This is a genomic window from Acinetobacter sp. FY683, assembly GCF_059515885.1.
The window spans coordinates 1-57,671 of record NZ_JCAKNA010000014.1 but is presented as its reverse complement, the minus strand read 5'-3'; the positions used below and the strand labels follow the sequence as shown (position 1 = coordinate 57,671).

Here is a 57,671-nt window from a genome sequence, read left to right as displayed (position 1 = left end):
AGCAGCCTTACTTGGGTCAATAACCATTTGATGAGTCTTCATGTCCAATTTGATCCCTGATACCAATTTCTGATCAATGAATGTCCGCATAGGAATATGTGTCTTCTGTTGCACAGCCGTAAAAGCTTCTGTCAGTAATGTAGCAGCATCGACTGGACTCAGCTTATGAGCATTGAAATAACGTTCCGATCCATAGCGATAAAACCTATTCACAAAGTATTGAACAACAATATTGTTGGCATAGGCTTTGGCAATTGTGACGACCTTTTCCGACTCTTTGCGTTTCAGGATCTGATAAACATCCTCGAGATTACCCATATAGGTAGATAATAACGCTATCGTGCTCACCAATTCTGCTGTGACTTTTGGATGTGGTACAACATACTTTGCAACCAATCTCTGCACATAAAATTCATCTTCCTGCTGCTCTCGTAAAATTGCAACCCCATAGTTTTTCAGGGTAATCGCTTCTGATTTCTGCTCAGCATCTTTTTGAGTGGTTGTAGTGACTGGCAGTGCGCCTTCGTCTGTATCGTCATCATAGTAATCCGTGTCTTCGTCATCCTCACTGACTGTGATCTGGCGACTTTCCAAGTCTTCCTCTTTGGTTTTGCAATCAGATTGACTTGGCTCAACGCTTAAGAATATTTCCATCGCAGTATCAATACTTTCCTGATACATCTGCTCATTGGTCTTCTTGGTTTCCCCTAAAAAAGACAAGATAGATTGGTCCGTTTGTACGGTGTGATCCTCTCGTAGCTTCACCGTACATGTCGGTAATAACTGCTGAAGTCTGTATTCCAGATACATAAAGTTATGATAACAACAAGCTTTGTCCATGCGGTAATACCCTGAAGAAACACTCGCTAGATTCTTCTGTAATTTGCCTCTAACTACAGCAAATAACTTCGCCCCACAAAAGTAGTTGAAGGTCTCATTCAACGTGTTCACCTTCTGATAAAGCGAACTGGAAGACTGTCCAGCCTCGTCATCTCCAACAATGTTCTGGTAATCGGCAAAGACGCTAATCAAGAGTTCGACAGCCTTACTCACTCTGTCTAAAAACTCCGTATTCTTTTTCAGGTATATCTCATGCAATTTGTAAGGTGCTATTGTCGTATCCAGTGACATTTTCGTATGTAACACGATAAAGCATGGAACCGTTGCTTTTCTTAAACGTCCAAAGAATTGTACCAACTCTTCTGGATGAGCATCTTTACCAAGAACAAAAACGGAATCTATGTCATCTTGCCCATTATTCAAGTTGATTGCCTCATCCATAATGGATGTGCATAAGACGATATCTACATCTTTGGGTATTTCCTGCTGTTGGAACATCTTTTGGACAGCATCCTCATGCTTGTTTTTACTGTGAACGACAAGCACGTTGAGCCCGAATAGATTTTCGAACACGTTCGCATATAGCTCACATTTTTTACGGTTGTTCAGGCGGATCAGAATCTTGCCACGCTTCCCTGTCTTTTTCATGGCATTAGCACGATCCATGACTAAGTGGACAAAACTGTGTTGGTCTCCTTTCTTGAGCACTATCACCTCAATATTTCGATCTAAGCTATTCTCGGAAGTGACTTGATAAATTGTGTCTAAAGGAATATTCAATGTGTTCCAACAATGCTCTGTAAATGTCGCTGTAAGAAATACCACTGTTGGAAATTTCTTGTTTTTAATCGCATATAAGAGACTATTCAAGGCCTCGTCACGATATGATCCTGCGGAATACAGTTTGTGACACTCATCGACAACTAACAATGTTTTACCATCAAACTCTTTCAGCAAATATTCCCGCACTTTGTCCAATTTTTCATAGGTACATACCACCATATGCTTACGATCTGATGCAAAAGTAGTTTCTGAAGGTACATGCTTGTCATAGAAAAAATGATATCGTGTCCCACTCAATTGCTTTTTGTAAGCTTCCTCTAGCTCTGTCACTTTCAGCACGGAGGGCACAAGCATCACTACAACTGCGTAATCCCTCAAAAGCTTTTCCATGACCAAGGTGGTCTTCCCAACACCAGTACCAGCCTGAATCAAAGTAAACTGATTCTTGGGAATAGATATATTTTTATCTGTAAGATATTCGCCTTTCTCCAAGGCGATTTTCTGAACTGTAGACACAGGAACTCCTTTGGGCGTAGGTGATACGCCCAATATTTGTAGATAAGTAAATGGATTAGTTGATTGCGCTATGTTGACGAATCATGTTGGCAACATTGGCTGATGCCTGATGCAATGTGCTTGATTGCAAATGTGCATAACGCTGCGTGGTTTGTGGTGACGCATGTCCAAGTAGCTTTTGGACCACGAATAAGGACTCACCACTATTCACTGCAAGACTGGCAAAGCTATGACGTAAGTCATGGATACGCATATTGGTAATCCCTGCTATTTGCATAATCTTGTCGAATGTTTTTCGAATATCGTTATACGGCTTTTGTGTTTCTGGATTGGCAAAAATAAATGCTGATGTTTTTGGCATAGCACGTAGAATCGCAACTGCATCTTCGCTCAAAGTGACATATCGTGCCTTACCCGACTTGTTGTACTTCAAGTGCCACGATGCTTTGCCAAGATCAACATCTGACCATTGCATATCTAGTGCCTCACGCTTGCGAACTCCAGTAAGCAATAGAAACTTAATAACCGCTGCGATTGTTTTGTTCGCAATTCCATAATCTTCAGGAACATCAAGAATCGGCCAAAGTCGCTGGATCTCACTCTCAGACAAGTAGCGTTCGATCTGATTGTTTTCTTGCAACTTTTTCACTCGTTTCATTAGGTTACTTTCCAATAACTCATGGTCTATCGCTAAGTTGATGATCACTGATAACAATGCCCGAATACGATTCACTGTGGCAGGTTTAAGCCCTATCGCTTTGGCCTCATGTAATAGCTCTGTCACCATAGCAACATTGAGCTCATCAAATTTCTTTCCTCCTATGTAAGGTAAAATGTGCTTCTCTAATCGTGATTCGTCATCACGATATGACTTTTTGGTTGCTCTGGCATTGGGTAGGTAAACCTCCTTCGCAAAATCCCCAAATGTCATATCCTTTTTGCTCTTCTCATCCTCTGCAAAAGGATCCAAGCCTTGCGATAAACGTAAATTGTATTGCTCAACTTGTCTTACCCAATCAGGCAAGAACTTCTCTAGCTCGTCATGGGCACATGATCCTAAGCTTCGACTGACTTTCTTCCCTTCGCAAGTGAATCGTACATGACCACGAACTGCTTTCGCAGTTACGATTATCCGTAAACCTTTGACCTGTATTTCTGGAAAATTGGAACGTGCATCTTGTTCTTTTCCATACTTTGCTGGGTCTAAAATTGTAGAGCGGATTAGATTCCACTCATGCTCTTTTTTCATACTTCCTCCAAATTCTGGCTGCAGAAACCCACTCCAAATAATCGAAATTATTTGAAATCAATGTGTTAGTGCGTTATAGCTTCGTATAGATAATATCTGCCTAAGTTCAATTTCAACTCAGGAAATGGAAGTCATGCGCTACTGTAGAATCGGTAGCAACTCGTATTGTGCTCGTCCTCTTCGAGATATCCTCCTTTTTTCCTATAATCCAAGATATATAAGCGTTATACCTAATCACGATCAGGATGGAAAGCCCCCTTTTTTTGGGTGAAAATAGCAAAAGACCCAAAAAAACAAAAGAAGTTAAGTGATTGATATAAATAAATATATAAATTTAACCAATTGATAAAAAACCATAAAACCCCTTCTATAGACCGACAAAATGGCGAAACCACTCTTGGGCGGCTTTTTGAAGGGGAAAATGCCTTTTCTGACATAAAATTGGGGAATTTTACGGTGTAATCGATTGCATAATATTTAGCCAAACAGTCCGAAATAGCCCAAAATCAGACCAAAGGACTACTAGACAGTACAGCTCTCCATCTGCAAAAGGCATCTTTGCTTGCCCCTCTTCTCCCGTAAAAAAAATAAACCGTAAAGCTTGTCACTTTACGGTCCTCTTTTTCGGTCTATCCGCTTTTTGTCAGTAATCACTGGGCAATAAAATGGTCGTCACGGAACGATCTGCCTCTGTGATTATCCAAATACTGTCTTCTGCGAATCTGTAGCTGGACATGATCCGAGATTGCATCGCCAATGCGGCTTCGTTGGACTCTCGATCTTCCTCACATACATCACCCCAATCACCCTGCTGGTGACGTATGAGTAATGCCATGAGGTCAATCTTCTCTTTTTCTGCAAACGCTAAGGCATGTCGTGTAGACACGACTTGGCCCAAAGCGAATAAGGAATGCTTTGTCATCAGTTGTTCTCACATCGGAAGTAATTGTAAAAAGGTACTGGCTGGTCTGCTGTAGCAAACTCAGATCACGTTAAGTTGATATGGCAGAAAAAGCCGATTCGGAACATAGACCAAGATGCCCTCATTGTCGTTCAGCATGATGTAGACCTCGTACCAATCTTGCTTCTTCTCTACAAATTCGACTTCGCCTGTATTGAGCTTTTCGGCCAAACTAAAGGTCAGATGAGTAAATGGGTCCGTCAGGTCCTTTTCCCCCTCACAAACAACAAACCACCCATGTAGGGTGGCTTGATAGGTTTCTTGGTATTGCGCTTCCAACATGTCCATGGTGCTAGAGATGGCATCCGCAATCGCTTGGTCGTAAATCTGACCAAGGTGCTCCCTACGCTGTACGATCTGCATCGGTTGTTGGCTCCTCTTCTGTAGTAATTACTTTGCCTTGTTTCTTTTTCGGCTGCGTAGTATTTTCCTTTGCTGTATCCACCACAGGTATATCCTGCAAGCGTGTCGGCCATTCTTGGTAATCTTCCATGACTTCCAATAATCGTGTCGTCTGCGGATGTAAACGAATCACTTGCTGATCTACCAAGACTGCGCCAAGGAAACTTGCATTGTTGACTGACTTGCCAATAAAGAGCTCCTTGAATACCGTGGCATGGAATGGCTTTTGTTCTTTGTGCAATTGGCCTAAGACCATCAAGACATCCTCGATCAAGATAAGCTCAGCGCTAAAGCCACCTGTAGACTCGTTATGGCTCAAGGCAATGCCCAAGGTATTACTCTCGTTGTGCTGCCAGAGTTGGTAATGTAATTTCCCCTGTGCTCGATCTGACAACTTGTTGCATTGGAAGGTATGGATCAGGTGATATCCCACTTTGTCATCGATACGTGGTTGCATATTTTTTCCTTCTTGTAAACGTAAAAATCCCGATGCACTCTAAGTACATCGGGACATATAAATTTTTGTGTGGTTCGAGTTAGATCAAGACTTCAAGTACTGCACAGAGTTTGGCAACATTACTTGCTTGGGTATCGTTGCATACTCGCATTGCTCGAGATACGGAACGGACTTGTCGTGATGGCACCAAATCAAGTACATCTGATACATGATCTAAGTCTGGGTAATGCTTTTTCATGGTCACTCCTGTCATCTAATAAAGACCATAAAAATAATATCTCTCTAAAAGCAAGCCAGTTACGGCATATCACCATCTCTACAACCACATAAGATCGCTACGACCTATTTTGTCGTTCTCTCCAAGAAAGCTATGTCAAATCAGCAATTTCACGCTAAACTACCACAAAATATATGTCTTTCTAGGTTCTGGGCAACATGACACAAATGCAACTTCAACAATTACAAAAACACCTTTGGAATATTGCAAATGACTTGCGTGGAAAGATGGGTGCAGATGAGTTTCGTGACTACATCCTTGGCTTCATTTTCTACAAATACCTTTCGGAAAAAGCCATTGCCTTTGCCAATGAACTGTTGAAGGATGAAGGCGTTAGCGAGCAATATCACCAACTCGATGACAGTAATCCCGATCATGCAGAACTCATCCAAGGAATCAAAGAAAACTCCATCGATGAAGTGGGTTATGCCCTAGCACCCAACCAATTGTTCCATACCATTGCAGAACGTGGTCGCCAAGGTGCTTTTGTATTGGATGACTTGTCCGATACCTTGCGTGGTATTGAGCGTAGTACCTTAGGTGCAGAGTCGGAAGATGACTTTGCCAATCTTTTTGAGGATCTAGACCTCAACTCGACCAAGCTCGGCAATAATGCCAATGATCGTAATGAGTTGGTCAGTAAAGTCCTTACTCACCTCGACAATATTGACTTTGACCTCAGCAACTCTGAATCTGATGTGTTGGGTGATGCCTACGAATACCTAATTGGTGAATTTGCTTCGGGTGCTGGTAAGAAAGCTGGCGAGTTCTACACCCCACAAACTGTATCGACTCTACTTGCCAAAATCGTAACCCAAGGTAAAGACCGTCTACGTTCTGTATATGATCCGACTTGTGGTTCAGGTTCTTTGCTTCTCCGTGTAAAACGTGAAGTCCAAGATGTGGATATGATCTACGGCCAAGAGATGAACCGTACTACCTATAACTTGGCACGAATGAATATGATTTTGCATGATGTTCACTTTGCTAAGTTCGACATCAAGCAAGAAGATACGCTCACACGTCCACAACATACTGACCTCCGTTTCGAAGCAGTCGTTGCCAACCCTCCATTCTCGGCAAAATGGTCAGCAGATCCAATCTTCCTACAGGATGAACGCTTCAGTCGTTTTGGTAAGCTCGCACCAAGTTCGAAAGCAGATATGGCATTTGTACAACACATGCTGCACCAGTTGGATGAGCATGGCACCATGGCCGTTGTTCTTCCACATGGCGTGTTGTTCCGTGGATCAAGTGAAGGTGTCATCCGTCAGTATCTCATCGAGAAGATGAACGTGATTGATGCAGTCATTGGCCTACCTGCTAATATCTTCTACGGCACATCCATTCCAACATGTATTTTGGTACTCAAAAAGAATCGTAAAAACACGGGTGACATTCTGTTCATCGATGCAAGCAATGACTTCGACAAGCAAAAGAACCAGAACAAGCTACTGCCTGAGCATCTCGATAAGATCATTGCAGCTTTTGAACAGCGTCAGAACATTGAGAAATATGCCAAAGTTGCGACACTACAAGAAGTCAAAGACAATGACTACAACCTGAATATTCCACGCTATGTCGATACTTTTGAAGCTGAAGATGAAATTGATCTGAATGCCATTGCTCAACAACTCAAAGACCTTGAACAAGCAAGCAAGAAAACAGATCAAGTGATTGCTGAATTCTGCACAGAACTTGGCATTGATTCACCGTTTGCGGAGGTGAAGTAATGTCTGCACCAAAGCTAAGATTCAAAGAGTTTGATGGAAATTGGGACAAAAAACTGTTAGGTAAGATCATAGGAATATCTTCAGCTTCTCGTGTTTTTAAAGATCAATGGGAAGAAACAGGCGTCCCATTTTTTCGTACTAGTGATGTAGTTTCGATCTTCAAAAATAAAGAAAATGAAAAAGCATATATATCTCTAGAACTATTCGAGGAATTAGCTAAAAAGTCAGGAAAGATACAAAAAGATGATTTACTTGTCACAGGCGGTGGCAGCATCGGTATTCCATACTTAGTTCCAAATAATGAGCCTCTTTATTTCAAGGATGCAGATTTACTTTGGTTAAAAGCATCTGGAATTATTAATGGATCCTTCCTATATAATTTTTTCATCAGTCCTAAATTTAGAGAATATTTAAAAAGTATTTCGCATACTGGAACAATTTCTCATTTCACGATTGAACAAGCTAAAGCAACCCCTTTTTGCTTCCCAACAGTAGACGAACAAACAAAAATAGCCACTTTTCTTTCCGCAGTAGATGAAAAGATTAATCAACTGACACAAAAACTCCACCTTCTAGGCCAATATAAACAAGGCATGATGCAAAAGCTGTTCAGTCAGCAAATTCGCTTCAAGGCGGATGATGGTGCTGAGTTTGGGGAGTGGGAAAGTAAAAAACTAAATGAAATAGGTCAAAGCTTCAATGGGCTAGTTGGAAAATCAAAAGAAGATTTCGGTGAAGGTGAAGCTTATATTACATATAAACAAATTTTCGATCATCGCAAAATTAATTTAGATAATGTCAATTTCGTCAATATTCAGCCAAATGATACTCAAAATATAGTTAAAAAAGGAGATCTTTTTTTTACTACATCATCAGAAACAGCAGATGAAGTAGCTTACTGTTCCGCGATACTAGATGATTTTGAATTTCCATTATATTTAAATAGCTTTTGTTTTGGATATAGACCGCACAGTGCAGAGATATTGAATTCAGAATATGCTAGCTTTTATTTTAGAAGTGAGATATTTAGAAATAAAATCAAACATTTGGCACAAGGATCAACTAGATTTAATATTTCAAAAACAGCATTTATGAATGTAGTAATTCATTTACCAATGCTAGAAGAGCAAACCAAAATCGCTAACTTCCTATCTGCTATCGACCAAAAAATCGATGTCGCATCGGAACAGCTAGAACAAGCCAAGCTTTGGAAGAAAGGACTGTTACAGCAAATGTTTGTATAAGTCACGAAGCAACCCCTATCTGACATGAAGTATTCGAGGGTAAAGCATCATAGTATGTTGGTACTTCGGTCAGATGGCTCCACCTACCCAATCCAAGAATAAAGTCAGAGAAAGAGATGTCCGTACAAAGCGAAGCTCAACTTGAACATGAACTGATCCAGCAACTAAAGCAGCTCGGCTACCAAGAAGTTGAGGTGAAAGACGAACTGCAACTGCTGGGTAATCTCAAGCTGCAAGTGGAACGTGCGAATGACATTTCTGCTTTCTCTGCAAATGAATGGGCACAAGTCCTCAACCATCTCAAGGCTGGCAATAGTTTTAACTGTGCCAAGGTCTTGCGTAATCGCTTCCCTGTAACCTTCGATGATGGTTCTACTCGACATATCGACTTCTTGTTTGCAGACCCAAGCAAGAATATCTACCAAGTCACCAACCAAATTGCCATAGACCATAAAGCAAGCAACGGACATACCAGCCGCTTCGATGTAACCTTGCTGATCAATGGCCTACCATTGGTACAAATTGAACTAAAACGTGCAGGCGTGGAACTTCCTGAAGCCTTCAACCAAACGCAACGCTATGCCAAAGATGCGTACGGTAGTGGATCGGGTCTGTTCAACTATATCCAGCTTTTTGTCATCAGCAACCGTGACCATACACACTACTATTCTACTGGCACAAGCAACTTCGAGTTCACCTTCCCATGGGCAGACTTCGAAAACAAACACATCCACAAGATAGATGACTTTGCGACACACTTCCTAAACCATACACACATCACGAAGATGCTCACAGAGTATATGGTGATTTTGGAAGTAGAAAAGCGTCTAATGGTACTTCGGCCCTACCAAATCTATGCTGTACAGCAAATCATCCAACGTGTGCAAGAATCCACACAGAATGGCTATATTTGGCATACTACAGGCTCAGGTAAAACTCTAACTTCCTTCAAGGCCAGTCAGCTCATCATGCGCTTGCCTGAAGTAGAGAAAGTACTTTTTGTTGTGGATCGTAGTGACCTAGATACGCAAACAGTCCGAGAGTTCAACGCCTTCAAGGAAAACAGTGTAGATACCACCAAGAATACAAGTACTCTGGTGGCACAGCTCGGGCAAACCCATGACAAGCTCATTGTCACCACCCTGCAAAAGCTAAATATTGCCATCTGTAACGACCGCTATGCAGACCAGATCAGCTATCTAAAAGACAAGAAAGTCGTAATCATCTTCGATGAATGTCATCGTAGCCAGTTCGGGGATACCCACAGGAACATCCAGCGGTTCTTCCACCAAGCACAGATGTTTGGCTTCACGGGTACACCTATCTTCGAGGATAACAGCCAACTCAAGCTAGACACCGAAGAAGGTAAGGTTGCTATCACGACCAATGCACTCTTCGATGAATGCTTGCATAAGTATGTGATCACAGATGCCATCCGTGATGGGAATGTTCTGCCATTCCAAATTGCCTACTTGGGTAAATACACCAGCAATGGCCTAGAAAGCACTAACAACTATGAAGAAGATGTAGAAGGTATAGACACTAAAGAGCTCTACGACAATCCTGCTCGCCTAGAAATGATCACACGCTACATTGTCGACAATCACCACATCAAGACCAAAAACAAAACCTTCACGGCCATGTTCTGTGTCAGCTCGGTAGACGTCCTAACCCAGTACTACGATCTATTCCAGAAAGTACAACAAGAAAAACAACAACACGCTATCGATAATGGAGAAATCTATAATCCTCTCACTGTTGCCACAATTTTCTCCTTTGCAGCTAATGAGGAACGTACTGTAGATGACCAAACTGGACTAATCGAAGAAGAATCGGCTGATATACCAAGCAAAATCAGTCAGTCCAATCGAGATAAGTTAGATCAGTATATTGCGGAATATAATGCTAAGTTTGGGCAGAATTTCAACTCAGGTGAAGAGTTCTACCCCTACTACCGTGACATTGCCAATCGTGTACGCAAAAAAGAAATCGACATCTTGCTGGTCGTGAACATGTTCCTCACAGGTTTCGACTCTAAACCACTAAACACCCTATATGTCGACAAGAACCTCAAGTATCATGGCCTAATCCAAGCATTCTCACGGACAAACCGTATCCTGAATGCAGATAAACCATTCGGGAACATTGTATGCTTCCGTAATCTCAAGCAAGCAACTGACCAAGCACTCACTCTCTTCTCCAATCGTGCAGAAGCAGAAAAGATTGTACTAATTCCTAGCTTCGAGAGCATCAAGGCAAAATACAATGCCGCTGTAGCCAATTTGCTCAGTATTGCCCCTGATCCTGACCAAGTACCAAATACCCTACAGACCGAAGAACAGCAATTGGAATACGTGAAGGCCTTCCGTGAAGTGATGCGAATAAATGCACAATTGGAAAACTTCGTAGAGTATGACCAAGACGATACAGCCCTCGATAAAGCAGCATTCCAGAGCCACACATCGCAATATAAGTATCTCTACAACAATGTACGCATCGTGCAACCTAAAGACAAAGTATCGGTACTAAATGATGTGAACTTCCAACTGGAACTGATCCATAGAGATACCGTCAATGTGGGCTATATCCTCAACTTGCTACAATCTGTCGTCAACAACAAAGACCCCGAGAAGAAGAAGCAGTATCGTGCACAAGTGCAAGATATAATCTCGACCAACCACAACCTGTACGACAAGCAAGAGCTAATCCAGAAGTTCATCGATGAAAATATCCCTCGTATGGCAAACGGACAGAGCGTAGAAGCGGCTTTTTCTGCATTCTGGGACGTGGAGAAGGAAAAGGCACTCGATGAGCTATGTCAACAAGAATCGCTCAAGCCTGAAGTAATGAAGGCGGTCCTCGGACAGTACGAATACACTAAGCGTCTGCCAAGCCGTGAAGATGTAAAAGACCTACCGATCACTCGTCCGAAGATATCGGAACGTAAGAGCCTGATGAACACACTGGTCCTCAAGACTCGTAATTTCATAGACAAGTTCTACCACGGTCTCTAAGCCAAAGCAGAACAACCTATATCTGCAAAACTCCCCACAACAAACAGGTCTATCCCCCTAACCGACTAGGGGGAAACCACAGACCAAGTAAACCTCACAAATCCCCCACACCTTTGTCACTTCCTCTGCGCCTAGCTCGAGCGATGTACTGACATCTGTGATGGAACATCCACGATTCTACTTGCATCGTAAATGAGCGTGCAGGAAGTCTAGGAGAGCTACTTCGTGGACCTGACAGGGCCCCATCGGACTTTCGAGAAGATGGACCACTTTACGGTCCGAAATAGTTGTATCTTTTTTACACCATATAGACGTAAAAAACCCCATAACTCAAAGAGTTACGGGGTTTCGAATTTGGTGGGCCCAGACAGACTTGAACTGTCGACCAACGGATTATGAGTCCGCTGCTCTAACCAACTGAGCTATAGGCCCTATATATTGAAATTATTCATACAATAAGTTCAATCGCCAAGAATACTAACTAAGAAGAATATAAAACACAAGCTATTTTAGGAACAATTGAATATAAATAAACCAAGGATAAGACTATGAATTTCAATGATTTGATTAAACTTTAAGCGTTTAATATTTTTTAGTTGGCATTAGAATTTTAAAATACATGAATCATAAAGTGTATAATTAAAAAATCACTCACAACTTCAATATATTAAGTACGGATATCTGCAAAATTATTATTAAATTTCAGGAGAATCTAAACATTCATCTTTACGATTTTGTAAAGCAAATTCAACAACAGACCATAAAACAACAATAGTTAACATTGCTATAGCAAACACAAATGCTGGAAAATACGTCATTTACCACTCCAAAGAATGAATAGTCGAATTTAATTTGAACAGATAGATTTCATTTACGACAAAAGTCTAATAAGTATTTTTAAATTTGGATAGTAATAAATCACCACAACTAATACTTATTTTATATTTAAAGTAATATTTTTTATATTAATTAGCCATTCATGCTCCAAATTTAAAGCACAAAATTTCTCAAAACACTACTTTTACTACCATTCTATATCGCATTTATAAATTTAATGTTGACTGTTTTATTGAATAAGTAGAAATTAGGCATTTCGAGCTTACACGTTAAATTCATTCTTATGTTAAAAAAATTTCTTGGCGATACTGCATTCAAATTATCAGGCTGGACTTACAAAGTTGAAGACAATGTACTCGAAGATAAACAAGTGATTGTTGGCTTCGAACATACCTCAATGATGGATGCTGTACTTTCAATTGCCCTATTCCAAATTTACAATATAAAAATTCATACACTCATTAAAAAAGAATTATTTAAAGGACCATTCAAACCACTTTTAGATGCTGTGGGTGGTATTCCTGTCGACCGCAAATCGAGCAAAGATATCGTGTCACAAATGGTTGAGCATTTTGAAAAGAACGATAAGTTTAACTTAGTCATTGCACCAGAAGCGACCCGTGCAAAAAATGGTGAAGAACGCCGCCCTATTCGTACGGGTTTTTGGCATATTGCAAAAGCTGCAAATGTTCCTATTGTTTTAATGTATGCGGACTCAAAAAATAAGCGTGGCGGTATTTTAGGAAAAATCCAGCCTACAGAAATTAACCATGACTTAGCCTTACTTAAACAGCTTTATAAAGATAAAGTGGGTCTAGATATCGTGATTCCAGAAGCAAAATAATAAATATGGGATATAAAACCTAAGCGCTTTATATCCCTTTTTCTTTTCAACTTTACATTTTCAAACCCTTTAACGATAAAAATAGCCGTTCATATTTTCTATTTTGTGTCAAAGGCACATATTTCAAAAAAAGTTTAACTAAACTGAACAAATCTTGATTTGAAACACTTTATCCGAAAAAACCGCTTATGGTAGAATTTGCACAATTCGATCGGCATACAGCCAATCTACAAGGAGCATTTCGCATGGCGGGTCATTCCAAGTGGGCCAATATTAAGCATCGCAAAGCAAAACAAGATGCGAGCCGAGGTAAACTTTTTACCAAATACATCCGTGAATTAACAACTGCTGCAAAACTAGGCGGCCCAGATGCAGGTAGCAACCCTCGTCTACGTGCTGTTGTAGAAAAAGCATTGTCTGTAAACATGACGCGTGATGTGATTAACCGTGCTATTCAACGTGGTGCTGGTGGCGAAGATAACGACGATTTAAAAGAAATTACTTACGAAGGTTACGGCGTTGGTGGTGTTGCAGTTATTGTTGAAACAATGACAGATAACTTAAACCGTACTGTACCTGATGTACGTCATTGCTTCTCTAAAACTGATGGTAACTTAGGTACCAATGGTTCTGTTGCTTTCTTATTTACAAAACGTGGTGAGATTACTTTTGAAGATGTTTCTTTAGAAGATCAAATCATGGAAGTTGCATTAGAAGCTGGTGCTGAAGATATTGAAGTTGATGAAGATGAAATCTTAGTTATTACAACACCAGAAGCATTTGGTGATGTACAAGATGCTTTATCTGCTGCTGGCCTTAAATCAGATAATGCTGAAGTAGTAATGAGTCCTTCTACGAAAGCTGAAATCACGGATATCGATCAAGCGAAAAAAATCATGAAAATGATTGATATGCTTGAAGATCTTGATGATGTTCAAAACGTATATACAAACGTTGAATTCACTGATGCCGTTCTTGCAGAATTAGATGCATAAACTATTCAGTAAATAAAAAATGCACCTTAGGGTGCATTTTTTATATTGTTTAAAATATTGTAATCATTTTCAATGATATTAAAGTGACCACCTCATCGCAACATGAAAACTCAATATTGAAACCAAATAAATGGGTAATGTCAGAATCCAAAGAACAAAAGCAAGGACTAATCTAAATCCATATTTCTTAATGATTGTATACTGTTTAAATAATGCTTTACTTCCCCAAAGCCAGAATAAATAAGTCAGTAAATACCACAAAGTATCTAAATATTTGGAATATATATAAGGAACTTTGAAATAGACATAAAAAGTATCTAGGCCTATCCACAACAAGGCAATTAAAAGCTCAATGCTTAAAAATTTAAGAACTATTTTCATGAGTTTGATGTTTCAACCAAACTTCATTCTATACGTTCAGAAAAAATTAAACCCCACTCAACAAACCATTACAGTTAAATACATTATATTCTTTAATCACAAAGCTCGAATGTAACGCAACGACATGTTCAATTTTGCCAATTCTGCGTAATAACACTTCACTATAATTTTCCATATCCTTTGCGATTACTTCAACAATAAAATCTGCCGATTGCCCCGTCACTAAAAATGCATTAATCACTTCAGGAATATTTTCAAGTTCTTCTAAGAATTTTGCAAAAGTATCTGTGTCATGTTTACTCAGTGAAACTTGTAGTAAAACATGCAAACTAAAACCTAATTTTTGATAATTTATATCACGCTTTAAACCTGAAATAACTTTAGTATCAATTAAGTTTTTTATACGTCGATGTACCGAGCTGACAGATAGATTAATACGCTCAGACAGCTCATTTAAATTCACATCCTCATTGGTTAAAATTTCCAATATATGTTTGTCGTAACGATCTAACTCCATCATATCCTCCTGTTATTTTTTATGTTTGGAACAATGCGATAAGATTGATATTAGATATAACATAGATAATTGAAAAAAATTTCAATTATCTTGCCATTTATCGTATTTTTTATGATCAAAAGAGAACTTAAATAAAAAATTCCACATCTTTTCACTAAAATATGGAATTATTCTAAAAATTATTTATGACATTTTAATCACGTTAAACACCACGCCAATCTACTCGAGCGTTACGTTCTGTTTGATAAATTCGTAATACATATTGCCCTAGAGGCATATCCAACAATGCTACTTTAAACACTCTAAACGCTTCAGATGATATTTCACCATGCTCTTTTTCCCACGGTGTGCCTTCAATTTCCAAAATAGGTGCAAGCATTGAACATACGGCAATATCTGCCAAACCTAAACGATCCCCAACAAAATAACGTCCTTGTTGATCTACTAGTTTTTGATTTAACACCTGTACGAGTTCATCCATTTTAATTTTAGAATCTTGAATCTGTGCTTCATCTAATTTCAAGCCTTTGGAAACTAAGCTTTTCATTATGGGTTTGGAATATTTTTCAAATTGGCGTAAATAGCCTTTTTCACCAATTAAAAGATCAAGTGATTCTTCATCTTTAGAAAGCGCATGTGCCATTGTCCAACGGCGTACGTGTCGTCCTAACTCATTGGCTAAATCATTAATTTCTAAGGCTTCAATTCTTTGTAATTTTTCTGCACGTAATAATGTACGCTCTGGATAAACCTCATCTAAATACAACGCAATGTTAGTACTATCAGCAATCCATTGTTCTCGATCATGCAAAATAGGCAGTTTGTATTGCCCTGTTTTTAGTTTTGCAAATACACGATGTACAATTGGGACTAAATTATGCGCCACATATTCCAGTTCTTTATGATCTAGCATCCAACGTGCTTTTTCACAAAAATGTGATAAAGGAAACTGGTACAAAGTTCGCATAAATTCTCCTAAATAGCTAAAAATGGTCCTATTTTTATACGACTCTACTTTAGTCATACGACATATAAATTACAATGTCGAGGCGGTTAAGTTGGTGATCAAATTCCAATTATTTTAGAACGCCACTCCCCCAATATAACATCTCCAAATACAAAGCTCCTTTATTCATCGTGCTTTTCAAAAAACTCAGAAGCCATGACCTGACTTTGTCATGGCTTTCATGTAAAATCATTCACAATTTTTCATATAACACTGTGTGAGTCATTTCATGGGTTTTAATTGCGGTATTGTCGGCTTGCCGAACGTTGGTAAATCTACACTTTTCAATGCATTGACTAAAGCTGCTATTGCTGCAGAAAACTTCCCATTCTGTACGATTGAACCAAACACAGGCATCGTTCCTGTACCTGATCTTCGCATGGACAAATTAGCAGAAATTGTTAAACCACAACGCGTTATTCCAACCTCTATGGAGTTTGTGGATATTGCAGGTCTAGTTGCAGGCGCATCTAAAGGCGAAGGTTTAGGTAACCAATTCCTTGCAAACATTCGTGAAACAGATGCGATTGCACACGTTGTTCGTTGTTTTGAAGATGAAAACGTAATTCACGTAAATGGTAAAATTGACCCATTAGATGATATTGCAACAATCAACACTGAACTTGCACTTGCAGACCTTGAAGCTGTTGCAAAAGCAATTACTCGTTTAGCAAAATCTGCTAAAAGTGGCGATAAAGAAGCAATTGCAACTAAAGCAATTTTAGAAAAAATTCAGCCATTACTTGATGAAGGTAAACCTGCTCGTGCAGCTGACCTTGATGATGATGAGCGTAAACTAGTACGTGGCTTTGGTCTAATGACTTTAAAACCAACCATGTACATTGCTAACGTTGCTGAAGATGGTTTCGAGAACAACCCACATTTAGATGCTGTTAAGAAATTAGCTGCCGAAGAAAATGCAATTGTTGTTCCGCTTTGCAACCAAATTGAAGCAGAGATTTCTCTTTTAGAAGATGAAGATCGCGCTGAATTCTTAGAAGCAATGGGCATGGAAGAACCGGGTCTGAACGTGGTTATTCGTGCAGGTTATTCACTTCTTGGTTTACAAACTTACTTCACTGCTGGCGTACAAGAAGTTCGCGCTTGGACTGTTAAAGTAGGTGCTACAGCTCCTCAAGCTGCTGGCGTTATTCACACTGACTTTGAAAAAGGCTTTATTCGTGCTGAATGTATTGCTTACGATGATTTCGTTCAATACAACGGTGAAGCCGGTGCGAAAGAAGCTGGTAAATGGCGTTTAGAAGGTAAAACTTACATCGTTCAAGATGGCGACGTTTTACACTTCCGTTTCAATGTATAAATTATATTGAAAAAAAAGCCCCGAATTCGGGGCTTTTTTATTATCTATCTATAAAATAAAAATAAATTACACATAATAATGATTATCATTTGTATTTACTAAACATCCTTATTCCCCTACACTCACACATACAACATAAATTAAAAAGGAATTCTCCATGGCATATACTCTGCCTGCACTTCCATACGCATACGATGCACTTGAACCGTATGTTGATACAAAAACTATGGAAATTCATCACACTAAACACCATCAAACGTATATCAATAATATCAATGCTGCTATTGAAGGAACAGAATGGGAAAAGTTAGATGTTGAAAGCTTAGTATCTCGCGTAAATGATGTACCAAATCCTTTAAAACATACCGTGATTAACAATGCAGGTGGTCATGCCAATCATTCTCTGTTTTGGACAATTATGAGTCCACAAGGTGGTGGCAATCCAATTGGACAAGTTTCTCTTGCGATTGAACAAGAGCTAGGTGGTTTTGATGCATTCAAAGAAGCTTTTACCAAAGCAGCGATTAGTCGTTTTGGAAGTGGATGGGCATGGTTATGCGTCACACCTGAAAAGAAACTTGTAGTCGAAAGCAGTGCGAACCAAGACTCCCCACTTATGCATGGTAATACCCCAATTCTCGCTTTAGATGTATGGGAGCATGCGTATTACTTACAGTACCAAAACCGTCGCCCTGAATATATTGCAGCTTTTTATGCCGTCATTGACTGGCAAGAAGTAAACCGTCGCTACCTAACTGCAATCCAATGATTTTATCTACAACCGATACGCTTATGCCCTCTCTTAAAGTCATACGGTTTTATATCGGAATATTCATTTTATTATTTGGCTGTTTTCTTATTTTAAAATCGATTTAAGCGCTCATTAAAACTTATGATAAAAGCCCCTATTAATGGGGCTTTTATGTGTTTAAAGCATCAGATTAGTCTGCATTTACAGCTTTTAGAGATTTTTGATCCATCTCTTGGCGCATTTTTCGTGCTTCCTCAAGCATCCTTTTTTCTAAAGGCTTACGTAAACCCATTAAGAACACAAACTCTGCCAACACAAATAATGGTCCTATTGCTAAACCCACGATATCATCCATAAAAGCAGGTTTTTTCTTTTCATAAAAATGTCCAACAAACTGAAAAACCCACCCAATTACAAACACTGAAATACTCAATGTAAGCCAGTGAGTAATAGACATTTCAGTAATCATGAGTGCATACGGATAAGCAATTGCAAAAATGGCTGCCATAATCACACCAAAAATGACATCTAAACTCAAATAATAAATGACACTTACAACAATAAGTAATAATGCTAACGTCATTGAAAAGCCACCTACAACAAAGCCAGCTTTTGCGGTTAAACATAGAATAGAAAATACAATCAAAGGAATACCAATAAAATGTGTAAAGACATTTTTACGGTCTAAATGATAAGCAGCATATTGGCTTAATAATTTTTCTAATCGAGTCATAGCAATCTCCTTGCTTATATTATTCTTACAATATATAAGATATTAAATAGGCAAGTTGTCGGCTACCCGACAATTCTAATAAGAAGAAAAAAGGATATTTCATGTTAGATCTAAACTATATAAAACAATTAGAAAATAATGTTTGGTTTTCTGAACTTCCATCACTTTTTCAAAATTTTATTTTAGATAAGGCGCAGCTTTTACATATAGAAAAAGATCAAAAAATATTTCTTTCAGGAGATTTTTTTAACGGCATATACGCAGTTTTAGATGGTACAGTTAGCTTAGGCTATATTAATATTCAAGGTAAAGAAGCTATTGCTGCAATTGTAGAACCCATTATGTGGTTTGGTGAAATCTCTCTTGTCGATCAACAACCTCGCTCTCATGATGCTATTTCTGTTAAAAAATCAATTATTCTTCATATTCATGCACAAGATTTAATTCAATTATTAGAACAAAATCCTCAATTTTGGTTCTATATCGCAAAATTAACGAGTCAAAAATTACGCTTTGCATTTTTAGAACTCATTTCCATTCAAACACAAACTATTTCCCAACGACTTGCTCAACGCTTATTGGTTATTTTAGGTGGATATGGAAATTTACGACAAATCAATCATAACGTCATCCATCTATCTCAAGAGCAACTTGCACAAATGCTTGTTTGTTCAAGGCAAACCGTTAATCAAGAATTACAAATTTTAGAAAAAAAAGATATTATTAGAATCGCATTCAAGAAAATTGAAATCCTCGATTATCAACAGTTGCAAAATATAGCTCATACCACCCGCGAACACCCTCAATGATTCTTTCTAACTTAATCAGTTTTTCATTAATCTCTCTCATTATGGTTCTTTCCCCAGGACCAAATATGATTTACCTAATTTCTAGATCTATCTCTCAAGGCAAAAAAGCAGGTTTAATTTCATTGCTTGGAGTGGGGTTTGGCTTCTTTTTCTATATGATTTTGGCGTCATTAGGCATTACTGCTATTTTATTTAAGCTACCCTATTTATATAACACCATTAAAATACTCGGGGCACTTTATTTATTATGGTTAGCTTGGAATGCGTTAAAACCCAAAGGTCATTCACCTTTTGAAGTTCACAACTTGCATCATGATTCCAATTTAAAACTTTTTAGTATGGGATTTATCACAAACATACTAAATCCTAAAATTGCGTTAATGTACCTTGCTCTATTACCCCAATTTATAGATGTTAATTATTCTACATTTTTACAATCTATTTATTTAGGCTTGGTACAAATTGCTATTAGCCTATCCGTAAATGCACTTATTGTGATTTCTGCAGCAAGTATTGCCTTATTTTTACAAAAGAATTATTTTTGGGCTAAAGTACAAAAATACTTTATGGGGCTTATTTTACTTGGTTTAGCCTTAAAAATTTTAATCGACTCATAAGCTTAAATTTTAAAATTATAAAAAAAGCAAAACTAAATGTTTTGCTTTTTTTATATGGCTTTATTAGAAATTAAATACCAATTTTTTTCGGATCTGTATTGCCTAATTCAGGATTATCAATTGCATCCTTACATTGTGCTTTATCACGCTCATAATCTGCTTTTTTCTGATCAACTGCACCTGACTCATCAATTGCTTCTCGTGCCCAAATTTCTAGACTCGTTAAAGCCTTACGACACAAAGCATATTTACCTTCCGTCACAGAGTCTGTCATTTTTACATTGATACGCCAATCTGTACTTAATTTACGTGCAGGTTTACGCACTTGTTCTTCTAATTGATCAATATTATTAGCATAAACAAGCGGATCAACCTTATTAATAAACTCCCATGCTGAATGTGCATAAGTCGTTGCATCATTCGTCAGCTTTGGTGCAGGCTTAATTTCAACTGTTTGATCTTTCGAATCATTATTTCCACACGCTTGTAATAACAACCCACTGCTCAATAAAGAAACTATCAATAAAGAACGAACATTAAACTTCAACATTTTATTCATGCTACGTAAAACAATCAGGCACTATGCTAGTAAATTCAGCTAGAATACTCAATCTACATTTATTTATTTGTTTAATACTTTGTAAGGTGAAATGTGTCTTTGGGAAAAACAACAATTTTAAAACCCGCAGGATTCTGGCAAGGTGCTAAAGATAGCCAAGCCATTATTTTTACCTATCTTCCAGTTTCATTTGCATTTGGTGTATCTGCAACACAATTTGGTTTTACTGCGTGGGAAGCCTTGTTTCTTTCCTGCTCTATGTATGCAGGTGCAAGTCAGTTTTTAGTTGTCGCGTTATTAGGAAGTGGCACGTCTATTTGGATGACAGCTCTTACCGTTATTGCCTTAGATATTCGGCATTTACTATATGGTCCTGCTTTACAAAACTTAATTCAAAATAAACTCAACCTTAAAAAAACAGCAATTTGGGCTTGGGGCTTAACAGATGAAGTCTTTGCTTCAGGTATGATTAAGCTTTCTCAAAGACGTCAAGAATGGTCTGAATCTTGGATGTTAGGTCTAAGTTTATTTAGCTGGATGTCTTGGGCTTTAGGCTCATTACTTGGCGGTTTATTTGCCGATCAAGTCAGTAACTTACCTCAATTTCTACAAGCTGCTTTAGACTTCTTACTACCTGCTTTATTCCTTAGTTTCCTGTTGGCTGCTTTTGAGCGTAAACATACATTTATTGTGGCTATTACCATTATTGTATCTGCTATTTCTTGTTATTTTATCGACCTTTCGGCTGCAATTTTCATTGGTATTACATCTGGTATTTTTGCAGGCTTATTTAAACATTATGTGCTCAAACAACATGATGAAGCACTTGTAGGAGATCATCATGAATCTTGAGATTATCCTAATTGGTATTATTGTTGGTGTTGCTAACTTTGCATCACGATTTGGTCCATTTTATTTTATTCAAAAGCGCCTTGAAGGTAGTCAAAAACGTGGTGCATTGTGGGTAAAAATCGCATTGGGTAGTATTGGTATTGCCGCTATTAGCTCTATGCTTGTTGTTGCTACACTGCCACCATTATTAGAAACTCCTAATAAAAGTTTTGCCATGCTTGTAGGTTTCACCGTACTGACAGGCTTATATTTCAAATTTAAGCAAATTGTACCTGCAACACTCACTGCGGCTTTGGTATATGGGCTTGTTTATACATACTACCCAGTGCCGTTTTAATATATAGACACTAAAAAAACCTTAAATTTCAAAGATGATATTGTTGAATAAAGTTATAAAAAAAATTGTTAGACAATATCATTATTTTATGTGAATCCACACTTAATAGTTGTGCTAGTTCTGCTATGCTAAAAGTCCATAAAATCAAGCATGGATGATTTACATGAGCGTGACTATTGGTACCCCACTTCAATCTTCTGCTGTTAAAGTTTTACTTTTAGGTTCAGGTGAACTAGGTAAAGAAGTGGTGATTTCACTACAACGATTAGGTGTAGAAGTACATGCAGCAGATCGTTATGACAATGCACCTGCAATGCAAGTTGCACATCATGCTTATACAATTAATATGGCAGATGCCCAAGAATTAAAAAATTTGATTCATCAAGTAAAACCACATTTAATCATTCCTGAAATTGAAGCTATTGCGACAGAAGTACTGGTTGAAATTGAAGAAAAAAATATTGCAACCGTCATCCCTTCTGCCAAAGCCGTAAACTTAACGATGAACCGTGAAGGTATTCGACGCCTTGCTGCAGAAGAGCTAGGTTTACCTACTTCAGCTTACCGTTTTGCCAACACCTTAGAATCTTTCCGTGCTGCATGTGATGACATTGGCTATCCAAACTTTGTAAAACCTGTCATGTCATCTTCAGGTAAAGGGCAATCTCGTGTTAAAACTTTCGATGAGGTCGATGCTGCTTGGGAATATGCTCAAACAGGAGGTCGTGTAAATCAAGGAACAGTAATTGTAGAAGCGCAAATAGATTTCGACTTTGAAATTACTCTATTAACTGTACGCTCTAAAAACCCAGAAACAGGTGAAATTGAAACTTCTTTCTGCGATCCGATTGGGCATCTTCAAGATTCAGGTGATTATGTAGAAAGTTGGCAACCTCAAGTCATGACTCCCGCCGCTTTAGAAGAAGCAAAACGTATTGCCCATAAAGTGACTACAGCCCTTGGAGGATGTGGTATTTTTGGTGTCGAACTGTTTGTAAAAGCAGATAAAGTATGGTTTAGTGAGGTTTCTCCTCGCCCGCATGATACTGGCTTAGTCACACTTGCTTCACAATTTCAAAGTGAATTTGAATTACATGCTCGTGCCATTTTAGGCTTACCTGTAAATACTGCTCGCCATAGTGCTGCAGCAAGTGCTGTGATTTATGCAGGTGTCGATGATCACAATCTATCTTTTTCTGGCTTAGATCTTGCTTTAGCAAATCCAAATACAGACTTACGATTATTTGGTAAGCCAGAAGGCTTTAAACGTCGTCGTATGGGTGTTGCAACTGCACGTGCTGAATCGACAGATCAGGCACGTGAACTCGCAAAATTAACGGCAAGCTTAGTCTCTGTAAACCAAAACTAAGTTAAAGATATAACAACGGATACTGTTCATGATCAATACTTTACCTTTACAAGATTACGTTAAAAGCGACCACGATATTAAAGCACTTAATCAATGGCGTTCAGATGTAGAAAATCAGCTACAAGCGTATTTTGATCAAGGACAGTCTATCCGTGAAGTGATTCTTGCACGTTCTAATTTAATTGATGAAGCACTGAAATTTTTATGGCAACATGCCGAACTTCAAAATACCAACTTAGGCTTATTTGCTGTGGGTGGTTATGGACGTCGTGAAATGTTGCCTTATTCAGATGTCGATATCATGATTTTATCTGAACATGAAATTACGAAAGAACAAGAACAACTTATTTCAACCTTTATTTCATCTTTATGGGATGTGGGCAATTTCAAACCTGGAATCAGTGTTCGCACCATTCAAGATTGTGTTACCCAAGCAACAAACGATTTAACCGTTGCAACTGCGCTAATTGAAGCACGACTCATTATAGGTAATGAACATTTATCTAAATGGCCACGACGTATTGTTTCGCAATCTTGGACAGACAGAACCTTCTTTGATGCAAAAATGGACGAGCAAGTAAGACGCCATGCTCAACATAACAACACAGAAAGCAATTTAGAACCCGATATTAAAAATGCACCGGGTGGAATTCGAGACATCAACCAAATTGGCTGGATTGCAAAACGCCATTTTCGTGTTAATCGTATTTACGACTTAGTACATTTAGGTTTTATTTCTGAATTTGAATTAGGTGTTTTAGAAGAAGCTGAATGCTTCCTGTGGGAAATTCGTCACTACTTGCATCGCTTAACCAAGCGAGATGAAAATCGCCTCTTATTCGATTATCAACGTGATATTGCAGCATTCTTTGGCTATGAACGTGAAGAAGGTCAATCGGCAAATTATCCAATTGAGCAATTCATGAAGCGTTATTACAGAACGGCTCAACAAGTCACAACACTAAATGAAATGCTTTTAGCCTACTTCAATGAATCTGTCATTACCCCTCGCTTGCCCGATTACGAACGAAACATTGAAGAAATTAACGAAAATTTCAAAATTGTAGATGGTAAGCTAGCAGTTCAACATCATAAAATTTTTTCTGAAAAACCAAGTGCGATTTTAGAAATTTTCTATTTATTGGCAAATCGAACAGATATTGATGGTATTCGTGCACGTACTTTGCGTTTACTTACTTTAGCTGCAAAACGTATTGATCAAGATTTTAGAAATAATCCCGAACATCAAGCATTATTCATGTCAATTATTCGATCACCAGATCGTTTATACGAAACAATGAATGCCATGAAACGCTACGGTGTTTTAGGCAATTATATTCCTGCTTTTGGACAAATTATGGGACTCATGCAATATGATTTGTTCCATATTTATACTGTAGATGCTCATACCCTATTATTACTGCGCAATTTAAACCGCTTTAAAGCACCTGAATTTGCAAAAGATTTTCCTGTCGTAAGTTCAGTATTTCAACGTCTAGTCCGACGTGACATTGTTTATCTTGCTGCCATTTTCCATGATATCGCCAAAGGTCGTGGTGGTGATCACAGCGAACTTGGCGCTTCAGATGCTATTGAGTTCTGTAAAGCACACGGATTGACCGACCGTGAATGTCATCTTGTTGCATGGCTTGTCAAAAACCATCTTGGCATGTCTGTCACAGCACAAAAAAGAGATATTTCTGACCCCAATATTGTGAAGCTTTTTGCTGAAAAAATGGGAGATATGGAGCATCTCGACTACCTGTACGTGCTAACAGTTGCAGATATTAATGCAACTAACCCAACACTTTGGAATACTTGGCGTGCATCACTTATGCGTCAACTTTACACCCATGCAAGAGATGTAATTCGTTCAGGTTTAGGACGTCCTGTGGATTATCAAATGCTCATTGAAGATACCAAATTTGCAGCTAGCGAATTATTGGTCAATGACTTTGCCTTATCTGATGTCGAAAAAGTTTGGCAAGAATTGGGCGATGAATATTTCATTAAAGAGTCAGCAGATGAAATTGCATGGCATACTCGTGCCATCTTACAGCACAGCGATAATACAGCTCCGCTTGTTCTCATGCGAGCTCAACGTAAATATGCACAAGATGCAGTACAGATCTTTATTTACACACAAGATCAACCCAACCTATTCGCCACTACAGTTGCCGTACTTGACCGTATGAATTTAGACGTTCAAGATGCACGCATTATTACAGCAAGTACATCTTTTAGTTTAGACACTTACGTTGTACTTGACCGCTTTGGTACACTGCTAACAGACCCTGAGCGTGAAAAAACAGTAATTGAAGCTTTAGTCAAAGCACTTAGTCATTCAGATCAATATCCTGGTTTAATGCAACGTCGTATTCCACGTCAATTACGACATTTCGATATTGAAAATACTGTGGACATTACGTTAAATGAAGTGCTTCAACAAAACATGGTTGAAATTGCAACTCTAGATCATCCGGGCTTACTGGCACGTGTCGGTGGTTTGTTTATGATTCAAGGCTTAGACATTCACTCTGCGCGTATTGCGACTTTGGGTGAAAAAGCTGAAGATATTTTCTATGTCACCAAGAAAGATGGCATTCCAATGACTGAGGAAGAAGCTCAAACTTTTGCTGCCCAACTTAAAGCAGCATTAGACGAAGCCTCTAATCAAGTTTGTGTACAACATTAATCTAAGTTAATCGGTATTTGCTCCATGAACTCTAGTTTGTCTTTATTACATCCGTATCCATTTGAAAAGTTAAATAAACTTTTTCAGGATGTGAAAACTGCGGATCTCCCTTTGATTCCACTTTCAATTGGTGAACCTAAACACCCTGCACCGGAGTTTGTAAAACAAGCAATTATCGACAACTTTAAACACCTTTCTACATACCCAAATAGTAAAGGTTTACCTGAACTACGTGAAAGTATTGCAAATTGGCTATCTCGTCGTTTTAAATTAAATTCTATAAGTGCTGAAACTCAAGTTTTACCTGTTTCAGGTACACGTGAAGCCATTTTTTCTTTTGTTCAAGCCTTAGTAAATCGAGACGATGCACCTTATGTGGTCATGCCAAATCCGTTTTATCAAATTTATGAAGGTGCGACGCTTTTAGCTGGTGCAAAACCATATTTCATCAATTGCACAGAAGAAAATAATTATTTAGGCGATTTCGATGCTGTTCCTGCTGAAGTTTGGGAAAAAACCGCATTATTATTTGTATGCACACCAGGCAATCCTACAGGTGCAGTATTATCGAAAGAACAATTTAAAAAGCTTATTGCACTTTCAGATCAATACAACTTCGTCATTGCATCTGATGAATGCTATTCAGAGCTTTGGTTCGATGAAGCACCTGTTGGCTTATTGGAAGTTTGTGCTGAAATGGGACGTAATGATTATAAAAATTGTGTCGTTTTCCATTCCCTTTCTAAGCGTTCAAACTTACCTGGTATGCGTTCTGGCTTTGTTGCAGGCGATGCAAACTTACTGAAACCCTATTTGCAATACCGTACTTATCATGGTGCTGCAATGCCTGTTCAACATCAACTTGCTTCAATTGCAGCTTGGGATGATGAAGCACATGTTGAAGAAAACCGTAAGCTTTACCGTGCTAAATTTGAATTATTCCAAAATGAATTGGGACATTTACTTCCATTACAAAAGCCCGATGCAGGTTTTTACTATTGGTTAAAAGTCGATAACGATGAAACCTTTGCTAAATTACTTATGGAAAAAGCACACATTAAAGTATTACCAGGTCGTTATTTATCACGTGAAACTGAACAAGGTAATCCTGGTGAAAACCACGTACGTATGGCTTTAGTTGCAGATATTGCTCAATGTGAACAAGTCATCCAACGCTTAAAAGCAATTTTATAATTTAAATACTTGGTTGATCCACAATAAAAGGATGTGATTTTAAATATAAATCACATCTTTTTTTAGAAAAATTAAACTTATTTTTTAAATATTTTCAATAAAAACAAAAAATTACAAAGAAGCACCGAACATAAAAACTGAGCGCTAAAAAACGTGCTATTTATAATATTTAAATGATAATAAAAGGATCGAAAATGTACTATAGCAACGGGAACTACGAAGCTTTTGCTCGCCCACGAAAACCTAAAAATGTAGATAACAAAAAAGCTTGGTTTGTTGGATCTGGCTTAGCCTCATTAGCCGGAGCAGCATTTTTAATCCGTGACGGACAGATGTCAGGTCATAATATTACCATCTTAGAAGAACAATCACTCCCTGGCGGCGCACTAGATGGAATCAAAGAACCAGAAAAAGGCTTTGTGATTCGTGGCGGTCGAGAAATGGAAAATCATTTTGAGTGCTTATGGGATTTATTCCGCTCAATTCCATCTTTAGAAATTGAAAATGCTAGTGTACTTGATGAGTTTTATTGGTTAAATAAAGACGACCCTAACTATTCTTTACAACGTGCGACCATTGAACAAGGTAAAGATGCCAAAACAAACGGATTATTTACCTTAAGTGAAAAAGCCCAAAAAGAAATTATAAAAATATTCTTATCTACTCGTGAGGAAATGGAAAATAAGCGTATTAATGAAGTCTTTAGTACGGAATTTTTAGAAAGCAATTTTTGGCTATATTGGCGAACAATGTTTGCATTTGAAGAATGGCATTCAGCTTTAGAAATGAAGCTATATCTACATCGCTTCATTCATCACATTGGCGGACTTCCAGACCTATCAACACTTAAGTTCACAAAATATAATCAATATGAATCTCTTGTTCTTCCAATTGTCACATGGTTAACGAGTCACGGCGTACAGTTCCAATATAACACTGTCGTAAATGATGTCGATTTTGATATTACACCAACAAGTAAGCAAGCAACATATATTCATTGGACAAAAGATGGAGTAAATGGCGGTACTGCTTTAACTGAAAATGATCTTGTGTTTTTAACCATCGGTTCACTAACTGAAAATTCAGACTTAGGTGATCATCAAACACCAGCAATTATAAAAGATGGGCCCGCACCTGCTTGGGATTTATGGAAAAATATTGCAAAAAAAGATACAAACTTTGGACGTCCTGAAAAGTTTTGTTCAAATATTGCCGAAACAAAATGGGAGTCTGCAACAGTAACCACGCTTGATAAACGCATTCCTGAATATATTCAAAAAATTTGTAAAAGAGATCCTTTTAGTGGAAAAGTTGTTACAGGCGGGATTGTTACAGCAAAAGATTCATCTTGGTTACTTAGCTGGACAGTGAATCGTCAACCTCACTTTAAAAATCAATCTAAAGATCAAATTGTAGTATGGGTTTATTCTTTATTTGTTGAAAAACCTGGAGACTTCATTAAAAAACCAATGCAAGACTGTACAGGTGAGGAAATTACCCAAGAATGGCTCTACCATCTAGGTGTACCCGTAGAAGAAATTCCAGAGCTTGCTCGAACAGGTGCTAAAACTGTTCCCGTGATGATGCCCTATGTCACATCCTTTTTTATGCCACGCCAAGCAGGTGATCGTCCAGATGTTGTGCCTAGTGGTTCTAAAAATTTTGCATTTATTGGACAATTTGCCGAAACAAAACAGCGCGATTGTATTTTTACTACAGAATATTCTGTACGTACGCCAATGGAAGCCGTGTATACACTACTCGATATAGAACGAGGAATACCTGAAGTATTTAACTCTACATACGACATACGTTGTTTATTAGCTGCAACTGGGCGCTTAAGAGATGGTGAAGAAATTGATATTCCTGGACCAAAATTTTTACGTCACCTACTTTTAAATAAACTAGACAACACTCAAATTGGTTCATTACTCAAAGAGTATAAAATTTTAACGGATAAATAAGTATTCAAACACAAATAAAAAAAGCACTTAATGTGCTTTTTTTATTTGTTTAATATTTCATTTCAATGCTTTTTCAATTTCTTCTTCTAATGCTTCGGGTTTTGTCGTAGGTGCAAATCGATCAAGCACAGTGCCATCTTTAGCAATCAGAAATTTTGTGAAATTCCATTTAATCCCATTACCTAAAACCCCTTTGCTATTATTTGTTAGATAGCGGAATAAAACATGTGCTTCCGCACCTTTCACATCTACCTTGTTAAACATAGGGAACGTTACACCATAGTTTTTTTGGCAGAACTCACCTATTTGTTCACTCGAGCCTGGGTCTTGACCACCAAATTGATTACAAGGAAATCCTAAAATAAGGAACCCTCGATCTTTATATTTTTGATACAGTTTTTCTAAACCCGAAAATTGTGGTGTAAAACCACATTTGCTAGCTGTATTCACAATCAATAAAACCTTTCCTTCATAATCTGAAAAAGATTTATTTTGACCATTTAATAACTCAGCATCGAATTGATAAACATTTGTCATGGATAAGTATCCTCATCATTTTTTTCTTGTGATTTTAATTCTAATGATGCCGAATTTACGCAATAACGTAGTCCTGTCGGCTCTGGCCCATCTGGGAAAACATGTCCTAAATGTGCATCGCAATGATGACAAGTAATTTCTGTTCGAATCATCCCATGCGATACATCTTGCTGTTCTTCTATTACTGAAGTCGTTATTGGCTTATAAAAACTTGGCCAACCACAACCGCTGTCAAATTTTGTTTCAGACGTGAACAATGCCTCCCCACAACAACGACAGAAATATGTTCCAGATTGGTGAGTATTCCAATATTTACCCGTAAAAGGTGCTTCCGTGCCTTTTTGACGTGTTATACGAAATTCTTCTGGTGATAACTCTCTTTGCCATTCTCTGTCTGTTTTATTGAGTTTTCCCATGATTACGTACCTTTCTATCTTGCAGTTTTAAATAGGATAATCCTATATTTACGTGATTCATATTAAAATTTCTAGTCTTTATTTTTACAAGTTACAAAAGACCTATAATGATCAAAAAAGCAAAAAGTAAGCAAAATTACAAATAAAAGTGAGCAACTAAACCACTTATTGCTTTTTTGTAAGCAAAATTAGTGGTAGGCTTAACCATATTCTTACTCAGGATAAAAAATGTCGCAAAAAAAGAGCGTTCTTTTTAAAAATCTACTCCCTGTTATTAAGCAATATCAACAGGCAGGATTTACGCATGAAAAAATAGTTACATTACTCAAAGATGAACATCATCTCGATCTTGTAACCACAGAGACATTTAAAAGCTATTTATACCGTTATGCAAAAGTGACTACCACTCATTCCGAGAACATCAAAATGTCGAACACTCTACAATCCCGTCGTGAAATTAAAAAATCATCAAAACTCGAGCATGTATGCTACGACATTCGCGGACCTGTGTTACGAGCGGCCAATGAGATGGAAGAAGCGGGTCACAAAATTATTAAATTAAATATTGGCAACCCTGCTCCTTTTGGTTTTGAAGCACCACAAGAAATTATTAATGATGTTGCACTAAACTTACCAAATGCAGTTGGTTACACAGACTCAAAAGGTATTTTCCCTGCACGTAAAGCCATTTGTCAGTATTACCAACAAAAAGGCATTCTCAACATGCATGTCAATGACGTGTATATTGGTAATGGTGTATCCGAGCTCATTGTGATGGCAATGCAAGGCTTATTGGACGATGGCGACGAAATGCTTGTTCCAATGCCAGATTACCCACTATGGACAGCTGCAGTTAACCTATCTGGCGGTACAGCAATTCACTATAAATGTGATGAAGAAAATAGCTGGTATCCTGACATTGCGGATATGGAAAGCAAAATCACACCCAATACACGTGGTATTGTGATTATCAATCCAAACAACCCAACAGGCTCTGTATATCCACGCCATGTTTTAGAGCAAATTGTTGCGCTTGCTAAAAAATATGACCTTATTTTGTTCGCAGATGAAATTTACGACAAAATTATTTACGATGGTATTGAGCACGTATCAGTTGCAGCACTTGCAGGCGATCAACTTTGCGTTTCATTCAATGGCTTATCTAAAGCATATCGTATTGCAGGTTACCGCTCTGGGTGGATGGCAATTACAGGCGACAGATCACGCGCTTTAGACTACATTGAAGGTCTAGATATGTTGGCATCTATGCGCTTATGTGCAAATCATCAAGCGCAATACGCAATTCAAACAGCGCTTGGTGGATACCAATCTATTAATGATTTAATCCGCCCAGGTGGACGCCTATACGAACAGCGCAATATTGCTTGGGAAATGCTCAATGAAATTCCGGGTGTTTCTTGCGTTAAACCCGAAGGTGCAATGTATTGCTTCCCTAAGCTTGACCCAAATGTCTACCCTATTCAGAACGATGAACAACTGATGCTCGATTTGCTTCGTGCAGAGAAAGTGTTATTGGTTCAAGGTACAGGCTTTAACTGGCCAACCCCAGACCACTTCCGTGTTGTGTTCCTTCCTGCTGAAAATGAATTACGTGAAGCAATTACTCGCTTAGGTCGCTTCTTAGCGAAAATGCGTTAATTTATTATTTTTGAAAACTCAAGCCAAGTGTTCACACTTGGCTTTTTTATTGCATTACCTTTGATATCAACATTCATCATTTTAAATGATGCTTTGCACTTTGATATTTCGTTTTGACTATATCCTGAGCAGTTTTCTTTAGTTAAATTAAACATTCAGGATGTTTTATAAATGACAACAAATAAGGAAATGTAATGAAAAAAACATTAACCACGTTAGCTCTTTCTCTTAGCTTAATTATTCCAATTTCATCTTTTGCTAAAAATAATGTTGTCGTTGTTGCAACAGGCGGTACCATTGCGGGTGCAGGTGCAAGCTCAACCAATAGTGCAACCTACACTGCTGCTAAAGTCCCTGTAGACGATTTATTAAATGCCGTTCCACAAATTCAAAACTTAGCCAATGTCACAGGTATTCAAGCACTACAAATTGCATCTGAAAGCATTACAGATAAAGAACTTCTAAGCATTGCACGTCAAGTAAATGACTTAGTGAAAAAACCATCTGTAAATGGCGTTGTAATTACACATGGTACAGATACAGTTGAAGAAACTGCATTCTTCCTTAGTCTTGTTGTTAAAACAGATAAGCCTATTGTACTTGTTGCATCTATGCGTCCACCTTCAGCACTCTCAGCAGATGGCCCACTCAACCTTTACAGTGCAGTAGCTCTTGCAGCATCAGATAGTGCCAAAGGTAAAGGGGTCATGATTCTCATGAATGACAGCATTTTTGCTGCACGAGATGTATCAAAAACCATTAACATTCATACCAATGCCTTCCAAAGCCAATGGGGAGCACTAGGTACAATTGTTGAAGGCAAACCATATTGGTTCCGCAATGTCGCAAAACGCTTCAATAACTCATCAGAGTTCAATATTGAAAATATCAAAGGTGATGCTTTACCACTTGTACAAATTGTTTATGGTTCAACAAATATGTTGCCAGATGCTTATCTTGCTTACCAAAAAGCAGGTGCTAAAGCGATTATTCATGCAGGTACAGGTAATGGCTCAGTAGCAAAATACCTTGTACCTACACTTAATCAATTACAAGCAGAAGGTGTACAAATTGTTCGCTCATCTCGTGTACCGCAAGGCTTTGTTTTACGCAATGCAGAACAACCAGATGACAAATATGGATGGGTTGTTGCACACGACTTAAATCCTCAGAAAGCAAGAATCCTTGCTGCTTTAGCTTTAACAAAAACCAAAGATGCAAAAGAAATGCAACGCATGTTCTGGGAATATTAATCTAACACATTAAAATTAAATGAAAAATGCGCCCAATATGGCGCATTTTTTTAATACACATCCCTTTCGGAAATATGTAATATGAACATTAACATTCAATTAAATTTTGGTGAGTAGGTATGACCTATAAAGTTCATGTTATTGACGTTAAAAACCAGCTTCAGAACTATATATGGTTAATTGAACATACACCGTCAAATGACGTAATTTGCGTAGATCCTACAGATGCAAAACTGGTCGAAGATTTTTGCATAGAACATCAATTTAACTTAGCGCAAATATGGCTCACGCACTGGCATAAAGATCATATTGGTGGTGTACCCGATCTCATCAAAAACAGAAACATCCCCATATATGGTCCGACTGATGAACTTAAAAAAATTCCATTCATCAACCACCCACTATCACATGAAAATAATTTTCAATTTCACGATCTAAATATTAATGTCATTGGCGTTCCTGGGCACACACTTGGGCATATTGTGTATTTTATTGATGCTTTAGACACACTATTCTGTGGTGACACACTATTTGCAATGGGTTGTGGACGTGTTTTTGAAGGTACATTTGAACAAATGTACCATTCGCTCAATCGACTTGCTGCACTCCCTCCCCGTACAAAAGTATACTGCACTCACGAATACACTCTTTCCAATGCAAAATTTGCCTTACATGTAGAGCCAAATAATCTAGATATTATTCAGCGTGCAAATGAAGTAGAAAACTTACGTCTGCTAAACCAATGCACACTACCAAGCACAATAAGCTTAGAACTAAAAACAAATCCTTTTTTACGTGTAAATAACGTTCAAGAATTTCAAAAACTTCGAGAGTTAAAAAACAATTTTTAATTTAATCAAAGCTTGATATGTATTTACTGACGTATCAAGCAAACCTATTGTCTCACTCAATAATTACAATAAAATTCACATATAAATAAAAGCGCAACGTTCTGCATGAGCTATTGTTGAATATTTACAAAATATTTCAAGCTTACATGTTTTAACATCAGATAAAAACAATTCCAACCATTTAAAAAAATATTTATTTTTTATTTTTCAATAATTTAATAAAAATAAAAACTAAAAAAACCCTACATTATCAATATTTTTCACGAAATATGGAAAATAAAAAATCAACATAATTCATTTTTATTTAATTCTATCCTTTAAAAAGATTTATCCATCCCTATTAATATATTTAGGGATAAACAAGGAGCTTTCTCGTGAAAAAAGTAGTTAAGGCAAAAAATTTAATCGCATTTCGTATTTGGTTGGAAAAGTTAGGATATTCAGTAAAAAATTTAACAGATAATCGTGGTTTTACATTTAGCTTCAAAAAAGAATATGGTTTAGTCACCTGTGAACTTGCAGGTAACGCCCTTGCTGTTCAGCTTGGCGAAGAGTTTGAAGATCATTTAAAGGCTTAATTTTTTTTCAAATTAAAACTGAATCTTCACACGAAAAAGTGAAAATGGATTTTCATGTGCCCATTTTTTAATGGGCATTTTTATGCCTAAGAAATACTACTTATTTATATTTGTTAAATTTCAAGCAATAAAAAAGCAAGGACAATGCCTTGCTTTAATTATGATGGTGGGGACGGAGAGACTCGAACTCTCACACCTTGCGGCGCTGGAACCTAAATCCAGTGCGTCTACCAATTTCGCCACGTCCCCATCATAGGGTACTAACATAATGTTAGATTTTAAGTTGGCAGAGGATCAAGGACTCGAACCTTGACGAACGGTTTTGGAGACCGTCATGCTACCATTACACCAATCCTCTATTGCCTAATTACCAAGATCACTCAGTAATTATTGGTGGGGACGGAGAGACTCGAACTCTCACACCTTGCGGCGCTGGAACCTAAATCCAGTGCGTCTACCAATTTCGCCACGTCCCCAATGGCTGTGTATATTATAGAGATCACTTGATGATGACAAGCCCTTTTTATTAAAAAACACATCGTTTGTTTAAATAAAAAACAAAACGCTATTTTTTGATTTTTTCTTATACATTTTCAATAATTAAGTACTTTTTTAATGCTGAAATATCAGTCAATCTATGTTGTTTTTGCTTATTTAGCATGACTTTTAAGATCCTTTTGAAACATAAATATCTATCGGGCAATTCAATTTCTAACTTTTGGCAATGTAAAATAGCCCAGTCATAATAACTTCTTGCTAAAAATCGCTCTTGTTTTAACCATTCATAAAAAATAATACCTAAAGCATAAATATCACTTGCAATGCTTTTTACTTCTGCATGAAATAATTCAGGTGCCATATAACGTGGTGTTGCAGTTAAAGTTGTATTTTTTGCAATATCTTTCATTTTTATGCTTTGCTCAAAATCAATAAGTTTTACTGTTTTTGCATACTCAACAAAATGCTCCTTTTTTAAATCTGCATGCACCCACCCTGCTTCATGCAAATTTTCTAATACCGAAAGTGCCTGAATCATTTTATGTTTAATTTGTTCAGTAGTAAGCGTATACGGACTTTCTGCAAATAAACTTTTCGCATGCGGTAAAATAAGTAGTGGCATCGCTAGCTGAAAATCATCGATTAATTTTGAATGATTCAATACTTGAAAAGGCAATGTAATCTTTTGAGCTTGCTCTTGGGTTAAAGCTAAATAAAAATCTAGCTCAGACTGAAAAGCCGCTTCTAGCGCTCCATTCATTTGTAAAGTATGCGTTTTCAACCAATATTGTTGTTGATCTTCAAGAAAATAAAATACACGGCGCCCTAAAGCCAGACTTTGGGGCTTTGTTGCACATCTCAGTTTTTTAGTACAAAAATCATCAATACTAAATTTGAATAAATTGGGAGCCTGCATGTTGAGTTTTATCTTTCTGATAAATAAGAAGCTCCAAGCAGTGCTGAATAGTTTTACCCACACGTGCATGAACTTCAATTGAAGATATTTTTGGCCATGTTGCGCGCTCGCCTTCACGTTGCAACATTTTAAATAGATGTTCTTTAGGATTTTGTAGCATATAACTATAATGGCGTAAATTAAAATGCCCTACGATATTTACATCGCCATAATAACGCTGATCTATTACTCCATAGCCATGATCAAGTAAGCGCCTAACCGCAGGAACACTTCCTACACGTTCGCGAGCAAAATCCATCATCCCTCTAGAAATAACCTTTCCTTGGCGACGAACAATGCGCTCAGGCCAACTCAGCATATCTTTGCGAAAGCGATCTTCATCGCTTTGCATAAATGGGACAACATGCAGATTTACTTGACTAGCAATAGTGTAATTTAAGTTATATAGGCGTGCCATTTTCTCTTGCGGAAAGTCACTACGCACACTGCCATCGACCCAAGTAGTTGTTGCCATATAAGGCGTATATTTACCATCTTGACGTTTACTGGTTAAACGTACAGGTGGAAATAACACAGGAACAGCACAAGAAGCCAATACAGCACTCCAAACCAACAAATCAGGTGATGTATAGGTATTCATAATACGCGCATCTTGGGAGGCATCATAAGGTGCAACAGCAACATTTATGTGTAAGCCCGATTGTTCATACGCTTCTGCAAAAGTTAAGTCACCTAAATTTGCCTTTAAAAACTGTTTTAAAAACTTAACATCTGCAAGACCACCATTCCCTTTTATAATTTCACGCCAATCTCTAAATTTAAATGCCTCATTAAAAAAGCTATCGCCATTTAAAATATGTTGCATGTCTGATGGTTTTGCAACACCAAGCATAGCCGCCATAATCGCCCCAGCACTTGAACCCGACATAACTTTGGGCATAAGGTCTTGCTCAAGTAATGCCTTGCATACTCCTGTATGAAACAAACCCAAAGTCGCTCCACCAGAAAACATCAATGCAGGCTGACCATAAGCTTTTTGACACGATTGAAAAAACGTAATTTTCTGTTCGTGACTCATCGTTTGGCATTGGTCAGATGCCACAAAAGCCAAACTATTGCTTACCTCGGCAACATAATCTTCAATAATTTGTTTTGTTCCAACCATGGTGGCTGTAAACAGCAAGGGGTGTGCGATATTGGCAATATCGTAAGTTAATCCTTCACGTAATATATGCATTAAATCTGGAATACGATTTTGCGACCGATAACGACGCAATAGAATTAAACGATGTGCAATAGTTTCAGCATCAAAATAAGGGGATGAATTGTCATATTTCCAAGCTTGTGCGCCTGTTTCCTCATCTATTTTAAGTGCTAAATCTTTCCACTCTTCATAAGACTCAGCCGTTTCTATTTGTTTTTTTAATGTTTTAATTCGCTTAGATTGGTGTGGATTCATGCTATTTCCAAAATCTTTAAACAACATTATGTCCCTCTGCTGTTATTTATTATCCATACATTTGAACTATGCAGAACTTCTATCAATAGTTCAATAATTAAAACGTGTTTTACTTGGCAACACTCGAATGTTTGGTATACATTCATTTAAGCAACATTTTGCCTTTTCTATATGGACATATAAGCTGAAAAATCATGGCACTAATCGATTTACCCGAAAATATTCTTAAGTTAATGACCACTGTACTTCAACAAGTGCAACAAATTTTACCCGAACTTCGCAACAACACCGATTTTTCTACTTCTGCATATAAATGGCAAAACAAACAACTCAAACCCATTCAACAAGCAAAAAAAATACACTTAGAAGATTTAAAAGGCATTGAACGCCAAAAAGAAAAGGTCATTCAAAACACTTTACAGTTTTTAAAAGGCTTACCTGCCAATGACGTTCTTTTAACAGGCTCTCGTGGTACAGGGAAATCATCAATTGTACGTGCCCTACTCACAGAATATGAATCTCATGGCTTAAGACTTATTGAAATTGAACGTGATGATTTATCTGATTTACCACTCATTCAAGACATGATTAAAGATCGACCTGAAAAATTTATTGTCTATTGTGATGATCTTGCTTTTAATGCAGAAGATGAAAATTATCGTAGTTTAAAAAGTGTATTAGATGGCTCATTACAATCAGGCTCAGGTAATTTTATTATTTATGCGACCAGTAACCGTCGTCATTTATTACCTGAATTTATGCATGAAAACACACCTATCATGCGAGCAGATGTGCCTCAACACAAAGAATTGCATCCTCAAGAAGCGATTGAAGAAAAAATTTCGTTATCTGATCGTTTTGGTTTGTGGCTTTCTTTTTACCCTATGGATCAGAACTTATACCTAGAAATTGTTGAAAGTTATCTGAATAAAGCCAACATAGAAATGAATAATGACGTACATGCTGAAGCTTTAAGATGGTGTCAATCTCGAGGTCAACGTTCAGGACGAGCAGCTTACCAATTTTCAAAACACTGGATTGGTTCACAACAACTAAAAAATAGCTAAGTTTTAAAATTCACTTAGCGATATAGAGCTTTATATGTCTTACAAAGACACATCGCTAAGTGATATTAATTATCATTTATCAAGAAAAATCATATCATTTCCCCTTTTCATAGATTTAAATAATAAATATCAATAAAAGGAATTGTTTGTTTGATGTGTTTTTGCCTAAAATACGTCATTAGTTATTAGACCAAATTTTTTAGGTAGCCGTCGCCATGACATTTGTTGTCACAGAAAATTGTATTAAATGTAAGTATCAAGACTGCGTTGAAGTTTGTCCTGTTGATTGTTTCTACGAAGGTCCAAACTTCCTTGTAATCAATCCAGATGAATGTATTGACTGTGCACTATGTGAACCTGAGTGCCCTGCAAATGCAATTTTCTCTGAAGATGAATTGCCTGCGGGTCAAGAAGTCTTTATTGAGCTCAATGCAGAGCTGTCTCAAACATGGCCAAATATCACTCAAATCGGCGACCAACCAGCTGACCGTGAAGAGTGGAATGGTAAAGAAGATAAATTACAATATCTTGAAAAATAAGATTAAAAAAAAGATCAGCACATGCTGATCTTTTTTTATCCACAAAATACACATTTCATTTCAATATTTTATAAATAATTCTCAATTTTTAGATTATTATATTTCTGATTTTAATAAACTTCTGATTTAAATAATGAAGCATTTTTTGAAAGCATTGCTTTCGTTTAGTTGTATCCCACTTATCATGATTGGATGTTCATCTAATCCCAATCAAGGTTCCACATCTCAGCCGGGTAAAAGAATTTTCATCCCTCAAGAAAATGTAACCTTTGATCGAAAAGTTCCTCCTAAAGTTATTCCTTATACCTATAACTCTTGGACAGCTGTAAGCGACAACTTAAAACAAATCCGAGATTATGAAATATTCTTAGAAAAAAATGATGTCGGTAATATTATTCCTAGCTATGAATTATTACGTACAGCTCGTGATTGGCAAAAATGTGGTCGTTCTGAATATATGGTTCCAAATCGTGAATTATGGGCAAATCAAGTCCCTACTTTACGAATCTTTAAATACCTTATTGCCTCAAAGGTACTTACAGACTTTACTGTGACATCTGTATACCGAGACTTAGCTTTAAATCAATGTGCTGGTGGTGCAAGCTCATCACGCCATCTATTCAATTCTGCAATTGATTTCCGTATTGGTCCTGCTGTTCCACAACCTGAAGATTATGCTTATATTGAATATACTAAATTCAGACTTTGCCAATTCTGGTCACAGTACGGCAGCAGCTTAAATATGGGGTTAGGCTTATATTCATCAGGTCAAATTCATATTGACTCTCAAGGTTTCCGTACCTGGGGACCCAATTTATCTCGTAGCTCCTCAATGTGTAATTATTAAATTAAAATCTTAAAAAGAGGTCTATAGACCTCTTTTTTTATCGCTACAATTTATTTTTAACTTTTAAAATTGCAGTCTGAGCATAAAGGTATAAAATGCACGCAACGCAACAAAGGTAAATGAACTATGCAACAAATGTGGACAGAAATTGATAGCTATATCGAGTCACATTTAATTCCTGAAGATCCTATTTTGACTCAGACTTTAAAGAACACTGATGATAAAGGTTTTCCAGATCATTTAGCTGTTGCGGCAAACCAAGGCATGCTATTGCAAATGTTAATTCAAATGAACAATTGCAAACGTGTACTTGAGCTTGGAACTTTTGCTGCCTATAGCACAATGTGGCTGGCACGTGCGCTTCCTGAAGATGGCTACATCTTAACAATGGAGGGTCGTGATACACATGCTGCTTTAGGTCAAGAAAACATCGATAATGCTAAGCTAAAACCCACTGTTGACTTGAAGTGTGGTCGTGCTGCTGATATTTTACGTGCGCTTCCTGAAGATACAGAACCATTCGATTTCATATTTATTGATGCAGATAAACAAAGCTACCCTGAATATTTAGAATTAAGCTTAAATCTTTCACATTCAGGCACTATTATCTTTTTAGATAACGTGATTCGTGCAGGTGAAATCCTAAATCCTGAAAATAAAAAACCAAGTATTGAAGGTATTCGAGATATGTTTAAAGCGATGCAAAATCATCCTAAAATTTTATCTTGTACGGCGCTTCAAACAGTGGGTAGTAAAGGACATGACGGCTTTGCTCTTGCTATTGTTAAATAATCTTTTAACACAGAACAAAAAACAACCTTAGTTTTTTATTTTTTATTTTTTATATAGTTACATACACTGTCCATATAGTTATCCACAATAAATGAGGATAACTATGGACAGAATTAACTCAGTTTAGATTAACTACTCTAAACAGTTTATACGACATTATTTTACAACCATTAACGGTACTGTTGAATTTCTAAAAATGGCTGTTGTAATACTTCCCAAAAAGAATTGCTTAATTTTACTGTGGCTAAAAGCACCCAACAAAATAAGTTGGATACCATGTTCCTTTTGATATCCTAGAATATTCTCAGAAACATCACCATATCGATATTCCGTAACCACATCTAATCCAGCTTGTTTCAAAAACTGCTCAGGGTCTTTGAGCACTTCAGGATGATCGCCTACATATAATAAGTGGCATTGTAAAATTCTGAGTAAATCGCTTTTCGCAATTCGATGCATCATCTTCACACAAGTCGGCGAGTATTCATAAGCAAAAATAAATCGTGTTGGTGGCTTAAAGGTTTCGCCTACAGTCATTACGGTACAATTTGCACCTCGAATAAAGTTTTCAACATTGCTGCCTATTGGCTTTTTACGCTCAGCAGAACGTTCACCTAAACGCCCAATCAGCGCGATATCATCTTCTTGAAGAACATTAAAACTTTGCTCTAAAAAATCACCTTTTTCTTGTATTCGTATAGGAACAATACCGTGTTTTTCTTGAATTAATTCTGAAATATGATTAAGCAAATTATTACTATAATCGAGTGCTAATTCACTTTGCTTTTGTTCAAGTTCAGCAAGCTCCTTTAAAAGCATTGCATTACTTTCAAAACCAATCACACCGCTAATTTCCCCCAAATGATAACTTGCTGGGTAATAATCGAGAACTTGTAAAAGCACCAACTCTCGGTTGGTTTTCTTAGCAATCCAAGCGGCAGCCTCTGCTAACGCATTAATACAAGGGGATGAATCAATACAAGCCACTACACGTTTCATAAAGCCCTCCTCATGTCCCACATTTTTAATTCATTGTTGTTATTTTTAAATTAGCACATCTTTCTTATAATTTTCATCAAAATATGTAAGCTAAAACGTATTCTCTATTTTCTATAACGTATAAACCTTGCAGGATTCCCAGCGACAATTTCATTTTCAGCAATATCTTTCGTGACCATACTGTTCATACCTACCACTGCATGATTTGCAATTTTCACACCATCTTTGATCCCAACATGTGCACCCAACCACACATCTTTACCAACTTCGATGCCTTGTGAACGTACAGCTTGTTGGTAAATTGGTGCATCAAGCTCCATACCATGATCAAAAGCATATAAATGGCAATAAGCAGCAATACGAACTTGATCATGTAACTTAATCCCCACTCGCCCACCATCTAAAATACAGTGATGATTAATTGCAACTTCACTACCTATTTCTAAAGGTCCATGCAAAGTACAGTCGGCAGCAATAAAGGTATTATCACCTATAATAATTTTACGACCAGGTTCTGCAAAAATATGGGCTAATGGCGAAATAAAACAGTTTTCACCTATTTCAACCGTTTCCATAGACATCAAATATTCTTGATATTCTTTCTGCCATGCCTCTGCCCATACACGATTTTTGGGCTTAAGCGTCCAATACAGCCACGGCATATAATTCAAACGATGTTTGTGTTGTTCACGATATTTTAATAATGGATCGATATCAGTCATCAGATGGCCCCTCAATAATTTTGAGTTGTTCACGCCCTCGTGTTAAATCTTGAATTTTATTTGCTAAAGGTTCTATTTGATGAACTTGTACAAGTGCATTTACAGCCACACCTTCGGCTGTATAGTCTTCTTGGTATTCAATATCACCTTGTTTTAATTCATATTGCAAAATTGACCATTCATTGAATAAACATTCAAAATAAATTTTTTGCTTTTTAATCAGTTCTATTTTTTCAGCAAGTAATAAACATTGTCCAGCACTACCACCATAAGCACGGACTAATCCACCTGTGCCTAGCTTTACACCACCATACCAACGATTCACCAATACTAGTACATTAGTAAGTTCATTTCCTTCTATAGTTGCAAGTATAGGACGCCCTGCTGTTCCCGAAGGCTCACCATCATCATTGAATCGTACATCATGACCAATTTTCCACGCCCAACATTGGTGTGTTGTGGTGTGATCTTTATTGGCTTCTAGAAAATCCTTTACAGCTTGTTCATTTTCAACAGGCACAGCTATTGCCTGAAAACGACTTTTCTTAATATCTTCTTCAAATTCTACGGGTTCGGCTATAGTAAAAGGCATAAATGAAAAAACATAAGCAATTGGCTTATTATAGCGTGATTTCACGTTTAAATTTAGCAATAAAAAAACCTCTTCGAAAAGAGGTTTATCGCTGTATTATTAAGACTCGCATAAATTATATGCTATCGAATAACTCAGCACTTCGATTAAACTTTAAAGTCATCACCTAAATAAACTTGGCGTACAGTCTCATTAGATAACACCTCTTCAGGTGAACCTTCTGCAATAACAGAACCTTCACTCACAATATAAGCTCGCTCACAAATTGCAAGTGTTTCACGTACGTTATGATCTGTAATTAATACACCAATTCCACGGTTTTTAAGCGTACTGATAATATCTTTAATATCACCTACTGAAATTGGATCTACCCCAGCAAAAGGTTCATCTAACAGCATAAATTTAGGATCTGCAGCCAAAGCACGTGCAATCTCCGCACGACGTCTTTCACCACCAGATACACTCATACCTAAAGAGTCTTTAATGTGGGTGATTTTAAAATCTGCCAATAATTCAGCTAAACGCTCTTTACGCTGTTCTTTATTTAAATCTTTGCGTGTTTCAAGAATTGCCATAATATTTTCAGAAATAGAAAGTTTTCTAAAAATAGAAGCTTCTTGTGGTAAGTAACCAATACCCTTTTGAGCACGCTCATGCATTGCTAAATCAGATAAATCTAAATCGTCTAAATGAATTTCACCCTTGTCCATACGCACAAGACCAACAACCATATAAAAACTCGTTGTTTTTCCAGCACCATTTGGACCAAGTAATCCTACAATTTCGCCACTTTTCATTGTAAAAGATACATCTTTCACAACCCAACGCTTACTATAGTTTTTAGCTAAATGCTTAATGCATAAAGTTTGTTGTTTTTGCATTTGATCCATTAATCACGCGCTCCAGGGAAAGTTTTAGAGCCCGTTGGTGGAATCACAATTTGTACACGACCATTGGCTGAACCCGAAGCATTTGGTGTACCAATTGCTTCAATATCGCCCTTATTCATGCTGTATCGTAATGTTGCACCACGAATACTTGAACCATCTTGTTCTAAAAGTGCATTACCCGTTAATGTAATAATTCCTGTTTGAGCGTTATACACAATTTTTTGTGCTTGTCCTTTTGCCAAACCTTTTGCCGAATCAAGCTTTTGTTGGAATCGAGCTGGTCCACCATTTGCAGTAATCAAACTAATTTGTCTACTAGCATCTAAATTAGCCACAATTGAATTCGCTTGGAGCTTCATTGTTCCCTGTTCAATAATGACATTGCCTGAATACGTCGTAACACCCGTTTTTTCATTAAACGTTGCTCGGTCTGCAATCAAAGATAGTGGTTGTTGACGGTCTGAAGGTATTGCATAAACCGCACTTGAAAATGCAACAGCTAAGCCAGCAGCTAATAAAGATTTTTTAGCTAAAAATTTTAATGTATTACTTTTAGAATTATCGTTCATAAGTGCCTCGAATATTAAAGAATTCGTACTGTCCGTTGTTAAAGTTTGCTTTCATACCATGACTAATAAAATTAGCCTGCGGAGATTCAACGGTAATTTGCTTATCTGTTTGCAACTCTTGTGTTTTCGGAAAACCCGTTAGTTCGGTCGTCTTAAACACCATTTTGTCACCACTTTCCAATAATCGTGTTGCAACAACTTCATCAGACATAATCACTTTGGCATTATCATCATACGAATGTGCTACTTTTGCATAAAAAGTGCCATCAGGTCTTGCATTCTTAAATGTATACGCATGCAAATTATCTAGATGCGAAGTATGCTTTTGCATATCTTGCTCTAAACGATCGGCTTGCGCTTTTAAAGATACCAGGCCTTGTTCATCAGTTTGTGTCAAATTAATCACTTCAGCAGAATAGATCATACTTTTAGAAGAATCGCCATCTAATTTTTTACCTTTTCCGCCCAAATAATAATAGCCACTACTTATAGCTACAATAATTAAAGCTGCGACGTATAATTTTTTTGTATCCATAAGTATGATTTCAACTCAAGCTTTTGAATGTATATAACATTATTGTGGAGCAGATGCGTATTTTTCGAGTAACTGTGTGTATACGCCCTTAGACATTAAAATCATATCGCAAATTTCACGCACAGCACCACGACCACCCATTGCCTGAGTGACTAAATCTGCACGACGACGAACTTCTACATGTCCATTTGGCACAGTCACTTTCATTCCTGCAATTGCAAATGCAGACAAATCTGGCCAATCATCACCCATGTATAAACAATCTTCAGGTAATAAATTAAATTGTGCACATGCTTCTTTGAGTGCAACACCTTTATCTTCACGACCTTGAAACACTAAATCTACACCTAATGCAGACATGCGTGTTTCTACAATATTGCTTTTACGTCCTGTGATAATAATTACTTTAACACCTGCTTGTTGCACAAGCTTCATGCCTAAGCCATCACGAATATCAAAAGATTTAATTTCATCGCCCGTATTCGTGAGCGTTACAAAGCCATCACTTAAAATACCATCAACATCTAGAACCAAAGCCTGAACATGACGTGCTTGTTCTAATAAAACATATGATGCCATTATTTATTTTACCCCAGCTTGAATTAAATCATGCATACCAATTACACCAATCACTTTGTTATCTATGTCTACCACAACAAATTGATTAATTTTATTTTCATTCATTTTATCTAAAGCAACGACTGCACGTGAGTTCTGCCCAATGGTCATTGGATTTTTTGTCATAACTTCAGACACTTTCAAATTCACATCAAAGCCTTGCTGTTGATCAATCAGTCTACGCAAATCACCATCGGTAAAAATACCAAGCAAAGCATCATTTTCATCAACAATTGTCGTTAAACCAAGACGCTTACTAGAAATCTCATACAAGACTTTATTCATTGGTGTATCTGGTGATACTTTTGGTAATTCATCGCCTGTATGCATCAAGTTTTTAACATCTAAAAGTAGACGTTTACCTAAAGCTCCCGCAGGATGTGAGCGCGCAAAGTCATCTGCTGTAAAACCACGAGCTTCCAATAAAGCAACTGCTAAAGCATCACCCAAAGCCAATGTTGCTGTTGTGCTTGATGTTGGTGCTAAACCAAGTGGACACGCTTCTTGAATATTGCCTAATGTAAGTGCAACATCTGCATTTTGTGGCATTGGACCTTTATTGTCACCACTAATGGTAATTAAAGGAATACCCAGATGCTTAACCAAAGGCACTAGCATCATAATTTCATCGCTCTTACCAGAGTTAGAAATTGCAATCAGAACATCACCACGAACCAGCATGCCTAAATCGCCATGCCCTGCTTCACCTGGATGCATAAAAAAGGATGGCGTTCCTGTTGAGGCAAAAGTTGCTGCCATTTTACGACCAATATGACCAGATTTACCCATACCCGTCACAACTAAACGTCCTTTGCACTGCAAAATAATTTCACATGCTTGTGCAAAACGCGCATCTATTTGAGAAGCAAGAACTTGTAAGGCATGCTCTTCTATTTTTAATGTTTCTAAAGCAACATTTTGAAAATTAATTTGATTTGGCATGTTTTCTGAATTCAACTTTTAAGACCTTGCTCTACAAGAGCCATTCATCTGCATTTATGCTTAATTTTCGCAATTTTAACATATCTATTCAATGGCAACGTTTCTAAATGTATAAGAAAACTTAATTTTACAAATTCAATTTACTTTTATTTCGCCATAAAAAAAGCCTTTATCTTTCGATAAAGGCTTTTTCGTATTCTGGAGCGGGAAAGGAGACTCGAACTCCCGACCCCAACCTTGGCAAGGTTATGCTCTACCAACTGAGCTATTCCCGCAATGAGGTGCATTATAGAGAGTTTTATGCTGATGTCAACTCTCTATAATTTTGTTTGCTTAATTAATCGGCACGACGCCAAATTGTGCCCTGACGTGTATCTTCTAAAACTACACCTTGATCGAGTAATGATTGACGAATTTCATCTGCTCGAGCAAATTCTTTTGCTTTTTTTGCATCTACACGTTGTTGAATTAAATCTTCAATTTGCTCAGGTGATAAACCTAAAGCTTCTTGACCAATATCAGATTTCAAGAAGTCATCTACATTGTGCTGAACCAAACCAAGAATATTGGTCAAGTGACGTAAAGTTGCATAGTAAACAGCAGCCTGATTTGCCTGCTCTTCTTTCACTGCACTATTTAATGCTTTATTAATTTCAAACAAAACAGCAATTGCTTCTGATGTATTGAAATCATCACGCATTGCAGCATTAAAGCGTTCAACTAAAATTTCATCATAAGCAGCAACAACCTCTGTACCATAAGTTTGTTGATATGCTTTAAATGAATGATAGAAACGTGACAATGTATTTTTCGCTTCTTTTAATACAGCATCTGAGAAGTTTACAGGGCTACGATAATGCGAAGATACAATGAAATAACGAATCACTTCAGGATGAAATTTATCCATCACATCACGAATGGTAAAGAAGTTGCCTAAAGACTTAGACATTTTTTCGCCATCAACATTAATGAAACCCACATGCATCCAATAGTTTACATATTGTTCATCTGTTGCTGCTTCTGATTGTGCAATTTCATTTTCATGATGTGGAAAAGTTAAATCTGAACCGCCACCATGAATATCAAAATGATTACCTAAGCAACACGTCGACATTGCTGAACATTCGATATGCCAACCCGGACGACCATTACCCCAAGGTGAAGCCCAAGACGGTTCATTTTCTTTTGCATGTTTCCAAAGTACAAAATCAAACGGATGTTTTTTCTCAACTTCTACATCTACACGCTCAGATGCACCTGCTTGCATATCTTCAAGTTTACGACCTGATAAACGACCATATTTTGAAAATTTTTCAACTTCAAAATACACATCACCATTTGCAGATGGATAAGCTGTGCCTTTATTAACAAGCGTACCAATCATATTTTGCATTTGATCGATATAATCTGTCGCACGTGGTGCTTCATCTGGTTCAGTACAGCCTAAAGCAGCAGCATCATCATTCATTGCTTTAATAAAACGATCTGTTAAAGCCGTAATGCTTTCGCCATTTTCATTGGCACGCTTAATGATTTTATCGTCAATATCTGTGATATTTCGAACGTATTTTACGTTCCAACCTTGGCTACGTAAGAAGCGAATAATATAGTCAAATGCAACCATTACACGAGCATGACCAATATGACAGTAATCGTAAACTGTCATACCGCACACATACATGTCGATATGTCCTTCTTTACGTGGAACAAATTCAACTTTTTTACGTTGCTCTGAATTGTATAGAACAAATGGTTGCATAGGTTTTCATAAGTGCTTTTATAAATGATGGCTCATCTTAACCTAAGCACTATTTTTCATAAAGTTCTCAATAATATTTTTATGTTTTTATATATAAAAAATCCCCAACCAAGGTCAGGGATTTGTATTTTTACTTTTTCAATCTAATTTTAAAGCAAATGCTTTATTTTTTCTGTACCAAAACAGAACCCACAGAATAACCTGCGCCAAATGAACAAAGCACACCATATTCACCTGTGTTTACTTCATTCGCTGTACGGTGTAATGCAATAATTACCCCAGCAGATGATGTATTTGCGAACTCATCAAGAATAATTGGTACAAGTGCAGGATCTGCTTCAGCAACTTGCTTACCTACAACCAATTTCAAAATTAATTCATTCATGCTTGCATTGGCTTGATGCAACCAGAAGCGTTTAACATTTGTCGCTTCAATTTCATTTTTCACTAATTGCGCCGAAATCATTTTTGCAACAAGCGGACAAACTTCTTTAAATACTTTACGACCATCTTGACTGAAACGCTTGTCATCAGCATTCGTAATTTCACTTGGATTTAAGAAACCAAAATTATTGCGAATGTTATTTGAGAATTGCGTAAACAAGCTAAAATCTAATATTTCAAAACCAGATTTACTTTCTGTTTCTTCAATAATAGAAGCCGTTGCGACATCGCCAAAAATAAAATGACAATCACGTGAACGGAAATCTGTATGACCTGATGTAATCTCAACATTCACAAGTAATACACGACGTGCACCTGCCTTAATTGCATCATAAGCTTGTTTAAGACCAAAAGTTGCAGCCGAACATGCAACGTTCATATCATAAGCATAACCTTGAATGCCAAGTGCTGTTTGAATTTCAATTGCTACTGCAGGATATGCACGCTGTAAATTAGAACACGATAAAATAACAACATCGATATCTTCAGCAGTTACGCCTGCATTTTCCATCGCCTGTTTTGCAGCAGTTACGCCCCATTCAGCCTGAATTGATAACTCATCATTTGAGCGTTCACGTAAATTCGGACGTAAACGATTAATATCTAAGATACCTGTTTTTTCTGCAACATAGCGACGTTTTACGCCAGAAGCTTTTTCAATAAACTCAGCGCTAGAGCCACGACGCGCTTCTAGCTCACCTGCTGCAATTTTTTCAGCGTTATCTTCGTTATAACGTTCCACATAAGCATTTAAACTATCGACCAATTCTTCATTGGTGATAATGTCTTCTGGATGATAAAGGCCAGTACCTGTAATGCGGATGCCCATGTAAAACTCCTTTTGGAAATTACCTATATATTAACTGATTCCAAGCTTATCCCATACTTTTTGTATGCGTGTTGGAGAAATTGGCATTTTTGTCTTCATTGGTTGAGCAAATAATGAGATTCTTAACTCTTCAACCATAAAGTAAACTTCTTTCAAACGTGTATCATTTTTATATTTAAAAAGTTTTTCCATCCAAGGATCAACTTCTACAATGGCTGCGTTATCTCGTGTTAAGTTATTTGGCAAACGCTCTAAGCGCTGTACCAAAGCCTTCAAATAGCGTGGAAATTCTTGCCAAACATCTGGTGATTTTTCATAAACAAAATTAGACAACATCATTAAATCGAGCTGATCTTCAACATCATCAATATTTTTACCAAAAATTGAATCATCTAAAACCAATAATTTTCGACGAATATCCTGCCACTGAATATAAATATCACTCATCAAACCTAAAGCTGTTTGACCATGCGTTAAGAAATTCTTTTTCACATCTAAAATCAGTTTCTGGAATTCTTCAGCATTTACAGGAAGTGATTGAATCGACATTTGTAATGTTGCATATACCAGCATTTGCTCAAGTTTCGCTTTATCGCCCAAAGGTGAATAAGCTAGTGCAAGAGGCTTTGAAATTTGCTTTTTAAGCTGTCGCGTTAAATCACCTAATTGCATATAAATAAGGCGAATAATTCCTTCCCGATGTTGCTTAATTGCCTCGAACTGATCATTAAAAGTTTGAATCACCACGCCCGATTCATCTTTCTGTTCAAGACTAGCAAAATCTTTACTTGGCACTAAAGCTTGATATTGTTTTACCACCACACCTGTTACTTTTTGCGATGCTTCAAATACAAAGCTTTCAGGGAAAGCTTTAAACTCACCTTTTAACTGTTTTACAGGACTATGTGTTTCCGTTCGGCAACGTGCTTTTAATTCTGATAAATCACGCCCTTGTTCAATGACACGACCTTTATCATCAATCACTTTAATAAAAGGTAATAAATAATCTTCTACACGTTCAAATGAAAAATCTTTTTCTGTAATTTGGTCGCCACGTAATTGAAATGCCAAGAAATTAAAAATATGCTGAGTTAGATGCATAGCATCCACACGCGACATAAGCTTACGTGCTGTATCTGGAATTGGAACCAAGTTACGTCGTTTATCTTTAGGCAAAGCTTTTAATAATGCTTCTATCAACTCTAAACGCCAACCTGGAATCCCCCAAGACCAAATCCCTTCATCTACTTGCGGAAGTGCTTGCACAGGAATTTTAACTGTCGCACCATCTTGATCGTGACTTGGGTCAAAACGATACGTTGCCGCCAAACGTAATTCACCATTACGTAAATAATCAGGGAATTGTTGTGTTGTTGGACGATCATTCATCCAAAGTGCATCATCTTCGACAAATAAATGACGTGGATTTTGCGGTTCGACCGTTGCTCGCCAATCTTCAAAACTACGTCGGCTTGCTACTTCAGCAGGAACTTTTGCTGCGTAAAATTGATAAATCGTTTCTTCATCCACCACCAAATCACGACGACGCAACTTGTCTTCAACACGCTCTACTTCTTCCAGTTTAAGTAAGTTGTGCTTTAAAAATGGCGGTGTAATACCTAAATTCCCTGTGGTTAAAGCATCACGTAAGAAAATTTCATGTGCAGCAGGTTGATCTACTTTTTCATAATTAATTGCTCGCTTAGGTTCAATAATTAAACCAAACAATGAAATTTGATCATACGCGTTCACTACACCTGATTTTTTAGACCAATGCGGTTCAAAATAATGATGTTTGAGCAAATCACCCGCAGCAAGTAAAATCCATTCAGGTTCAATTTTTGCAAGCGTACGAATATAAACTTGAGATGTTTCAACCATCTCAAAAGCCATTACCCAAGGCGTATTGGTTTTATGTAATGCCGATGCAGGGAAAATTCGTGCTTTTTGCTGACGCACCGCCATAAAGACGTTTCGCTCATCTGTTTTATTCGCAATAAAAGACAATAAGCCTGTTAACAGCGCGCGATGTAAGTTTTCATAATTGGCTTTCTTTTCATTAAATGAAAGATTTAAACCTTTGGCTAAATCGACCAATTGTTCATGCGTTTTTTTCCATTCACGCAAACGTAACCAACTCAGAAAATGATTTCGTGCAAATGTACGACGTTTATTTTCGCTCATCTCACGATTAGCAACTAAGGTTTCCCAAAGTTTAATGTAGAACAAAAAGTCTGAATCTTCTTCACGAAATAATGCGTGTTTCTGATCGGCTTGCATTTGTTTATCGGCAGGACGTTCACGCGGATCTTGTACCGCCAAAGCGGCAACAATAATTAAAACTTCGTTTAAAACACCAAAATGTGCCCCACCCAAAATCATTCGTGCAAGACGTGGGTCAATTGGCATTTTCGCCATTTGCTGACCAATTTTGGTTAGAGAATCTCCCCCAACCCCTCTTTCTAAAAGAGGGGCTTTACTCTTCTCTTTCATCGCTCCAAGCTCAATTAAAAGCTTGCGACCATCATTTACTAAACGATGATCTGGTGGTTCAATAAAATCAAAATCATCGAATGTGCCCAAACCCAAACTTTGCATTTGCAAAATTACAGAGGCTAAGTTGGTTCGTTTAATTTCTGGTTCTGTAAACTCAGGACGACCTTGAAAATCATCTTCCGAATACAAACGAATACAAACACCTGGTGCAATACGACCACAACGACCTTTACGCTGATTTGCAGATGCTTGCGATACCGCTTCAATAGGTAAACGCTGTACACGAGAACGATAGTTATAACGTGAAATACGCGCAAAACCGCTATCAATCACATAACGAATATTCGGTACAGTTAATGCTGTTTCAGCCACGTTTGTAGCGATAATAATACGTCTTCCACCACCCGATGGATTAAAGATTTTTTGCTGTTCTGCTAACGCTAAACGTGCATATAAAGGCAAAACTTCGGTATGTCTAGGACCAAATTTTTGTAATGTTTCTTGAAGCTCACGAATTTCTTGTTCTGTACTTGCAAAAATTAAAATATCTGCATGTTCTGGATGCCCTTTTTCTTGAGCATCTTGAAAACACTCTTCTACTGCTGCAACAACAGCACGAGGCAAATTTTCTTCAAAATCATCAAACTCATCATCATCGCTACCTACAATGCTCATTTCTGAAATTGGACGATAACGTAATTCAACAGGAAAACTACGTCCTTCAACCTCAAAAATTGGTGCACCATTAAAGTAATTCGAGAAGCGATTTACATCTAATGTTGCTGACGTAATAATGACTTTTAGATCTTTACGACGTGGTAAGAGCTGTTTTAAATAACCCATGATAAAGTCGATATTGAGTGAACGCTCATGTGCTTCATCAATAATAATCGTATCGTATTTTGTTAAAAAACGATCATTGGCAAGTTCAGCAAGCAAAATACCATCTGTCATTAAACGGACAATAGAATCTTGAGAACCTTGTTCATTAAAACGAACTTTAAAAGAAATAGATTCCCCAAGTTTTTCACCTACCTCTTCGGCAATACGCTGAGAAACGCTACGAGCTGCCAAACGACGTGGTTGTGTATGTCCAATTAAACCCGTTAAACCACGTCCTGCAAGCATCGCAATTTGTGGTAATTGCGTTGTTTTACCCGAACCTGTTTCACCTGCAACAATAATCACTTGATGCTTTTGAATTGCTTCAATCAATTTGTCAGCAGATTGAGTTACAGGCAAATCTTGGTTTAGTCTTATATTTGGAATACGTTCAATACGTTCACGAACTTTTAAATTAGATTTTTCAAATAATTCTTGATGTTGTGTTTCGTTAGCATCTTTACCTTTTTTCAGTCGATTTAAACGGTGACGGTCACGTGCCATCACAAGTTGATCTACATTTAAATGACTTGCCACAGATGCTTAACCTTCAAAATAATTGGATTTCGTATTCTAAGCGCTCTATGGATAGAGATAAAGCTAAACAACACTTTGACTGCAATTTCTAAATATTTTTATTTTGAAATATGTTCATTACCTAAACCTAATTAATCAAAATATCAAATTAGACTCTATTTTTGATGAATTAATCATCGAATATGTGATATTTAAAGTTTATTTCCTTTTAGCCCTTGAATTTTAACTCTTGAGGCATCATGTTTATTAAAGAATGACTTTTAAAGTAGGCTGTCATTTTTATTTAATTTTTTAAATGTATAAATGTACAAAACCGCTTAATTACATGAAATAGTTAACAAATAAGTTACTAGTTCGGTTTTTCCGATTTCTGTAATGTAAAAATACTATTTCAGCAACATAGAAGAATTCGTTAATCTATCGGAAATTAAATACAAACCTCAATCATGGAGACAATGATGAGCTTAATTAATACTGAAGTTAAACCATTTAAAACAACTGCATTCCAAAACGGTCAGTTCATCGAAGTAACTGAAGCTGACCTTAAAGGCAAATGGTCAGTAGTATTCTTCTACCCAGCAGACTTCACTTTTGTTTGCCCAACTGAACTTGGCGACCTTGCTGACAACTACGAAGAATTCAAAAAATTAGGCGTTGAAATCTACTCAGTTTCTACTGACACTCATTTCACTCATAAAGCTTGGCACGATTCTTCAGAAGAAATCAAAAAAATCCAATACGTAATGGTTGGTGATGCTAACTGGACTCTTGCTAAAAACTTTGACGTATTAATCGAAGCTGATGGCCTTGCTGACCGTGGTACTTTCGTTATCGATCCTGAAGGCAAAATCCAAATCGTTGAAATCAACGCTGGTGGTATTGGCCGTGATGCTTCTGAACTTCTTCGTAAAGTTAAAGCAGCTCAATACGTACATGCTCACCCAGGTGAAGTTTGCCCTGCTAAATGGAAAGAAGGCGACGCAACTCTTGCCCCTTCAATCGACTTAGTTGGTAAAATCTAATTTAAATTAGATTGAACTGATTCAAAAAAACCACGCTTTTAGCGTGGTTTTTTATTACATTTTTCAGCCTTTTATCATAAAAATAATAAATATAAATCTTACATTTATATATTGATTGATTTCACATTTATGATATACATAAATGACCCAGTTGATAAAAAAGTAAACCATCTCCGCATAATATAAATACGAAAATAATGAGGTTGCTTATGGAAAAAACTATTGTGGTTACCTTTTTCAAATACAATGCAACATCCAGATATTTAAAAATTTTTTACAATGATGGATCTGCAGATTTATTTCACCCAGTGCCTGAGTTTATTTATAATAATTTAGTTCGATCTAGTGATAAAACATCTTTTATTCACAAATATTTAGAATATGATCTCAATTTTAAACGTGTTTCCATGCAATAAATAATAAAGCCATCTTAAAGATGGCTTTTCTTTTATCTATTTTAAGCCACTCGTGTCACTATAAATAGTCCTGCACCAACAGCTAGGGTTGTACTCATAAATAAAGAATTTTGTTTTACATGTGCTATAAAACTTTCAACTTCCTTTGCATGAGAAATAACATTATCAACCACCATCAACCCGCCATTGGCTTTTAATAACCTTTGCAAATCGAACCAATAATCACAATAAGCATCGCGTTCAGCATCAACTAAAATAAAATCGAACTCATCTTTACACTCATGCAAATAAGCTTTTGCATCTGTTACTTTAAAATCAATAAAGTCTTCCAATTTCAAATTTTCTGCATTTTTCTTAGCAATTGCCGTTCTATCTTTATCTATTTCTAATGTTGTTACAGTACCATCTATATCTTTTACTGCATTTGCCAACCATAAAGTTGAATAACCCGTAGATGTACCTATTTCTAGAATATTTTTGGCTTGTTTACTACGTATCAAAATATTCAGTAATTCAGCAGATTCAGGCTCTATATTTCGATAACGTGCTAGACGATTCGACTGTGAGGCATCATACCGCTTAAACTCTTGATATATTTTTGCTACTTCCTGAATAAATACATTGTGCTCCATGAAACATCCTTGTTGATAAAATTAATTTTTAAAATATATCGCCAACTTCAAGCAAAAATAAAAACTCTTTTATTCAGTTTCCTGGATTAACTTAAAGCGTTCCATTTCACGATCATCAGCTGTTGTAATTGTTTCAGTAAACATCACTAATGGTCGAACCCACATTGAATAATCACCATAGAGGCATTGATACACTACTAATTTCTCACCTGTTTCACTATGAGTAGCAACATGAAAGACCTGATACAAATTGCCCTTGTAGTGCTGATAAATTCCTCTTTTTAAGCTCATGATAACCTCACATTTCAAGTTTTCAATATCATAACTTGATTCAATTTTTATGATATATATTTTGATTTATTTCCGTAAATATTCATTGAAATTTCACATTTTGTCCCAATATCTATTGGTATAGACAGTTATATATATCTGATTAAGTTTAGTATTTTTACAAATTATCTAAAAAACCGATCACATATATAAAAACAAACTGTTTCCTCTATTTTATTGTTTGTTCTATGATTCTTTCATCAAATAAATATTTACTCCTTTGGAGACGTTAGCAATGTTAGACCAAAATACTTCAGCTCAATTAAAGACACTTCTTGAACGCCTTGAAAGCCCAATTGAAATTGTTGCAACTTTAAATGGTTCTGATAAATCAGACAAAATTAAAGAACTTGTGACTGAAATTGCTGCACTTTCTAATTTAGTCACTGCTCGTTTTGACGGTACTAATTCTCGTGCGCCAAGTTTTGGTATTGCTAAAGTAGGTGAGCAACCTCGCGTAAACTTTGCTGGTTTACCAATGGGACATGAGTTCACTTCTTTGATTCTTGCATTGTTACAAGTATCAGGTTACGCACCTAAAGTTTCTGATGAAGTTCTTGCTCAAATTAGAGGTTTAAACCTAACTGCTGACTTCGATGTATTTGTATCTTTAAGCTGCCATAACTGTCCTGACGTTGTTCAAGCGCTTAACTTAATTGCAATTAACAATCCAGGTACAACTGCAACCATGATTGATGGTGCATTCTTCCAAGACGAAGTTGAAGAACGCAAAATTATGGCAGTTCCAATGCTATTCCAAAATGGTGAGCACATTGGTCAAGGTCGTATGACTTTGGAAGAAATTATTGCGAAGTTAGATACAAATTCTGCTGCAAAAGATGCTGAGAAATTAAATGCAAAAGAAGCATTTGATGTATTGGTGATTGGTGGCGGTCCTGCAGGTAACACTTCTGCAATTTATGCTGCACGTAAAGGTATTCGTACAGGTATCGTCGCTGAACGCATGGGCGGTCAGGTGATGGATACTATGGATATTGAAAACTTTACATCAGTACAAAAAACTCAAGGTCCTAAATTTGCTGCTGAAATGGAAGCACACGTTCGTGAATATGGTGTAGACATCATGAACTTACAACGTGTATCTGACATTAAAGGTGCAGATCAAACAGCAAATGGCTTAGTTGAAGTCACTTTAGAGAATGGTGCAAAACTAGAATCTAAAACAGTGATTCTTTCAACAGGTGCACGTTGGAGAGAAATGAATGTTCCTGGTGAGCAAGAATACCGTACACGTGGTGTTGCTTACTGTCCGCACTGTGATGGTCCATTATTCAAAGGCAAACGTGTTGCTGTGATTGGTGGTGGTAACTCAGGTGTAGAAGCAGCGATTGACCTTGCGGGTATTGTTGAACACGTAACATTGGTTGAGTTTGATACTAAATTACGTGCTGACCAAGTGCTTCAAGATAAATTGAACAGCTTGCCAAACACAACAGTCATCAAAAATGCGTTATCTACAGAAGTGGTTGGTGATGGTTCACAAGTAACTGCACTTAAATACAAAGACCGTGCAACTGATGAAATTAAAACGGTTGAGCTTGCTGGTATCTTTGTACAAATTGGTTTGTTACCAAACACAGACTTCTTAAAAGAAACTGCTGTTGAGCTTTCAAACCGTGGTGAGATTATAATTAACGACCGTAACGAAACCAATGTAAAAGGTGTATTTGCCGCAGGTGACTGTACAACTGTTCCTTACAAGCAAATTATCATTGCGACAGGTGAAGGTGCTAAAGCTTCTCTATCTGCTTTTGATTATATTATTCG

General features: G+C 37.2%; 54 protein-coding genes and 5 tRNA genes (1 of these 59 running past the window's edge). 26 read left to right on the top strand and 33 right to left on the bottom strand.

Annotation, left to right across the window (positions count from 1 at the left end; genetic code table 11):
- The 6 genes from AC5YDH_RS09225 to AC5YDH_RS09200 all read right to left on the bottom strand — a co-directional run.
- A protein-coding gene (locus AC5YDH_RS09225; protein WP_496118761.1) for a DEAD/DEAH box helicase crosses the window boundary here: on the bottom strand, positions 1-2,139 show its 5' portion. 273 nt of this gene lie to the left of the window's left edge; only the first 2,139 of its 2,412 coding nucleotides appear in the window; the start codon lies at positions 2,137-2,139; its stop codon lies beyond the left edge, outside the window.
- 55 nt (positions 2,140-2,194) lie between these two features.
- Complete coding sequence (locus AC5YDH_RS09220) at positions 2,195-3,388, bottom strand: tyrosine-type recombinase/integrase (RefSeq protein ID WP_321088139.1); 1,194 nt, start codon at positions 3,386-3,388, stop codon at positions 2,195-2,197.
- A 643-nt stretch (positions 3,389-4,031) separates the two neighbouring features.
- On the bottom strand, positions 4,032-4,310 hold the full coding sequence (locus AC5YDH_RS09215; protein WP_496118758.1) for a hypothetical protein: 279 nt from the start codon (positions 4,308-4,310) through the stop codon (positions 4,032-4,034).
- A gap of 60 nt (positions 4,311-4,370) precedes the next feature.
- Entirely contained in the window at positions 4,371-4,712 is a 342-nt protein-coding gene (locus AC5YDH_RS09210; RefSeq protein WP_496118756.1) for a hypothetical protein, read from the bottom strand.
- On the bottom strand, positions 4,693-5,208 hold the full coding sequence (locus AC5YDH_RS09205; protein ID WP_496118754.1) for a hypothetical protein: 516 nt from the start codon (positions 5,206-5,208) through the stop codon (positions 4,693-4,695). The genes AC5YDH_RS09210 and AC5YDH_RS09205 overlap by 20 nt, the downstream gene beginning before the upstream one ends.
- A 79-nt stretch (positions 5,209-5,287) precedes the next feature.
- Entirely contained in the window at positions 5,288-5,446 is a 159-nt protein-coding gene (locus AC5YDH_RS09200; protein ID WP_496118752.1) for a hypothetical protein, read from the bottom strand.
- Between the two features lie 197 nt (positions 5,447-5,643).
- Here AC5YDH_RS09200 and AC5YDH_RS09195 point away from each other — a divergent pair, with 197 nt between their 5' ends.
- From AC5YDH_RS09195 to AC5YDH_RS09185, 3 genes are all read left to right on the top strand, one after another.
- Positions 5,644-7,218: a type I restriction-modification system subunit M gene (locus AC5YDH_RS09195; protein WP_496118750.1), complete on the top strand. Its 1,575-nt coding sequence runs from the start codon at positions 5,644-5,646 to the stop codon at positions 7,216-7,218.
- Positions 7,218-8,462, top strand: a complete 1,245-nt coding sequence (locus AC5YDH_RS09190) for a restriction endonuclease subunit S (RefSeq protein ID WP_496118749.1) — start codon at positions 7,218-7,220, stop codon at positions 8,460-8,462. The genes AC5YDH_RS09195 and AC5YDH_RS09190 overlap by 1 nt, the downstream gene beginning before the upstream one ends.
- A gap of 116 nt (positions 8,463-8,578) precedes the next feature.
- On the top strand, positions 8,579-11,476 hold the full coding sequence (locus AC5YDH_RS09185; protein ID WP_496118747.1) for a type I restriction endonuclease subunit R: 2,898 nt from the start codon (positions 8,579-8,581) through the stop codon (positions 11,474-11,476).
- A 355-nt stretch (positions 11,477-11,831) separates the two neighbouring features.
- Here AC5YDH_RS09185 and AC5YDH_RS09180 read toward each other — a convergent pair.
- A tRNA-Ile gene (locus AC5YDH_RS09180) sits at positions 11,832-11,908 on the bottom strand.
- 263 nt (positions 11,909-12,171) lie between these two features.
- Positions 12,172-12,294, bottom strand: coding sequence for a hypothetical protein (locus AC5YDH_RS09175; RefSeq protein WP_496118745.1), 123 nt, complete (start codon positions 12,292-12,294; stop codon positions 12,172-12,174).
- A 302-nt stretch (positions 12,295-12,596) separates the two neighbouring features.
- On the opposite strand from AC5YDH_RS09175, the gene AC5YDH_RS09170 reads away from it, so the two are divergent.
- Together AC5YDH_RS09170 and AC5YDH_RS09165 are read left to right on the top strand one after the other, a co-directional pair.
- Entirely contained in the window at positions 12,597-13,157 is a 561-nt protein-coding gene (locus AC5YDH_RS09170; RefSeq protein ID WP_496118744.1) for a 1-acyl-sn-glycerol-3-phosphate acyltransferase, read from the top strand.
- 245 nt (positions 13,158-13,402) lie between these two features.
- Complete coding sequence (locus tag AC5YDH_RS09165; RefSeq protein WP_496118785.1) at positions 13,403-14,152, top strand: YebC/PmpR family DNA-binding transcriptional regulator; 750 nt, start codon at positions 13,403-13,405, stop codon at positions 14,150-14,152.
- Between the two features lie 427 nt (positions 14,153-14,579).
- Here AC5YDH_RS09165 and AC5YDH_RS09160 read toward each other — a convergent pair whose 3' ends face one another.
- Positions 14,580-15,050, bottom strand: coding sequence for an Lrp/AsnC family transcriptional regulator (locus AC5YDH_RS09160; RefSeq protein ID WP_496118783.1), 471 nt, complete (start codon positions 15,048-15,050; stop codon positions 14,580-14,582).
- Positions 15,051-15,252: 202 nt separating this feature from the next.
- Complete coding sequence (locus AC5YDH_RS09155) at positions 15,253-16,017, bottom strand: glutathione S-transferase family protein (protein WP_496118742.1); 765 nt, start codon at positions 16,015-16,017, stop codon at positions 15,253-15,255.
- A gap of 268 nt (positions 16,018-16,285) precedes the next feature.
- On the opposite strand from AC5YDH_RS09155, the gene ychF reads away from it, so the two are divergent.
- Together ychF and AC5YDH_RS09145 are read left to right on the top strand one after the other, a co-directional pair.
- Positions 16,286-17,377: a redox-regulated ATPase YchF gene (ychF, locus tag AC5YDH_RS09150; RefSeq protein WP_496118740.1), complete on the top strand. Its 1,092-nt coding sequence runs from the start codon at positions 16,286-16,288 to the stop codon at positions 17,375-17,377.
- 157 nt (positions 17,378-17,534) lie between these two features.
- On the top strand, positions 17,535-18,146 hold the full coding sequence (locus tag AC5YDH_RS09145) for a superoxide dismutase (RefSeq protein WP_496118738.1): 612 nt from the start codon (positions 17,535-17,537) through the stop codon (positions 18,144-18,146).
- 172 nt (positions 18,147-18,318) lie between these two features.
- On the opposite strand, the gene AC5YDH_RS09140 is transcribed toward AC5YDH_RS09145, so the two are convergent.
- Positions 18,319-18,861, bottom strand: a complete 543-nt coding sequence (locus tag AC5YDH_RS09140; protein ID WP_496118737.1) for an Mpo1 family 2-hydroxy fatty acid dioxygenase — start codon at positions 18,859-18,861, stop codon at positions 18,319-18,321.
- Positions 18,862-18,962: 101 nt separating this feature from the next.
- Between AC5YDH_RS09140 and AC5YDH_RS09135 the strand changes: the two genes are divergently transcribed.
- Complete coding sequence (locus AC5YDH_RS09135) at positions 18,963-19,670, top strand: Crp/Fnr family transcriptional regulator (RefSeq protein WP_496118736.1); 708 nt, start codon at positions 18,963-18,965, stop codon at positions 19,668-19,670.
- Positions 19,667-20,287 (top strand): LysE family translocator, encoded by a 621-nt coding sequence (locus AC5YDH_RS09130; protein ID WP_496118734.1) that lies wholly within the window; start codon positions 19,667-19,669, stop codon positions 20,285-20,287. The genes AC5YDH_RS09135 and AC5YDH_RS09130 overlap by 4 nt, the downstream gene beginning before the upstream one ends.
- A 70-nt stretch (positions 20,288-20,357) precedes the next feature.
- Here the strand turns inward: AC5YDH_RS09130 and AC5YDH_RS09125 are convergent, their stop codons facing one another.
- Positions 20,358-20,837 (bottom strand): hypothetical protein, encoded by a 480-nt coding sequence (locus AC5YDH_RS09125; RefSeq protein ID WP_496118733.1) that lies wholly within the window; start codon positions 20,835-20,837, stop codon positions 20,358-20,360.
- Between the two features lie 123 nt (positions 20,838-20,960).
- On the opposite strand from AC5YDH_RS09125, the gene AC5YDH_RS09120 reads away from it, so the two are divergent.
- The 6 genes from AC5YDH_RS09120 to AC5YDH_RS09095 all read left to right on the top strand — a co-directional run bounded on the left by AC5YDH_RS09120 (position 20,961) and on the right by AC5YDH_RS09095 (position 29,257).
- Positions 20,961-21,698 (top strand): AzlC family ABC transporter permease, encoded by a 738-nt coding sequence (locus AC5YDH_RS09120; RefSeq protein WP_496118781.1) that lies wholly within the window; start codon positions 20,961-20,963, stop codon positions 21,696-21,698.
- Positions 21,688-22,035 (top strand): L-valine transporter subunit YgaH, encoded by a 348-nt coding sequence (gene ygaH / locus AC5YDH_RS09115; RefSeq protein ID WP_496118731.1) that lies wholly within the window; start codon positions 21,688-21,690, stop codon positions 22,033-22,035. Before AC5YDH_RS09120 ends, ygaH begins: the two co-directional genes overlap by 11 nt.
- A gap of 154 nt (positions 22,036-22,189) precedes the next feature.
- Positions 22,190-23,404 (top strand): formate-dependent phosphoribosylglycinamide formyltransferase, encoded by a 1,215-nt coding sequence (gene purT, locus AC5YDH_RS09110; protein WP_496118729.1) that lies wholly within the window; start codon positions 22,190-22,192, stop codon positions 23,402-23,404.
- Positions 23,405-23,432: 28 nt separating this feature from the next.
- The gene (glnD, locus tag AC5YDH_RS09105) at positions 23,433-26,099 is read left to right on the top strand and encodes a [protein-PII] uridylyltransferase (RefSeq protein WP_496118727.1); all 2,667 of its coding nucleotides are present in this window, start codon (positions 23,433-23,435) and stop codon (positions 26,097-26,099) included.
- 24 nt (positions 26,100-26,123) lie between these two features.
- Positions 26,124-27,293, top strand: coding sequence for a succinyldiaminopimelate transaminase (gene dapC, locus AC5YDH_RS09100; protein ID WP_496118725.1), 1,170 nt, complete (start codon positions 26,124-26,126; stop codon positions 27,291-27,293).
- A 194-nt stretch (positions 27,294-27,487) separates the two neighbouring features.
- Positions 27,488-29,257 carry an oleate hydratase gene (locus AC5YDH_RS09095; protein WP_496118723.1) on the top strand — a complete coding sequence of 590 codons (1,770 nt, stop codon included), beginning with the start codon at positions 27,488-27,490 and terminating at the stop codon, positions 29,255-29,257.
- 57 nt (positions 29,258-29,314) lie between these two features.
- Here the strand turns inward: AC5YDH_RS09095 and AC5YDH_RS09090 are convergent, their stop codons facing one another.
- Together AC5YDH_RS09090 and msrB are read right to left on the bottom strand one after the other, a co-directional pair.
- Positions 29,315-29,794: a glutathione peroxidase gene (locus AC5YDH_RS09090; protein WP_496118721.1), complete on the bottom strand. Its 480-nt coding sequence runs from the start codon at positions 29,792-29,794 to the stop codon at positions 29,315-29,317.
- On the bottom strand, positions 29,791-30,210 hold the full coding sequence (gene msrB / locus AC5YDH_RS09085) for a peptide-methionine (R)-S-oxide reductase MsrB (protein ID WP_496118719.1): 420 nt from the start codon (positions 30,208-30,210) through the stop codon (positions 29,791-29,793). Before msrB ends, AC5YDH_RS09090 begins: the two co-directional genes overlap by 4 nt.
- Before the next feature lie 228 nt (positions 30,211-30,438).
- Between msrB and AC5YDH_RS09080 the strand changes: the two genes are divergently transcribed.
- From AC5YDH_RS09080 to AC5YDH_RS09065, 4 genes are all read left to right on the top strand, one after another.
- Positions 30,439-31,869: a pyridoxal phosphate-dependent aminotransferase gene (locus tag AC5YDH_RS09080; protein WP_496118717.1), complete on the top strand. Its 1,431-nt coding sequence runs from the start codon at positions 30,439-30,441 to the stop codon at positions 31,867-31,869.
- Positions 31,870-32,063: 194 nt separating this feature from the next.
- Positions 32,064-33,122 (top strand): asparaginase, encoded by a 1,059-nt coding sequence (locus tag AC5YDH_RS09075; protein WP_496118715.1) that lies wholly within the window; start codon positions 32,064-32,066, stop codon positions 33,120-33,122.
- Between the two features lie 119 nt (positions 33,123-33,241).
- Positions 33,242-33,973, top strand: a complete 732-nt coding sequence (gloB, locus tag AC5YDH_RS09070; RefSeq protein WP_496118714.1) for a hydroxyacylglutathione hydrolase — start codon at positions 33,242-33,244, stop codon at positions 33,971-33,973.
- 374 nt (positions 33,974-34,347) lie between these two features.
- The gene (locus tag AC5YDH_RS09065; protein ID WP_171501329.1) at positions 34,348-34,551 is read left to right on the top strand and encodes a hypothetical protein; all 204 of its coding nucleotides are present in this window, start codon (positions 34,348-34,350) and stop codon (positions 34,549-34,551) included.
- 164 nt (positions 34,552-34,715) lie between these two features.
- On the opposite strand, the gene AC5YDH_RS09060 is transcribed toward AC5YDH_RS09065, so the two are convergent.
- The 5 genes from AC5YDH_RS09060 to AC5YDH_RS09040 form a co-directional block, all read right to left on the bottom strand.
- Positions 34,716-34,800: transfer RNA gene (locus AC5YDH_RS09060), tRNA-Leu, on the bottom strand.
- Positions 34,801-34,835: 35 nt separating this feature from the next.
- A tRNA-Trp gene (locus AC5YDH_RS09055) sits at positions 34,836-34,909 on the bottom strand.
- A 33-nt stretch (positions 34,910-34,942) separates the two neighbouring features.
- A tRNA-Leu gene (locus tag AC5YDH_RS09050) sits at positions 34,943-35,027 on the bottom strand.
- A 107-nt stretch (positions 35,028-35,134) separates the two neighbouring features.
- On the bottom strand, positions 35,135-35,965 hold the full coding sequence (locus tag AC5YDH_RS09045) for a protein kinase domain-containing protein (protein WP_496118712.1): 831 nt from the start codon (positions 35,963-35,965) through the stop codon (positions 35,135-35,137).
- Positions 35,937-37,451 carry a DUF3336 domain-containing protein gene (locus AC5YDH_RS09040; RefSeq protein WP_496118710.1) on the bottom strand — a complete coding sequence of 505 codons (1,515 nt, stop codon included), beginning with the start codon at positions 37,449-37,451 and terminating at the stop codon, positions 35,937-35,939. Before AC5YDH_RS09040 ends, AC5YDH_RS09045 begins: the two co-directional genes overlap by 29 nt.
- 167 nt (positions 37,452-37,618) lie before the next feature.
- Between AC5YDH_RS09040 and AC5YDH_RS09035 the strand changes: the two genes are divergently transcribed.
- The 4 genes from AC5YDH_RS09035 (at position 37,619) to AC5YDH_RS09020 (ending at position 40,669) form a co-directional block, all read left to right on the top strand.
- On the top strand, positions 37,619-38,491 hold the full coding sequence (locus AC5YDH_RS09035; RefSeq protein ID WP_496118708.1) for an ATP-binding protein: 873 nt from the start codon (positions 37,619-37,621) through the stop codon (positions 38,489-38,491).
- 215 nt (positions 38,492-38,706) lie between these two features.
- Positions 38,707-39,030, top strand: coding sequence for a ferredoxin FdxA (gene fdxA, locus AC5YDH_RS09030; protein ID WP_152873250.1), 324 nt, complete (start codon positions 38,707-38,709; stop codon positions 39,028-39,030).
- Positions 39,031-39,163: 133 nt separating this feature from the next.
- Positions 39,164-39,877, top strand: coding sequence for a D-Ala-D-Ala carboxypeptidase family metallohydrolase (locus AC5YDH_RS09025; RefSeq protein ID WP_496118705.1), 714 nt, complete (start codon positions 39,164-39,166; stop codon positions 39,875-39,877).
- 126 nt (positions 39,878-40,003) lie between these two features.
- On the top strand, positions 40,004-40,669 hold the full coding sequence (locus tag AC5YDH_RS09020) for an O-methyltransferase (RefSeq protein WP_496118703.1): 666 nt from the start codon (positions 40,004-40,006) through the stop codon (positions 40,667-40,669).
- 156 nt (positions 40,670-40,825) lie between these two features.
- Here AC5YDH_RS09020 and AC5YDH_RS09015 read toward each other — a convergent pair whose 3' ends face one another.
- The 12 genes from AC5YDH_RS09015 to hrpA form a co-directional block, all read right to left on the bottom strand.
- Complete coding sequence (locus AC5YDH_RS09015; RefSeq protein ID WP_496118701.1) at positions 40,826-41,668, bottom strand: universal stress protein; 843 nt, start codon at positions 41,666-41,668, stop codon at positions 40,826-40,828.
- 104 nt (positions 41,669-41,772) lie between these two features.
- Complete coding sequence (locus tag AC5YDH_RS09010) at positions 41,773-42,390, bottom strand: DapH/DapD/GlmU-related protein (RefSeq protein ID WP_496118699.1); 618 nt, start codon at positions 42,388-42,390, stop codon at positions 41,773-41,775.
- A complete protein-coding gene (locus tag AC5YDH_RS09005; RefSeq protein WP_496118780.1) occupies positions 42,383-42,982 on the bottom strand; it encodes an IMPACT family protein in 600 nt (199 codons plus the stop codon). The genes AC5YDH_RS09010 and AC5YDH_RS09005 overlap by 8 nt, the downstream gene beginning before the upstream one ends.
- A gap of 146 nt (positions 42,983-43,128) precedes the next feature.
- Positions 43,129-43,872 carry an LPS export ABC transporter ATP-binding protein gene (gene lptB, locus AC5YDH_RS09000; RefSeq protein WP_496118697.1) on the bottom strand — a complete coding sequence of 248 codons (744 nt, stop codon included), beginning with the start codon at positions 43,870-43,872 and terminating at the stop codon, positions 43,129-43,131.
- Positions 43,872-44,441 (bottom strand): lipopolysaccharide transport periplasmic protein LptA, encoded by a 570-nt coding sequence (lptA, locus tag AC5YDH_RS08995; protein WP_496118695.1) that lies wholly within the window; start codon positions 44,439-44,441, stop codon positions 43,872-43,874. The genes lptB and lptA overlap by 1 nt, the downstream gene beginning before the upstream one ends.
- A complete protein-coding gene (gene lptC, locus AC5YDH_RS08990; RefSeq protein ID WP_496118693.1) occupies positions 44,431-44,976 on the bottom strand; it encodes an LPS export ABC transporter periplasmic protein LptC in 546 nt (181 codons plus the stop codon). Before lptC ends, lptA begins: the two co-directional genes overlap by 11 nt.
- Before the next feature lie 39 nt (positions 44,977-45,015).
- Positions 45,016-45,555 carry a KdsC family phosphatase gene (locus AC5YDH_RS08985; protein WP_496118691.1) on the bottom strand — a complete coding sequence of 180 codons (540 nt, stop codon included), beginning with the start codon at positions 45,553-45,555 and terminating at the stop codon, positions 45,016-45,018.
- A gap of 3 nt (positions 45,556-45,558) precedes the next feature.
- The gene (locus AC5YDH_RS08980) at positions 45,559-46,536 is read right to left on the bottom strand and encodes a KpsF/GutQ family sugar-phosphate isomerase (RefSeq protein ID WP_496118689.1); all 978 of its coding nucleotides are present in this window, start codon (positions 46,534-46,536) and stop codon (positions 45,559-45,561) included.
- A gap of 199 nt (positions 46,537-46,735) precedes the next feature.
- Positions 46,736-46,811, bottom strand: a tRNA-Gly gene (locus AC5YDH_RS08975).
- Between the two features lie 62 nt (positions 46,812-46,873).
- Positions 46,874-48,295 (bottom strand): cysteine--tRNA ligase, encoded by a 1,422-nt coding sequence (cysS, locus tag AC5YDH_RS08970; protein WP_496118688.1) that lies wholly within the window; start codon positions 48,293-48,295, stop codon positions 46,874-46,876.
- A 163-nt stretch (positions 48,296-48,458) separates the two neighbouring features.
- On the bottom strand, positions 48,459-49,568 hold the full coding sequence (locus AC5YDH_RS08965; RefSeq protein WP_496118686.1) for a beta-ketoacyl-ACP synthase III: 1,110 nt from the start codon (positions 49,566-49,568) through the stop codon (positions 48,459-48,461).
- Between the two features lie 30 nt (positions 49,569-49,598).
- On the bottom strand, positions 49,599-53,450 hold the full coding sequence (hrpA, locus tag AC5YDH_RS08960) for an ATP-dependent RNA helicase HrpA (protein WP_496118778.1): 3,852 nt from the start codon (positions 53,448-53,450) through the stop codon (positions 49,599-49,601).
- Positions 53,451-53,941: 491 nt separating this feature from the next.
- Between hrpA and ahpC the strand changes: the two genes are divergently transcribed.
- Together ahpC and AC5YDH_RS08950 are read left to right on the top strand one after the other, a co-directional pair.
- Entirely contained in the window at positions 53,942-54,505 is a 564-nt protein-coding gene (ahpC, locus tag AC5YDH_RS08955) for an alkyl hydroperoxide reductase subunit C (protein WP_067767636.1), read from the top strand.
- Between the two features lie 209 nt (positions 54,506-54,714).
- On the top strand, positions 54,715-54,921 hold the full coding sequence (locus tag AC5YDH_RS08950) for a KTSC domain-containing protein (protein ID WP_496118684.1): 207 nt from the start codon (positions 54,715-54,717) through the stop codon (positions 54,919-54,921).
- Positions 54,922-54,962: 41 nt separating this feature from the next.
- On the opposite strand, the gene AC5YDH_RS08945 is transcribed toward AC5YDH_RS08950, so the two are convergent.
- Complete coding sequence (locus AC5YDH_RS08945) at positions 54,963-55,553, bottom strand: O-methyltransferase (protein WP_496118683.1); 591 nt, start codon at positions 55,551-55,553, stop codon at positions 54,963-54,965.
- Positions 55,554-55,622: 69 nt separating this feature from the next.
- A complete protein-coding gene (locus tag AC5YDH_RS08940; protein WP_496118681.1) occupies positions 55,623-55,844 on the bottom strand; it encodes a DUF1653 domain-containing protein in 222 nt (73 codons plus the stop codon).
- 274 nt (positions 55,845-56,118) lie between these two features.
- Here AC5YDH_RS08940 and ahpF point away from each other — a divergent pair.
- On the top strand, positions 56,119-57,671 hold a 1,553-nt coding region (ahpF, locus tag AC5YDH_RS08935; RefSeq protein ID WP_496118679.1), incomplete at its 3' end, for an alkyl hydroperoxide reductase subunit F.

What these genes read in the sequence shown, in the direction of transcription:
- AC5YDH_RS09220 (WP_321088139.1), bottom strand. Translation starts at nt 3,388, where the DNA reads ATGAAAAAAGAGCATGAGTGGAATCTAATCCGCTCTACAATTTTAGAC.
- AC5YDH_RS09215 (WP_496118758.1), bottom strand. Translation starts at nt 4,310, where the DNA reads ATGACAAAGCATTCCTTATTCGCTTTGGGCCAAGTCGTGTCTACACGA.
- AC5YDH_RS09210 (WP_496118756.1), bottom strand. Translation starts at nt 4,712, where the DNA reads ATGCAGATCGTACAGCGTAGGGAGCACCTTGGTCAGATTTACGACCAA.
- AC5YDH_RS09205 (WP_496118754.1), bottom strand. Translation starts at nt 5,208, where the DNA reads ATGCAACCACGTATCGATGACAAAGTGGGATATCACCTGATCCATACC.
- AC5YDH_RS09200 (WP_496118752.1), bottom strand. Translation starts at nt 5,446, where the DNA reads ATGAAAAAGCATTACCCAGACTTAGATCATGTATCAGATGTACTTGAT.
- AC5YDH_RS09195 (WP_496118750.1), top strand. Translation starts at nt 5,644, where the DNA reads ATGACACAAATGCAACTTCAACAATTACAAAAACACCTTTGGAATATT.
- AC5YDH_RS09190 (WP_496118749.1), top strand. Translation starts at nt 7,218, where the DNA reads ATGTCTGCACCAAAGCTAAGATTCAAAGAGTTTGATGGAAATTGGGAC.
- AC5YDH_RS09185 (WP_496118747.1), top strand. Translation starts at nt 8,579, where the DNA reads ATGTCCGTACAAAGCGAAGCTCAACTTGAACATGAACTGATCCAGCAA.
- AC5YDH_RS09175 (WP_496118745.1), bottom strand. Translation starts at nt 12,294, where the DNA reads ATGACGTATTTTCCAGCATTTGTGTTTGCTATAGCAATGTTAACTATT.
- AC5YDH_RS09170 (WP_496118744.1), top strand. Translation starts at nt 12,597, where the DNA reads ATGTTAAAAAAATTTCTTGGCGATACTGCATTCAAATTATCAGGCTGG.
- AC5YDH_RS09165 (WP_496118785.1), top strand. Translation starts at nt 13,403, where the DNA reads ATGGCGGGTCATTCCAAGTGGGCCAATATTAAGCATCGCAAAGCAAAA.
- AC5YDH_RS09160 (WP_496118783.1), bottom strand. Translation starts at nt 15,050, where the DNA reads ATGGAGTTAGATCGTTACGACAAACATATATTGGAAATTTTAACCAAT.
- AC5YDH_RS09155 (WP_496118742.1), bottom strand. Translation starts at nt 16,017, where the DNA reads ATGCGAACTTTGTACCAGTTTCCTTTATCACATTTTTGTGAAAAAGCA.
- ychF (WP_496118740.1), top strand. Translation starts at nt 16,286, where the DNA reads ATGGGTTTTAATTGCGGTATTGTCGGCTTGCCGAACGTTGGTAAATCT.
- AC5YDH_RS09145 (WP_496118738.1), top strand. Translation starts at nt 17,535, where the DNA reads ATGGCATATACTCTGCCTGCACTTCCATACGCATACGATGCACTTGAA.
- AC5YDH_RS09140 (WP_496118737.1), bottom strand. Translation starts at nt 18,861, where the DNA reads ATGACTCGATTAGAAAAATTATTAAGCCAATATGCTGCTTATCATTTA.
- AC5YDH_RS09135 (WP_496118736.1), top strand. Translation starts at nt 18,963, where the DNA reads ATGTTAGATCTAAACTATATAAAACAATTAGAAAATAATGTTTGGTTT.
- AC5YDH_RS09130 (WP_496118734.1), top strand. Translation starts at nt 19,667, where the DNA reads ATGATTCTTTCTAACTTAATCAGTTTTTCATTAATCTCTCTCATTATG.
- AC5YDH_RS09125 (WP_496118733.1), bottom strand. Translation starts at nt 20,837, where the DNA reads ATGTTGAAGTTTAATGTTCGTTCTTTATTGATAGTTTCTTTATTGAGC.
- ygaH (WP_496118731.1), top strand. Translation starts at nt 21,688, where the DNA reads ATGAATCTTGAGATTATCCTAATTGGTATTATTGTTGGTGTTGCTAAC.
- purT (WP_496118729.1), top strand. Translation starts at nt 22,190, where the DNA reads ATGATTTACATGAGCGTGACTATTGGTACCCCACTTCAATCTTCTGCT.
- glnD (WP_496118727.1), top strand. Translation starts at nt 23,433, where the DNA reads ATGATCAATACTTTACCTTTACAAGATTACGTTAAAAGCGACCACGAT.
- dapC (WP_496118725.1), top strand. Translation starts at nt 26,124, where the DNA reads ATGAACTCTAGTTTGTCTTTATTACATCCGTATCCATTTGAAAAGTTA.
- AC5YDH_RS09095 (WP_496118723.1), top strand. Translation starts at nt 27,488, where the DNA reads ATGTACTATAGCAACGGGAACTACGAAGCTTTTGCTCGCCCACGAAAA.
- AC5YDH_RS09090 (WP_496118721.1), bottom strand. Translation starts at nt 29,794, where the DNA reads ATGACAAATGTTTATCAATTCGATGCTGAGTTATTAAATGGTCAAAAT.
- msrB (WP_496118719.1), bottom strand. Translation starts at nt 30,210, where the DNA reads ATGGGAAAACTCAATAAAACAGACAGAGAATGGCAAAGAGAGTTATCA.
- AC5YDH_RS09080 (WP_496118717.1), top strand. Translation starts at nt 30,439, where the DNA reads ATGTCGCAAAAAAAGAGCGTTCTTTTTAAAAATCTACTCCCTGTTATT.
- AC5YDH_RS09075 (WP_496118715.1), top strand. Translation starts at nt 32,064, where the DNA reads ATGAAAAAAACATTAACCACGTTAGCTCTTTCTCTTAGCTTAATTATT.
- gloB (WP_496118714.1), top strand. Translation starts at nt 33,242, where the DNA reads ATGACCTATAAAGTTCATGTTATTGACGTTAAAAACCAGCTTCAGAAC.
- AC5YDH_RS09045 (WP_496118712.1), bottom strand. Translation starts at nt 35,965, where the DNA reads ATGCAGGCTCCCAATTTATTCAAATTTAGTATTGATGATTTTTGTACT.
- AC5YDH_RS09040 (WP_496118710.1), bottom strand. Translation starts at nt 37,451, where the DNA reads ATGTTGTTTAAAGATTTTGGAAATAGCATGAATCCACACCAATCTAAG.
- AC5YDH_RS09035 (WP_496118708.1), top strand. Translation starts at nt 37,619, where the DNA reads ATGGCACTAATCGATTTACCCGAAAATATTCTTAAGTTAATGACCACT.
- fdxA (WP_152873250.1), top strand. Translation starts at nt 38,707, where the DNA reads ATGACATTTGTTGTCACAGAAAATTGTATTAAATGTAAGTATCAAGAC.
- AC5YDH_RS09025 (WP_496118705.1), top strand. Translation starts at nt 39,164, where the DNA reads ATGAAGCATTTTTTGAAAGCATTGCTTTCGTTTAGTTGTATCCCACTT.
- AC5YDH_RS09020 (WP_496118703.1), top strand. Translation starts at nt 40,004, where the DNA reads ATGCAACAAATGTGGACAGAAATTGATAGCTATATCGAGTCACATTTA.
- AC5YDH_RS09015 (WP_496118701.1), bottom strand. Translation starts at nt 41,668, where the DNA reads ATGAAACGTGTAGTGGCTTGTATTGATTCATCCCCTTGTATTAATGCG.
- AC5YDH_RS09010 (WP_496118699.1), bottom strand. Translation starts at nt 42,390, where the DNA reads ATGACTGATATCGATCCATTATTAAAATATCGTGAACAACACAAACAT.
- AC5YDH_RS09005 (WP_496118780.1), bottom strand. Translation starts at nt 42,982, where the DNA reads ATGCCTTTTACTATAGCCGAACCCGTAGAATTTGAAGAAGATATTAAG.
- lptB (WP_496118697.1), bottom strand. Translation starts at nt 43,872, where the DNA reads ATGGATCAAATGCAAAAACAACAAACTTTATGCATTAAGCATTTAGCT.
- lptA (WP_496118695.1), bottom strand. Translation starts at nt 44,441, where the DNA reads ATGAACGATAATTCTAAAAGTAATACATTAAAATTTTTAGCTAAAAAA.
- lptC (WP_496118693.1), bottom strand. Translation starts at nt 44,976, where the DNA reads ATGGATACAAAAAAATTATACGTCGCAGCTTTAATTATTGTAGCTATA.
- AC5YDH_RS08985 (WP_496118691.1), bottom strand. Translation starts at nt 45,555, where the DNA reads ATGGCATCATATGTTTTATTAGAACAAGCACGTCATGTTCAGGCTTTG.
- AC5YDH_RS08980 (WP_496118689.1), bottom strand. Translation starts at nt 46,536, where the DNA reads ATGCCAAATCAAATTAATTTTCAAAATGTTGCTTTAGAAACATTAAAA.
- cysS (WP_496118688.1), bottom strand. Translation starts at nt 48,295, where the DNA reads ATGCAACCATTTGTTCTATACAATTCAGAGCAACGTAAAAAAGTTGAA.
- AC5YDH_RS08965 (WP_496118686.1), bottom strand. Translation starts at nt 49,568, where the DNA reads ATGGGCATCCGCATTACAGGTACTGGCCTTTATCATCCAGAAGACATT.
- hrpA (WP_496118778.1), bottom strand. Translation starts at nt 53,450, where the DNA reads ATGGCACGTGACCGTCACCGTTTAAATCGACTGAAAAAAGGTAAAGAT.
- ahpC (WP_067767636.1), top strand. Translation starts at nt 53,942, where the DNA reads ATGAGCTTAATTAATACTGAAGTTAAACCATTTAAAACAACTGCATTC.
- AC5YDH_RS08950 (WP_496118684.1), top strand. Translation starts at nt 54,715, where the DNA reads ATGGAAAAAACTATTGTGGTTACCTTTTTCAAATACAATGCAACATCC.
- AC5YDH_RS08945 (WP_496118683.1), bottom strand. Translation starts at nt 55,553, where the DNA reads ATGGAGCACAATGTATTTATTCAGGAAGTAGCAAAAATATATCAAGAG.
- AC5YDH_RS08940 (WP_496118681.1), bottom strand. Translation starts at nt 55,844, where the DNA reads ATGAGCTTAAAAAGAGGAATTTATCAGCACTACAAGGGCAATTTGTAT.